The 57,671-nt window shown below is 41.5% G+C and carries 52 protein-coding genes and 2 pseudogenes (2 of these 54 running past the window's edge); 30 read left to right on the forward strand and 24 right to left on the reverse strand.

Annotation, left to right across the window (positions count from 1 at the left end):
- On the reverse strand, positions 1-12 hold the 5' portion of the coding sequence (locus tag ACU6U9_RS10505) for a sirohydrochlorin chelatase (RefSeq protein WP_446734966.1). Its footprint begins 354 nt before the window's first position; only the first 12 of its 366 coding nucleotides appear in the window; it begins with the start codon at positions 10-12; its stop codon lies off the left edge, out of view.
- Positions 13-206: 194 nt separating this feature from the next.
- On the opposite strand from ACU6U9_RS10505, the gene ACU6U9_RS10510 reads away from it, so the two are divergent.
- From ACU6U9_RS10510 to ACU6U9_RS10525, 4 genes are all read left to right on the forward strand, one after another.
- Positions 207-1,661 carry a Wadjet anti-phage system protein JetA family protein gene (locus tag ACU6U9_RS10510; protein WP_446734967.1) on the forward strand — a complete coding sequence of 485 codons (1,455 nt, stop codon included), beginning with the start codon at positions 207-209 and terminating at the stop codon, positions 1,659-1,661.
- Positions 1,662-1,714: 53 nt separating this feature from the next.
- The gene (locus tag ACU6U9_RS10515; RefSeq protein ID WP_446734968.1) at positions 1,715-2,518 is read left to right on the forward strand and encodes a DUF4194 domain-containing protein; all 804 of its coding nucleotides are present in this window, start codon (positions 1,715-1,717) and stop codon (positions 2,516-2,518) included.
- On the forward strand, positions 2,518-6,156 hold the full coding sequence (locus ACU6U9_RS10520; protein ID WP_446734969.1) for an ATP-binding protein: 3,639 nt from the start codon (positions 2,518-2,520) through the stop codon (positions 6,154-6,156). The genes ACU6U9_RS10515 and ACU6U9_RS10520 overlap by 1 nt, the downstream gene beginning before the upstream one ends.
- 149 nt (positions 6,157-6,305) lie before the next feature.
- Positions 6,306-6,644 carry a hypothetical protein gene (locus ACU6U9_RS10525; protein ID WP_446734970.1) on the forward strand — a complete coding sequence of 113 codons (339 nt, stop codon included), beginning with the start codon at positions 6,306-6,308 and terminating at the stop codon, positions 6,642-6,644.
- Here ACU6U9_RS10525 and ACU6U9_RS10530 read toward each other — a convergent pair.
- The gene (locus tag ACU6U9_RS10530; protein WP_446734971.1) at positions 6,628-6,897 is read right to left on the reverse strand and encodes an NADAR domain-containing protein; all 270 of its coding nucleotides are present in this window, start codon (positions 6,895-6,897) and stop codon (positions 6,628-6,630) included. The two genes, ACU6U9_RS10525 and ACU6U9_RS10530, sit on opposite strands and share 17 nt — an antisense overlap.
- Positions 6,898-7,447: 550 nt before the next feature.
- Between ACU6U9_RS10530 and ACU6U9_RS10535 the strand changes: the two genes are divergently transcribed.
- The 5 genes from ACU6U9_RS10535 to ACU6U9_RS10555 all read left to right on the forward strand — a co-directional run bounded on the left by ACU6U9_RS10535 (position 7,448) and on the right by ACU6U9_RS10555 (position 18,133).
- Positions 7,448-11,812 carry a hypothetical protein gene (locus ACU6U9_RS10535; RefSeq protein ID WP_446734972.1) on the forward strand — a complete coding sequence of 1,455 codons (4,365 nt, stop codon included), beginning with the start codon at positions 7,448-7,450 and terminating at the stop codon, positions 11,810-11,812.
- Between the two features lie 43 nt (positions 11,813-11,855).
- Positions 11,856-15,545 carry a PKD domain-containing protein gene (locus ACU6U9_RS10540; RefSeq protein WP_446734973.1) on the forward strand — a complete coding sequence of 1,230 codons (3,690 nt, stop codon included), beginning with the start codon at positions 11,856-11,858 and terminating at the stop codon, positions 15,543-15,545.
- A gap of 75 nt (positions 15,546-15,620) precedes the next feature.
- Positions 15,621-16,589 (forward strand): RHS repeat domain-containing protein, encoded by a 969-nt coding sequence (locus ACU6U9_RS10545; RefSeq protein ID WP_446734974.1) that lies wholly within the window; start codon positions 15,621-15,623, stop codon positions 16,587-16,589.
- 50 nt (positions 16,590-16,639) lie between these two features.
- Positions 16,640-17,038: a hypothetical protein gene (locus ACU6U9_RS10550; RefSeq protein WP_446734975.1), complete on the forward strand. Its 399-nt coding sequence runs from the start codon at positions 16,640-16,642 to the stop codon at positions 17,036-17,038.
- Positions 17,039-17,215: 177 nt separating this feature from the next.
- Entirely contained in the window at positions 17,216-18,133 is a 918-nt protein-coding gene (locus ACU6U9_RS10555; protein WP_446734976.1) for a hypothetical protein, read from the forward strand.
- 183 nt (positions 18,134-18,316) lie between these two features.
- On the opposite strand, the gene ACU6U9_RS10560 is transcribed toward ACU6U9_RS10555, so the two are convergent.
- Positions 18,317-18,808 carry an NADAR family protein gene (locus ACU6U9_RS10560; protein ID WP_446734977.1) on the reverse strand — a complete coding sequence of 164 codons (492 nt, stop codon included), beginning with the start codon at positions 18,806-18,808 and terminating at the stop codon, positions 18,317-18,319.
- 253 nt (positions 18,809-19,061) lie between these two features.
- On the opposite strand from ACU6U9_RS10560, the gene ACU6U9_RS10565 reads away from it, so the two are divergent.
- The 4 genes from ACU6U9_RS10565 (at position 19,062) to ACU6U9_RS10580 (ending at position 21,350) form a co-directional block, all read left to right on the forward strand.
- Entirely contained in the window at positions 19,062-20,294 is a 1,233-nt protein-coding gene (locus tag ACU6U9_RS10565) for a hypothetical protein (protein WP_446734978.1), read from the forward strand.
- Positions 20,295-20,379: 85 nt separating this feature from the next.
- Positions 20,380-20,721: a hypothetical protein gene (locus ACU6U9_RS10570; protein ID WP_446734979.1), complete on the forward strand. Its 342-nt coding sequence runs from the start codon at positions 20,380-20,382 to the stop codon at positions 20,719-20,721.
- Positions 20,722-20,760: 39 nt separating this feature from the next.
- Positions 20,761-21,024, forward strand: coding sequence for a YkgJ family cysteine cluster protein (locus ACU6U9_RS10575; protein WP_446734980.1), 264 nt, complete (start codon positions 20,761-20,763; stop codon positions 21,022-21,024).
- A gap of 2 nt (positions 21,025-21,026) precedes the next feature.
- Positions 21,027-21,350, forward strand: coding sequence for an NGG1p interacting factor NIF3 (locus ACU6U9_RS10580; RefSeq protein ID WP_446734981.1), 324 nt, complete (start codon positions 21,027-21,029; stop codon positions 21,348-21,350).
- On the opposite strand, the gene ACU6U9_RS10585 is transcribed toward ACU6U9_RS10580, so the two are convergent.
- Both ACU6U9_RS10585 and ACU6U9_RS10590 read right to left on the reverse strand, forming a co-directional pair.
- Positions 21,343-21,903 (reverse strand): NUDIX hydrolase, encoded by a 561-nt coding sequence (locus tag ACU6U9_RS10585; protein ID WP_446734982.1) that lies wholly within the window; start codon positions 21,901-21,903, stop codon positions 21,343-21,345. The genes ACU6U9_RS10580 and ACU6U9_RS10585 overlap by 8 nt on opposite strands.
- Positions 21,904-22,045: 142 nt before the next feature.
- Complete coding sequence (locus tag ACU6U9_RS10590; RefSeq protein ID WP_446734983.1) at positions 22,046-22,381, reverse strand: DUF3135 domain-containing protein; 336 nt, start codon at positions 22,379-22,381, stop codon at positions 22,046-22,048.
- A 362-nt stretch (positions 22,382-22,743) separates the two neighbouring features.
- On the opposite strand from ACU6U9_RS10590, the gene ACU6U9_RS10595 reads away from it, so the two are divergent.
- From ACU6U9_RS10595 to purT, 4 genes are all read left to right on the forward strand, one after another.
- Positions 22,744-23,334: a CoA pyrophosphatase gene (locus tag ACU6U9_RS10595; RefSeq protein WP_446734984.1), complete on the forward strand. Its 591-nt coding sequence runs from the start codon at positions 22,744-22,746 to the stop codon at positions 23,332-23,334.
- Between the two features lie 50 nt (positions 23,335-23,384).
- Positions 23,385-23,927: a gamma carbonic anhydrase family protein gene (locus tag ACU6U9_RS10600; protein WP_446734985.1), complete on the forward strand. Its 543-nt coding sequence runs from the start codon at positions 23,385-23,387 to the stop codon at positions 23,925-23,927.
- A 27-nt stretch (positions 23,928-23,954) separates the two neighbouring features.
- Positions 23,955-24,164, forward strand: a complete 210-nt coding sequence (locus ACU6U9_RS10605) for a DUF1289 domain-containing protein (protein WP_446734986.1) — start codon at positions 23,955-23,957, stop codon at positions 24,162-24,164.
- Between the two features lie 101 nt (positions 24,165-24,265).
- On the forward strand, positions 24,266-25,456 hold the full coding sequence (gene purT / locus ACU6U9_RS10610; RefSeq protein ID WP_446735084.1) for a formate-dependent phosphoribosylglycinamide formyltransferase: 1,191 nt from the start codon (positions 24,266-24,268) through the stop codon (positions 25,454-25,456).
- A 72-nt stretch (positions 25,457-25,528) separates the two neighbouring features.
- Here purT and ACU6U9_RS10615 read toward each other — a convergent pair whose 3' ends face one another.
- From ACU6U9_RS10615 to ACU6U9_RS10625, 3 genes are all read right to left on the reverse strand, one after another.
- Complete coding sequence (locus tag ACU6U9_RS10615) at positions 25,529-26,428, reverse strand: EamA family transporter (RefSeq protein ID WP_446734987.1); 900 nt, start codon at positions 26,426-26,428, stop codon at positions 25,529-25,531.
- 112 nt (positions 26,429-26,540) lie between these two features.
- The gene (locus ACU6U9_RS10620; RefSeq protein ID WP_446734988.1) at positions 26,541-27,803 is read right to left on the reverse strand and encodes an HlyC/CorC family transporter; all 1,263 of its coding nucleotides are present in this window, start codon (positions 27,801-27,803) and stop codon (positions 26,541-26,543) included.
- Between the two features lie 84 nt (positions 27,804-27,887).
- On the reverse strand, positions 27,888-28,682 hold the full coding sequence (locus tag ACU6U9_RS10625) for a cytochrome C assembly family protein (RefSeq protein ID WP_446734989.1): 795 nt from the start codon (positions 28,680-28,682) through the stop codon (positions 27,888-27,890).
- Positions 28,683-28,882: 200 nt separating this feature from the next.
- Between ACU6U9_RS10625 and ffh the strand changes: the two genes are divergently transcribed.
- The 4 genes and pseudogenes from ffh to ACU6U9_RS10645 all read left to right on the forward strand — a co-directional run bounded on the left by ffh (position 28,883) and on the right by ACU6U9_RS10645 (position 33,513).
- Positions 28,883-30,304 (forward strand): signal recognition particle protein, encoded by a 1,422-nt coding sequence (ffh, locus tag ACU6U9_RS10630; RefSeq protein ID WP_446734990.1) that lies wholly within the window; start codon positions 28,883-28,885, stop codon positions 30,302-30,304.
- A gap of 178 nt (positions 30,305-30,482) precedes the next feature.
- Positions 30,483-31,863: pseudogene (gene dnaB, locus ACU6U9_RS10635) on the forward strand (replicative DNA helicase).
- 68 nt (positions 31,864-31,931) lie between these two features.
- Positions 31,932-33,308 carry a hypothetical protein gene (locus ACU6U9_RS10640; protein WP_446734991.1) on the forward strand — a complete coding sequence of 459 codons (1,377 nt, stop codon included), beginning with the start codon at positions 31,932-31,934 and terminating at the stop codon, positions 33,306-33,308.
- Positions 33,298-33,513: a hypothetical protein gene (locus tag ACU6U9_RS10645; RefSeq protein WP_446734992.1), complete on the forward strand. Its 216-nt coding sequence runs from the start codon at positions 33,298-33,300 to the stop codon at positions 33,511-33,513. Before ACU6U9_RS10640 ends, ACU6U9_RS10645 begins: the two co-directional genes overlap by 11 nt.
- 92 nt (positions 33,514-33,605) lie before the next feature.
- Here ACU6U9_RS10645 and ACU6U9_RS10650 read toward each other — a convergent pair whose 3' ends face one another.
- The 5 genes from ACU6U9_RS10650 to ACU6U9_RS10670 form a co-directional block, all read right to left on the reverse strand.
- Entirely contained in the window at positions 33,606-34,622 is a 1,017-nt protein-coding gene (locus ACU6U9_RS10650; RefSeq protein ID WP_446734993.1) for a methyltransferase, read from the reverse strand.
- A gap of 192 nt (positions 34,623-34,814) precedes the next feature.
- Positions 34,815-35,327: an outer membrane beta-barrel protein gene (locus ACU6U9_RS10655; protein ID WP_446734994.1), complete on the reverse strand. Its 513-nt coding sequence runs from the start codon at positions 35,325-35,327 to the stop codon at positions 34,815-34,817.
- Between the two features lie 165 nt (positions 35,328-35,492).
- Complete coding sequence (locus tag ACU6U9_RS10660; protein WP_446734995.1) at positions 35,493-36,014, reverse strand: hypothetical protein; 522 nt, start codon at positions 36,012-36,014, stop codon at positions 35,493-35,495.
- 46 nt (positions 36,015-36,060) lie between these two features.
- The gene (locus ACU6U9_RS10665; protein ID WP_446734996.1) at positions 36,061-37,056 is read right to left on the reverse strand and encodes a serine/threonine protein kinase; all 996 of its coding nucleotides are present in this window, start codon (positions 37,054-37,056) and stop codon (positions 36,061-36,063) included.
- Between the two features lie 70 nt (positions 37,057-37,126).
- Positions 37,127-37,723, reverse strand: coding sequence for a ComF family protein (locus ACU6U9_RS10670; RefSeq protein WP_446734997.1), 597 nt, complete (start codon positions 37,721-37,723; stop codon positions 37,127-37,129).
- 219 nt (positions 37,724-37,942) lie between these two features.
- On the opposite strand from ACU6U9_RS10670, the pseudogene bioB reads away from it, so the two are divergent.
- From bioB to bioD, 5 genes and pseudogenes are all read left to right on the forward strand, one after another.
- A pseudogene (gene bioB, locus ACU6U9_RS10675) lies at positions 37,943-39,002 on the forward strand (biotin synthase BioB).
- A 68-nt stretch (positions 39,003-39,070) separates the two neighbouring features.
- Positions 39,071-40,240, forward strand: a complete 1,170-nt coding sequence (bioF, locus tag ACU6U9_RS10680; protein ID WP_446734998.1) for an 8-amino-7-oxononanoate synthase — start codon at positions 39,071-39,073, stop codon at positions 40,238-40,240.
- 1 nt (position 40,241) lies between these two features.
- Positions 40,242-41,024, forward strand: coding sequence for an alpha/beta fold hydrolase (locus ACU6U9_RS10685; RefSeq protein ID WP_446734999.1), 783 nt, complete (start codon positions 40,242-40,244; stop codon positions 41,022-41,024).
- Complete coding sequence (gene bioC / locus ACU6U9_RS10690; RefSeq protein ID WP_446735000.1) at positions 41,017-41,799, forward strand: malonyl-ACP O-methyltransferase BioC; 783 nt, start codon at positions 41,017-41,019, stop codon at positions 41,797-41,799. Before ACU6U9_RS10685 ends, bioC begins: the two co-directional genes overlap by 8 nt.
- A gap of 15 nt (positions 41,800-41,814) precedes the next feature.
- Positions 41,815-42,495 (forward strand): dethiobiotin synthase, encoded by a 681-nt coding sequence (bioD, locus tag ACU6U9_RS10695; protein WP_446735001.1) that lies wholly within the window; start codon positions 41,815-41,817, stop codon positions 42,493-42,495.
- A gap of 210 nt (positions 42,496-42,705) precedes the next feature.
- On the opposite strand, the gene ACU6U9_RS10700 is transcribed toward bioD, so the two are convergent.
- The 6 genes from ACU6U9_RS10700 to ACU6U9_RS10725 form a co-directional block, all read right to left on the reverse strand.
- Complete coding sequence (locus ACU6U9_RS10700) at positions 42,706-44,238, reverse strand: PepSY-associated TM helix domain-containing protein (RefSeq protein ID WP_446735002.1); 1,533 nt, start codon at positions 44,236-44,238, stop codon at positions 42,706-42,708.
- Between the two features lie 68 nt (positions 44,239-44,306).
- Positions 44,307-46,403 (reverse strand): TonB-dependent receptor, encoded by a 2,097-nt coding sequence (locus ACU6U9_RS10705; protein ID WP_446735003.1) that lies wholly within the window; start codon positions 46,401-46,403, stop codon positions 44,307-44,309.
- A 124-nt stretch (positions 46,404-46,527) separates the two neighbouring features.
- Positions 46,528-46,977, reverse strand: a complete 450-nt coding sequence (locus ACU6U9_RS10710; RefSeq protein ID WP_446735004.1) for a peroxiredoxin family protein — start codon at positions 46,975-46,977, stop codon at positions 46,528-46,530.
- Between the two features lie 62 nt (positions 46,978-47,039).
- Complete coding sequence (locus ACU6U9_RS10715) at positions 47,040-48,050, reverse strand: hypothetical protein (RefSeq protein ID WP_446735005.1); 1,011 nt, start codon at positions 48,048-48,050, stop codon at positions 47,040-47,042.
- A 20-nt stretch (positions 48,051-48,070) separates the two neighbouring features.
- A complete protein-coding gene (locus ACU6U9_RS10720) occupies positions 48,071-48,268 on the reverse strand; it encodes a hypothetical protein (RefSeq protein ID WP_446735006.1) in 198 nt (65 codons plus the stop codon).
- Positions 48,261-48,998 (reverse strand): hypothetical protein, encoded by a 738-nt coding sequence (locus ACU6U9_RS10725; RefSeq protein WP_446735007.1) that lies wholly within the window; start codon positions 48,996-48,998, stop codon positions 48,261-48,263. Before ACU6U9_RS10725 ends, ACU6U9_RS10720 begins: the two co-directional genes overlap by 8 nt.
- A 327-nt stretch (positions 48,999-49,325) precedes the next feature.
- On the opposite strand from ACU6U9_RS10725, the gene ACU6U9_RS10730 reads away from it, so the two are divergent.
- Together ACU6U9_RS10730 and ACU6U9_RS10735 are read left to right on the forward strand one after the other, a co-directional pair.
- A complete protein-coding gene (locus ACU6U9_RS10730; RefSeq protein ID WP_446735008.1) occupies positions 49,326-49,574 on the forward strand; it encodes a hypothetical protein in 249 nt (82 codons plus the stop codon).
- A gap of 23 nt (positions 49,575-49,597) precedes the next feature.
- A complete protein-coding gene (locus tag ACU6U9_RS10735) occupies positions 49,598-50,596 on the forward strand; it encodes a putative metalloprotease CJM1_0395 family protein (protein ID WP_446735009.1) in 999 nt (332 codons plus the stop codon).
- Positions 50,597-50,701: 105 nt separating this feature from the next.
- Here ACU6U9_RS10735 and ACU6U9_RS10740 read toward each other — a convergent pair whose 3' ends face one another.
- Together ACU6U9_RS10740 and ACU6U9_RS10745 are read right to left on the reverse strand one after the other, a co-directional pair.
- Positions 50,702-53,059: a fatty acid cis/trans isomerase gene (locus ACU6U9_RS10740; RefSeq protein WP_446735010.1), complete on the reverse strand. Its 2,358-nt coding sequence runs from the start codon at positions 53,057-53,059 to the stop codon at positions 50,702-50,704.
- 78 nt (positions 53,060-53,137) lie between these two features.
- Entirely contained in the window at positions 53,138-54,664 is a 1,527-nt protein-coding gene (locus tag ACU6U9_RS10745) for a DUF3369 domain-containing protein (protein ID WP_446735011.1), read from the reverse strand.
- A gap of 134 nt (positions 54,665-54,798) precedes the next feature.
- Here ACU6U9_RS10745 and ACU6U9_RS10750 point away from each other — a divergent pair, with 134 nt between their 5' ends.
- The gene (locus ACU6U9_RS10750) at positions 54,799-55,347 is read left to right on the forward strand and encodes a 2'-5' RNA ligase family protein (RefSeq protein ID WP_446735012.1); all 549 of its coding nucleotides are present in this window, start codon (positions 54,799-54,801) and stop codon (positions 55,345-55,347) included.
- A 42-nt stretch (positions 55,348-55,389) separates the two neighbouring features.
- Here the strand turns inward: ACU6U9_RS10750 and crp are convergent, their stop codons facing one another.
- Complete coding sequence (gene crp, locus ACU6U9_RS10755; RefSeq protein ID WP_446735013.1) at positions 55,390-56,061, reverse strand: cAMP-activated global transcriptional regulator CRP; 672 nt, start codon at positions 56,059-56,061, stop codon at positions 55,390-55,392.
- A gap of 256 nt (positions 56,062-56,317) precedes the next feature.
- On the opposite strand from crp, the gene ACU6U9_RS10760 reads away from it, so the two are divergent.
- Positions 56,318-56,743: an OsmC family protein gene (locus ACU6U9_RS10760; RefSeq protein ID WP_446735014.1), complete on the forward strand. Its 426-nt coding sequence runs from the start codon at positions 56,318-56,320 to the stop codon at positions 56,741-56,743.
- 34 nt (positions 56,744-56,777) lie between these two features.
- Here the strand turns inward: ACU6U9_RS10760 and ACU6U9_RS10765 are convergent, their stop codons facing one another.
- Together ACU6U9_RS10765 and coq7 are read right to left on the reverse strand one after the other, a co-directional pair.
- Positions 56,778-57,131 carry a hypothetical protein gene (locus tag ACU6U9_RS10765; protein ID WP_446735015.1) on the reverse strand — a complete coding sequence of 118 codons (354 nt, stop codon included), beginning with the start codon at positions 57,129-57,131 and terminating at the stop codon, positions 56,778-56,780.
- 59 nt (positions 57,132-57,190) lie between these two features.
- Positions 57,191-57,671 carry the 3' portion of a 2-polyprenyl-3-methyl-6-methoxy-1,4-benzoquinone monooxygenase gene (gene coq7, locus ACU6U9_RS10770; RefSeq protein ID WP_446735016.1) on the reverse strand. The gene runs 158 nt beyond the window's last position, so 481 of the gene's 639 nt are visible here — the last part of the coding sequence; the start codon falls outside the window, past its right edge; the stop codon is at positions 57,191-57,193.

The following is a 57,671-nucleotide window of genomic DNA, read 5'->3' on the forward strand; positions in this document are numbered from 1 at the left end:
TAACGCTTTCATGTGAATCCTTACATCTCTCAGATTGGCAATCTGAGCGGTTTAATCATGTGCCTAACCATACCTTTTTCCCATCATTTGGGGAAATATCCTTACCCCTTCTCAATGTATGAAAATTGGCAGTTATTCCCTTTCCAGTAAGAGGGGAATTCAGGTAAAGTTGTGCCCTTTATTTGTCGTTCGAGCCTTGTATTAGTATGTTTTTTGAACAGGAACGTAGTCAGTTTTTTCGCCCGCTCACCAGCAAGTACCGCGAGCAAATGGTGGAGTGCCTGCGTGAACTGTATAAGCAGCTTTATTCCTCCAGTCATGCTGGCAGTGCTGAGTATGGTCAAGCCTTAAGTCGCGAGACCATGATCAACATCTTCAGCGAGGCCCTCGTGCGTGCGCCTGTCATGCAAAGCGACGATGAAGACGAAGAAAGTCGCTTTAAAACCCACCGTGAGCTGGCTTCTTGGTTACTTAATACGTTGCTTGAGCACGGTTGGATCGAAAAACAGGTCGATGAAGCCACTTTACAGTCCAGTTTTAGCTTTAGTCGCTGGGGTCGCCATTTTGTCGAACCTTTCCTTGAAGGCAAACAAACCCAGCAGGTGGCTCGCCACCGTAATACTCGAAACACGCGTAATGCCCTAGAAAGCTTCCTTGAGCATGGCGAAGTTTATGACTTGCTAGACGCCTACGAATACTCAGAGCGTATTATCAGTGACTTCACCGATGTGATCAGTGAATTAGATGAGCGCAAGCGTGCACTTGTGCGCGAAATGGAAGGCCAAGTGCTGATTCAAAAAGCCAGTGACCAGTTTTTCGATTTCATGGAAAAACGTTTCCAACCGGATTTAGCGGTCCGCTTATCGGCGGATAACGTTGAAAAATACCGTGACCAAATTTCACAGCTGGTGGATCAAATTAAAGCCAGCCCAAAAAGCGTGAAAGCAAAAGCAGAGAAACGCTTACGTGAATTACTGCCCGAGCAAGTGCAAGGTAATCAATCGTTGCTTTGGTCGGTGCTAGATGACATTGAACATCGCTTAAAAAGCGCCTGTGAACATGTGCTGCCGTTAGTGCGTAAATCATTACAAAATTTCACCAAGCGTGCCGATATTATTATTCGCCAAATGAGCTATTTGTCCAGCCAAAAACACAATGATGTAGTGAGTGTGTGCAAACACTTATCGTCATTACCCGAAGCTGAACAAAACGCACAATTAGAACACGTGTCCTCCATGATGGCCGTACCGCAAATACGGTTTATCGACCCAAGTCAGGTGCGTTTGCAAGCACCAAGAAGACGTACGGTGATTGATGGTGGTGTTGATGAAGGTCTAGAAAGTGTCGATCAAGATAGCCGCCGTGAGCTATACGTGCAGCAAGCACTCGATCAAGCGTTCTTTGTCAACAATAATCAAGTTCGCCGCTTTATGGTGGAGCAGTTTATTTCCCGTGATGAAATCAGCTCAAGCGAAATTCCCGTTAATACCGCAGCCGACTTGCTGGCCATTGCGCACGTCGTCAGTGTGGGGGCGGTGGATAACTTATCCAGTGAATACCAATTTGAATTAAATTGGGTGAATCAAAAATCAGATGAATATTTCGATCAAAAAGATGTATTCAGTATTCGCCTAATTAAAAAAGAAAACGCTGCGGCGTAGAGACTATTGCGTACTAAGGCACCGACAACGCTCGCAGATGGGCCAGGATTAACATGTTAAACAAGATAGAACAGTTATTAGAAAAAGAAGGCGTACAGCTTAAAGAGTTCAGCGAATTGATAATTCGTTTAATGGATTACGGTGTTATTTGTCGCGATGAATCCCAAGTTGAACAAGTACTGTACGACCGTTACCTACGCATTGAAGACATCGTACAAGATTATATTTCTGTTATGGCGATCCGTATTCAACACGATCGTCGCTTTCAGTTTATCCGTTGTTTTCCGCCGGGCTCGCAAGTACCCGGTATGGAAGATGACGACCAACCGTTCAACAGCGGTATGCGTGTGCGCTTAAGCCAGAACGAAGTGGCTTTGGTATTAGTACTGCGTTCACAATATGACAAAGCCTTGCGTGAAGGTTTAGTTGACGAACAAGGTTGCGTCATGGTGAGCCTTGAGTCATTGAGCATTGCACTAAAAAACTTGCTGGGCCGCAGTTTGCCAGAGCAACTGACCGAACGTAAAAATTTATTCCGCCGCTTACGTCAATTACGTTTAATTCAACTAGCTAATGAAGATGCATTAGAGAACGCGGAGTTCTGGTTGAAAGTGCGCCCAATGATTATGAGCTATGTGAGCGATGATGTTTTAAGTACATTAGTCGCCGAGCAAGAAGAAGCGACGCTTGATGTGGCAGAACAAACTGATGCTAAAACGATTGCGAATGAGCAACAAGCGGCGGATGAAAACGAAGCGCTTGATAATGGCAACAGCGAACAAGTGGAACAAGTGAACGATGACGAAGAAGAGGCGTTTGAAAGCAGCCCGAGTGTGTTCGCGCAGGAGTCTAAATAATGTTTCTTAAGAAATTTGTATATGTAAACTGGGGCAACATCCCCGCCACTGATTTTGAATTCGGCCCGATAAACTTATTAAGCGGCGGCAACGGTAGTGGTAAAACTACCGCAGCCGATGCGATACAAACCATCATGACGGCCGCCCATGATAATTTATTTAATTACAATCCAGGTCAAGACGAAGCCACGCAAAAAGGTCGTGGTAAGCAAGTGCGAACTTTGGCGTCTTATGTTTTAGGGTGTGATGATGGCTCTTATGCGCGTCCAGGTGGTGCAAACGGTTACTTAGCCGCTGTGTTCCACCCAACCCAGGGTGAAAGTGGTCAGCCATTTACAGCCGTGATTGGCGTGAGTGCCTATATTGATAAAGCCGGTAACCAAGCGGTTGCCCGTCAAAGTGATTTCTTGTTGATGATTGTGGCAGGTCATGAACTGACTCAAAGTGATTTCTTACTAGAAGAAGATGGCAGCAGTAAACAAGTTGTGGCGGTTGATAAAATATTCAAACGATTACAAAAACGCTGTGGCCAGCGCGCGGTAGAAAAATACGATACTAAAAAACAATACTTGCGCCGTTTATACAGCGCGTTGCAAGGTCGTGATGACGCTATTAGTGAACGTGAAGCATTAAATGCAGCAAAAGCGTTTTCTCGTTTCATGGCGTACAAGCCAGTTAAAAGTATTAACGGTTTTGTCGCCAATGAAATTTTAGAGAAAAAAGATTTAGGCGAAGCCATTCGCAGCGTGTCGGATTTAATGAAAACCATTCACGCTATGGAATCTGACTCTCAAGGCTTGATTGAAAACATTAAAGTCTTGTTGGATGCTAAGTCCAATAGCCAAACCTATATTGACCAATGGATCGATTATCAGGTCGCCCATTATGTTGCCGCAAAAAGCCGTTACGTTGAAGACCAATCCGCTTATCGTGATGCTAAAAATCAACAGCAACAACTGCGCAGCGATTTAACACATAAACAAAACGAGCGTGAAACTGCCGAAGCCCGTCGTAAACAATCCCGCGAAGAATTGGTAGGATTAGAAGCGCGCCGTCAGGGCATTCCTGCGCTAAAAGATAAAGATCATCTAGAACAAGAAATAGAGAGCTTTAAAAAGCAACTGCAACAGCAAGCAGTATTATTATTAGAGCAAGATAAGCAACTTAAATACACGTTAGATGCCACCAAAAGTATTTATAAAACCTTACAAAATACCAGTGTAGGTGTCGAAATCTCTGCGCTGAATGAACGTAAGTTTTTACAGCAAGGAAAGCAAGTCATGCAACTTGCCGATGCGGATCAATTAGACTTTCCGGCGATTTTAAATAAAGACATGATTGATATGTCACCGCTGGAATCTCATCTTGATGAAGGCATCAAGCGTCAAGAGCAAATCAACCAATGGCGTGAGCTTTGGTTTAACGCCGAACTGACCACAGAAGGCGTCAGCTTACGTGACCAATTAGCGCGCCTTGCTGATCGCCGCGAACAAAAGCTGCAAGCGCAGCAAAAGAAAATGCACCAAATTCAACAAGACATGGATCGCTTACATTCAAGCCAAGTGAGTTATCCATACTTTGTTGAAGCCGCATTAGATGCTATTCGTCGAGAATGCCCAAAAGCCGACCCTAAAGTACTATGTGATTATGTTGAAGTGCTGGATCAAGATTGGCAAAACGCAATTGAGGGTTACATTGGCGGTGCTCGCTTCTCGATTATTGTTGAAGAAGACTACGAATCAGACGCCATCAGTATTGTGCGTAATATGCCAGGTGGTAACCGTGCGCGGGTGATTCAAGGCAGCAAAGCCAAACAAGATGCAGACCGTCAAAATGTACCGCATAACTCCATTATGAATTTAATGAAGTTTGAACACGCGACCGCTAAGCATTATTTAATGGCCAGCTATGGCAGTGTTGAACAAGCAGCGGATGCACAAGTACTGCGTAAGACTCGCCGTGGTTTAACCAAGCAAGGCATGGGGTCAGGTTCTTATTCTATGTATCGCTGTGACATGAGCGATACCGAACTTGTATTCGGCCAAGGCGCGCGCGAACGTGCATTAAGCGCTAAGCAACGAGAGTTCCAGCAACTAGCTGAACAAGCCAGCCAAGCACAACAAAGTCAGCGTGAAGCGCAAGACTTATTGTTGTCTGTTAATCAATTGCGTCACTTAAGTTACGCCGATCAATTGCAACAAATGGTGAGTGTGAATCGCCAATGGCGTAACTCAGAGAAACAATTGGACCAAATAGATTTGTCCGATTTCTCATTACTTGAAGATGAATACAGCGACTTAGCTGAGCAAGCACAAGTGCTCGACCAACAGATTCAAAACTTAGATGGTGAGTTAGGTCGTACTGCACAGCAACTTAAAGAAAGTGAAAAACGTTGCGCGGTATTAAGTGATCAACAAGAATTTACGGCTGAAAAAGCAGATTCGAATGAAGACAACCTGCGCTCTATTACCAAAGTATGGCCAGACTTCGATGTTGAAAAATGTTTAGTCGACGCTGACGAAGAAGCCGCCCGTACCACAGCCGAAATTGCAAAGAATCAACAACAGGCCATTTTGAGCGAATTAAATAGTCGAGCACAAAGTTTAGATCGCGCGATTAGCGATCATAACCAGCGATGCCAAACGGTGGATTCGATTGTGTATGTGCCAGATTACGGTGATGAACACAGCGCGGTATTCTTCCAAGGCATTTGTGATGTGCAGCGTGAAGTTGACCGCATTCACAACCGTTTGAAAAATAATATATTGGTTGAAAAGCAAGATAAGCTTTCAAGTTTAAAAGACAGTTTCGACAACGCATTTGTTACCAACTTGTGTCACGCCATTTATCAAGCGATTAGCGAAGGTAAGCGGACACTAGAAGATATGAATAACGAACTGCGTCATCATAAGTTTGGTACCGATAAAGAATGCTATTGGTTCGATTGGGAATGGGTGCCAGAATTTAAAGATTACTGGAACTTCTTCGAAGAAGTGATCAAGAACCCATCTATCGGTGAAGGCCAAACATTATTTGAAGTGGAGCTCAGCGCGAAAAGCGCGAAAGTTCGTAGTCAATTAATGGAAATGCTATTAAGTGATGACGAACAAAAAGCCATGCGTGAGCTTGAGCGTTTGTCTGATTACCGTAACTACCGCAGTTACGAAATCTACAAACAACCAGAAGGCAAAGAACCCATTGCACTTTCGCAATACGGTACGGGTTCAGGTGGCCAGTTAGAAACACCAGCGTATATTATTCGCAGTGCCGCCATTACATCGGCGTTCCGCTTTAATAAAGGTGATACCCATTTACGCATGGTATTGGTGGATGAAGCCTTTAGTAAAATGGATGAAACTCGTTCGAAAGAAGTGATCAACTATTTAACCGAAAGCCTTGGCTTGCAGTTGTTGTTCATTATGCCAACCAGTAAGTCAGGCCCGTTTATGGATTTGATTTCGAACCAGTACGTCTTTAGTAAAGTGCCGCTTGCCGCTGGCAAACGTGGCGAGCTGAATACTCGTGTGCTTGTGGATCGTCAGCAGTGCAATAAAGAGAAAATTCAAGAATTGTGGGCTCATCACCGTCGTGTGGTTCGTCAACAAGCAGAGTTAGACTTCATGGAAGAGTTTGCTTAATACGTTTTAGTATTTACAGCTATTGATCGGGCGCGGAGTAGTATGCCCCACGGGCGTAGCGAGTGCTTTGGGTGCACCCTCCTATAATTTTATAGACAGCCTGTAGGAGGGTGCCCCGCGCCCGATAACTGTTGTGATTAGGAGGGAGTATGGTCTCTATTAAGCGAATTGAAGCTGGTCAGTATTCTGTTTCTGATGGTAGAATGATCGTTAAAGAAAAATCGAAGTGGTATATATTGAGCGGTGAAGGCAAACATGACTTCGGGCCAGTCACAACATTAATTGCAGCAAAGGAATATGTTACCTTGGGCTCTACACCATTAGGGCAGCATAATATCAATTCTGGTTATGGCCGCAGTCAAACCAAAAAAGAATACAATGCTTTTCTTGCCGCGGAGGCTAAACAAGGTAATTATTTACCATTGTTTATAGCCATCATATCTATCGTAATTTTTGCTGTATTACTTTCTTTTATTCAGAAGTATTGAGACTAACCTCTAGCTCTTTTCTTAGCTTTTCTCGCATATTCATCATCACCTTACCATTCGTATTCTCAGTACGCCGGTCACGACCGCAACACCAAAAATAGTCATAAGCACCGTTCTCAACTAATTTTTTATCACCCGTTGCCAACAAGCGTTCGGCAACTTCTGGATAGGTTTTGCATTTTGTATAAATTGCACGGGTCATAAGAACTTGGCGTAATGTCTTCCAACCTTTTTTCTTTTGAAAAAACGCCATTTTGTAAATTTAATAGCGGATTGTGCGTTTGATTGTAAACGAATCTGATCTTTTAAAGACACATTATCAAATAGCCTAGTGGCATACTTTTATCCAGCTTATCTTCTTAAAAAATAAATATGGTAGTGTGATTTTCCTTTATAGCGGGGAGTTGATTTTTCCTTGTATTGGTGCAAAATTTTTTAATTTTATACTTTAAAATTATGATATAAATTTTTAATGATATGTTTTCTTATTAATGTTGATTAATTGTATTTGTTGGTAATAAAGTACTGGTTGTATAATATTTATTAGAGTAAGTGCTTTATTTTTAATATTGGGCTGATCACATTTTCCCACGCTATATGCTTTAACACTTGATTACAAAAAATATATCTATAGGCTTCTGCGATAATAGTATCCTTCTCACTTTTTAGTTTTATTTCTGATCTATTTAGTTGTTTTTATTAAGTAGACGTGATTCAACGCTTTTTATATAAATGGATTTTCAATTCTATCGTTAAAACGATCGTACTTTGTCAATTCGCCTCCCTAATAAATAGGAAAAAAAATGAATTTCAGGCTTTTTGGAAGTGCGATTTTTTACGCTTCGATATTGTTTTGTATGAGTGCTCATGGAGTAGATGATGACCCTGACGATTTAGTCAATCTTGCGGGCATAGACTCGACTCGAGGACAGTCTTATTCAACAGAGAAAGAAGTGGTCGATACATTTTCAGGTAATTTAAATGCGATCTATACGGATTTAGTTGTTCCTGGTACGGGCTTAGATATTAGAATTGATCGCCATTACACCACAGAAGAATCAGGTGCTATGGTTAGCCCGATTGGTATTCGATGGTATATACACTTTGGTTATCTTCAATATAGTGCAGACCGAAATCCTTGTTTTGATTTAGGAGGGGACGCTAATAATAATCCGGTATTTGTAACACCAAGTGGGACAAGAGAAAAAATATTTTATGACTACATATATCTTGATGAAAATGTTGATGGTGAATTTACTGAAAATGTAGATTATAAACCGCCCATGTATACATCAAATTTATGGCATGGTGAGTGTATAAATAATAACGAAGAGCTTGTGTTATCTGATCCTAGCGGTATCAAATATTATATAGACGTTAGATCTAAACATATTAGTAATTATCATGCTTATAAAATAGAAGATAATTTTGGTAACAACTTACTAATTGACTTATCCGTTCAAGCTACCTCTCTAGGTGATATGGTTAAGGTAAATAATGTAACGGCATCCGATGGTCGCATCGTTACTTTTAACTATACAGGAAGCAAACTATCAACTATATCATACGATGATAAGTTAATTACTTATACAGTAGGTAGCACACCCAATATATTAGGATTACTTGAGTCCGTGGATATTGGTGAAGATCAAAAGTGGGTTTATACCTATCATCCTTATACTAGTGTCTTTAATTTAGCTTCGGTTACCTCTCCTTTAGGAAAAGTCGTTACATACGATTACTCTCGGTTCCCTGTTGCGGGTATACAGCCATTAATGCTGTCTCAAAAGTGCGCAGGCGAAATCTGTGAAAGCTATTCATATGTACATTCAGGCAGTGACGGTTCGCATACCACAACAATTACGGGTACTCAGTGGGTTAAGCAATACATACATTATGGTTATAGAGATACAGCACCATCTGAAATTTGGAAATATGGACTTTTAAAACAAAGTTGCCATGCAAAAACATTGGGGGCCTGTGAGGGTGACGATATGATGGTTTCATTCGGCGGAAACTATTCCAATGATGGTGAGATACAGAGTTATGTTTGGCAGCCTATTTTAATTTCAAATGAAAATAGTAACTCTATTATTTTTGGTACTCGATTTAATAACTCTAATTATTATGTCCCACGGCTTAGTACCAAAGAAATTAAGCGCGGTACGAATACTTATACAACACAATACAACTACGATCGTCTAGGTCGTTCCACTGGATGGGTTGAATCGGGCAACAAAGTTCGAACATTTAAACAGTATCGAAGGGATTACCTGTCAAGAACTCAATGGTTTATGCGTGATGCTAGTGTAAGTGTAAGCGAAGGCCGTAGCACAAATTTTAGTTATTTATATGAGGTTAACCATGATGATAACGGTCAAATTCAAGAAGAAATTAAGGATGGGGCAAAATTTAATTACAGTTACAATTCTGATGGCTCTCTAAATACAGTAACCGATGGTGTTGGTAATAAAACTGTTTATAGTCGATATGTACAAGGTGTTGCCCGAAAAATTGAGTATGCAGATGCCTCAACACTTACTCGTACAGTCGATAGCCATGGTCGAATTACCTCTGTCACAGATGCTAAAGGCATAAAAACCACTTATAAGTATGATGATATAGACAGAAAAACCAAGGTCGATTTTTCACATGGGGCTGATATATCCATTTCCTATGAAACATATTCTGATCAAATTAAAGCCGGTATCGGTGCGTCCCCAGGCTATTCTGTATCGGTTACTCGAGATAGTTTAAAGGTTGTTCAAGAGTTTGATAGCTTTGGGAATGAGACTGAGGTCGTCAAGTCTGGTAATGCTGGTTCGGTTGCAATTAACAGAAAATATAATGACCAGAATCGTCTTGAATTTAAGTCTTACCCTAACGAAAATTCTAAAGGGATACGTTACAGTTACGACACATTAGGACGCATTATCAAAACGAAAAGCACAGAAGGGATTACAACCCGAGTTTATTATCACAATGGTTATCAAGTACAACATAAAGACGCAAAATCCCATTCAACTCGCACAAAATTTACAGCCTATGGTTCACCGGATGATCAATACTTAAGTGAAGTAGATGCACCCGAACAGGCACTTACCAATATAACTCGTAATGTGAATGGCCAGCCTCTATTAATCAAAATGGGTGCTGTAACAAGAGAGTATAAGTATGACGGAAATTGGCGATTATGGCGTTATTCCGATAGTGAAAATAATGCCATCACTGAATATATACATGATGATGCAGGTAGAAGAGTATCTGAGAGTAAAATAACAGATGATTTAAAATTAACGAGTATAATGGAGTATGACAACCTAAATCGGTTAATTAAAATAACCTCCCCATCCTATACATTATTTGAGGGATCGATTAGATACAGCTCACCATCATCTTCAGAATGTGGAAACAGTTGTGTTTACATTAAAAATCATCCTAGCTATGAATTTTCTTATGATTTAAATAACAATTTAATTAAGAAAACAAAAAAGACAGAAAAACTGACAACTAGAATTTATGCTAATGTCCCGAACATTTCGTTAAATTCAAGCTCTAATATTTGGAATTATTCTTATGATGAAAAAGATAATCTAAAGAATGAAACGCTAGTAAATGGTAATAATAGCTATGATTTTTCTTATGTCTTTAATGATTTAGATAACCTAGAGAGTATAACCTACCCGAATGGGTTGAAAATTAATTATGCTCCTGATGATTTTGGTCAGGCGACTAAAGTAGGTGACTTTGTTAATAGTATTACTTACTTTGATAGTGGTGATATTGCTAGTTTAGTCTACGCCAATGGTCATACTACACGCTATAGTCAGAATGAACGTTTCTTGCCTGCCTCAATGAAAATAGATGGCCTGCTTGATTATGCTTATGAATACGATCCTAACGGTAATATTACAAATATTATAGACGGTTTAGATGGCGATCATTCAGCCTCGATGGAATACGACGAATTAAATAGATTAATTAGTGCCACAGGTGAATGGGGTAATGGAAATTATATTTACGATGTACTTGGAAATATACTATCAAAATCGATAGGCGCTGAAAGTAAGAGTTATAAGTATAATGATAACAACCAACTGATTAAAGTTGGGAATGACACTATTCTGAATGATGAATTTGGAAGAGTGATAGATGACGGTAGAAATACATTGTCATTTGATACAGACAATAATCTTATTAGAGCGATTAATAATAAAAATTATAATACATTATTTTTTGATTACGATGCAGCTAATCGTTTAATAACCAGAACCGAGGGCGATAGAGAAAGCCGTTTTACTTACACTCAATCTGGAAAGCTCATGTATGAAGTCGGTAATGACGGCAGCTTTAAGCGGAATCACATATATGTAGGCAATCGATTAGTCGCTTACGATGATACAGGTATTCCTTGTAGTCACGATGCGGATAATGATGGCTTGCCTTATTGTTTTGAAGTCGACAATAATCTTAACCCAACAGATTCTACGGATGCTAATCAGGATCTGGACAATGATGGTTTGAGCAATTATCAAGAATATCTAGCAAAAACAAACATTAATAAAGCGGATACTGATAGTGACGGTATAGACGATAATTATGAAGTAAATTATCAGCTCAACCCATTTTTCGATGATGCCAGCCAAGATAACGATAATGATGGTTATTCAAACCTTGATGAATTTAATCTAAATCTTAACCCTAATATCTATGACAAGCCTATTGCTGTTGAAAATATACAATTCTCACCTAAAAAAAATAAAGCATTGATTGCGTGGCATTACCCAAATGAAAATTTCACGTTTGATATTTACTGGGATACAAAGCCTATTGTCGATATTGATGATGCTAATTTGCTGGCTAATGCGAGCTCTCCTGTAGTATTAAATAATCTTGTTAATGACCAAGTTCACTATTTTGTTGTTTCTGTGTCGAATGTTGCGGGTGAAAAATCACTGTCTTCAGAGTATTTATTTACACCAGGAATCGTGGCTTTAGTTAACACCGGCATCAGTCTTGATGTCTGCGATGAATGTGTATTGTGGAGTAAGGAAGATGATTTTGGGAATCTATTTTTATTGTGGGCTGATAAAACAAGTAAAAAATTAAATATTCGTCGATTAGATCGTTCCGGTAATTTGGGGGGGGCTACAAACTTATTCATATAAAGAAGGATCGATACAATCTTCTGTAAACTCTAACGGAGACGCTTTGTTCAGTTGGAGCTCTGGTTCTAATAATTTAGGCGCTGGTGTACATTATTCTGCTGAAAAAAATGCATGGAAAACAAATAGTATCACTTATGATTTTTCAGCCTTTGAAAATTATGGGCAATCTATTTCATCTTCTAGTGTTACGGTGAATTCAACTTTAAATTTACTTGGTAATGAAGGTGGTTTTATTCTCTTTGATACCGTTGTTTATAACTCGTATTTTGATGATGGTGGCGCAGAGGTGCTGTTTGCCGCTCAAGTATCGAAAGATGGAACAGTTGGAAAAGCTCAAGCGATTGATATGGTCGATTCAAGCGCTTTAGGGTTTAGTCCAACAGATGTATATATTAGGGGATTAAAGGATCACGGTAATGGCAAATTCACCGCATTGTGGACCAATACCTCAAGTGATGGTGAGTTTTTTAGGATGAGGCAGTGGGATGGTGTCAGTAGTTGGCTTGATATTAAAACATTAGTTGAACCTGAATTTTTCGTTAATTCGACAAGAGCTTTTTCCAGTTCTTTCGATATTGATGTTAATGCGCACGGTAAAGTAGCTATTAGTCACCACGCTTTTAGTTGTGCTGGTGATAATAATTGTGGATTGACATTGTTTGAATATGAGCCAGCTACGGATGTAACTAATAAATTTGTTTTCAGTGACATTAGCTATGAATTTAAATCGGAAGTTACTCTTAGTGACTCAGGCCAAACCCATGTCTGGATATCTCCCAATAAAGAAGCAATTTCTTATCCTAATATATCTGATCATAATTTATTAAGTGTTTATACACCCTCTTTACTAGATAACTCGTTAGAAATGAAAGCTTGGTTAGAAGTAGGGCCGAAAAGAATTGGTTCTGTAAAAGAGCATAATGGTACATTTTTAATTAAAGCATCATGTGGTAATGGTTATTTAAAGGAAATAGCAGTCAATTCAAAATTTAATATTACAAACATTAATGATGATGGTTGTATTGAATATAATCGTTTGGTTAAAACAACTGAATCACCTGCCAATATGCAGACTTGGGATATTTACACTTATGCCGTAGCGAATAGCAGCTTATTACCAACGGCCAATATTGAAGTTGTTTCGCAAGGTTTTACGACGGGTTATGATTATGTTATTAATTTAAGCGCTGCAGGGTCGACTGATCCAAACGGCGGTAAACTCAGTTATAATTGGAGCAATGCGACGGCCAGTAATGGGTTGTCTGAAGCTATAAAAAATATTAGTTGGTGGGAATTTGGCAATGCGTATGTATTAGTCGAGTTGGTTGTTACAAATGAACAAGGACAAAAAGCCTACACGTCTAAATTCATAAAAACTGAAGACGCCAATCACTTTGCACAAGCTGTCGTGAATAACGGACAAGTATTAAAGCCGGGAGACGAAGTTCGTTTTGACGGAACAGGCAGTGTTAGTGATACTAATGTGTGGAATTTTTATAATGGTTTTGAACTACTCAAGGCAGAAAACATTATAACGGATACTCCGTTAGTCAAAGCATTCATTGCGCCCGCTGTTAATGCGGTTTCACCTATTCATGCAAATCTCACCGCTATTAAAGATGTTCAATCGGGTTATCAAGCAAATGCTTATAAGAGTGTTTTACATGTGCTTGTGCCGACAGACTATGAATTACCTGAGATCACACCTTTCAATGATTTAACAGTTAATGAATTTGAGTCAGTTAATCTTGTGGTTGAATATTCAATACCCACTACCAATGGTGCTAACCAAAGCCTAGTTAAATGGACACAGCTTAGTGGGCCGCAAGTAAGCCTAGTCGATGCCCAAAGTGCCAATATATCTTTTACTGCACCCATGGTTAGCCAAGATGAAGTGATTACGTTAGGTGTTCGTGTGACCGATGGAAAAGGTGTTTGGAGTGATGAAACCCTCACCGTTAATATTAATAAAGATTGGAGTAATACAAACCCTATTGCAAATGCAGGAAGTAACTTTAGCGTTAATGAGGGCGCAAATTTTACTCTTGATGCAAAAAAATCGTCTCAGCCAAATGGCTCTGGCTTAACGTATATATGGCAGCAATTAAGTGGCCCAAGTGTTCCCATTGCTGATGATACTAAGGCTCAACTAACGCTATCAGCACCAGAAGTGGATGGAAATCAAACCTTACAATTCCGCTTAACTGTGACGAATGAGTTCAACTTAAGCGCACAAGATACAATAAGCGTGCAGGTAATCGATTTAACAAATACACCACCAGTAGCTCATGCGGGTGATGATCAAACGGTTCAGATAGGTGATCGTGTTGTTTTGGATTTCAGTCAATCCTACGACCCAGATGGTGGTGGCTTGTCCATGAGTATTGGCGTCATACAAGGCAGTGGCTTTAACCTTGAACAAAGCCCAGCTGGTGCAATCGAATTTACCGCACCTACCGTTTCTATTGATACAGAAATCATCATACGCCTCACTGTGACAGACTCAGGTGGTGCCGTTACTACGGACGATGTATCAATATTTGTCAAAGCAGCCAGTGCCTTTCCAATGCCGACCGCACATGCTGGTGCGGATCAAACTGTAATTGAAGGCGCTACCGTAAACTTAGATGGCAGCGCATCTAGTGTGGAAGATGGTACGAGTATTACTTTATATGCTTGGTCGTTGGTATCTGGCCCGAACATTACTGTAAGTAATGCTAATACAATAAATGCCAGTTTTGTTGCGCCTGATGTATCTAATAACACTCAAGTAACATTGAAGTTAAAAGTAGAAGCGAGTAATGGCGAGTCTTCTGAAGATTTTATTACTGTAACGATACAAGATACGGCCAATACTTTTCCTATTGCTAATGCCGGCAATGATCAAACTACGCAAGAAGGTAATGTGGTTAACTTAACTGCAAGCGCTTCAAGCGCAGCAGAAGGGACGAGCATCACATCTTATTCTTGGTCAGTGTTATCTGGGCCGAGTGTCAGCTTACTTAATGCAAGCTCAGTTAATGCCAGTTTCACCGCGCCAGAGGTGTCAACCGATACACAAATCACCTTGAAATTAACGGTTACGGCGAGTAATGGCGAAAGTGCTGAAGATCTCGTATTGATTACGGTTGAAAATACTTCATCGGGTAATGTTCCTCCCGTGGCCAATGCGGGTGTTGATCAAACGGTAGATGAGGGTGCGACGGTAATCATTGATGGCCGCGGTTCTAATGATCCTGATGGTCTATCTTTGAATATGTCTTGGTCAATTCTTAGTGGCGGCTCTCTGCCTTTAGCAAACGGGCCAGAACCAGGTACACTACAATTTATTGCACCAAATGTTTCAAGCGACAAAACGTATACTTTGCGTTTAACCGTAACCGATGGCGAAGGTGCCACTCATTCTGATGATATTAGCATCACTGTCGTCAATACCGATGGGGGGAGTAATCAAGCTCCAGTGGCGATACTGGGTGATGATCGCATTATTCATTCAGGTGACACGATCATAATTGATTCTCGAAACTCAACCGACGCCGATGGCTATGTTGCGCAGATTGGATGGGGTTACTCTTCACCAGTCGCTCTGAGTTTAAGTCAACCTGAATTCGGGGTATTGCAATTTGTTGCACCAACAGTGACCAGTACAACGACCATTATTTTTTCTTTAAAAGTCACAGATAACGAAGGGGCTGAAGACAGTACTCAGGTCACCTTAACGTTAATGCCTTGAACATAGGGTCTGTGATAAATCGCCGCATTTAATATTGATTGCGGCCTCTGAATAAAGAAAAGGAAGATCATCAAAATGTTTATTAGTAAAATTGTAAAGAAATTAAATTGGAAGAAAAAACAAGAGCAGAGCTGTTCAGGTATTAAAATTACCTTTCTATCGCTAATGTTATTAGCAGTGAATGCACTGGCTGCTGGCACGCCAACTTATATTCATAGCGATCATCTTGGTTCGCCTGTTATGGCAACCAATGCAGATGGCAGTATTAAGTGGCAGAAGCGTTATCAACCTTTTGGTAGCGTTATGCAAGAAGAAGACATCGATAACTCGGTGGGCTTCACGGGTCATGTGCAGGACAAGACGCTTGATCTGAATTACATGCAAGCCCGTTGGTACAATCCTGAACTAGGTCGCTTCTTAAGTATCGACCCTGTGGGCTATGAAGATGGTAATACCCATTCATTTAACCGATATTCCTATGCTAATAATAACCCGTATAAATATGTAGACCCAGACGGTCAGATTGCAAAATTAGTTAAATTAGCATGGAATATTGGTAAAAAAGCCTATAAAAATGGTGGCGATTTCAAAAAAGCAGGCAAAGATGAATGGCAAGATATTGTAGAAAACGCGGCTGAATTACTGGACGGTGACTTTACTTCAGATGATGTTTTTGCTGCGGTTGATCTTTTAACCGGCTTTGGTAAAGAATTAAAAAGCGTTACAAGAAAATCAGAATCCGCACGAGATGCTCTAGCAAATTCAAAAAAACGTAAGCATGCTACTTATGCTGGTGGGCATAAAGATGGAAAAATTGTTAGTGGTTGTTCGAGTAACCCTTCAGGATGTGCGGAAGATGATATTGCTCGCCAATTAGGTTCTGACGCAAAAATGACAGGTGCTAAAGGTTTTAGACGGAACAAGACAACGGGTGAACTAGAATATAAAGACATACCTGTTTGTACTAATTGCCAGTCAAAATATAGTAAGAGTCAATTTCCTTCAGATGTTAAGTATGATTCAGGTGGTACTTGGAATAATTAATTCCAAGTAGATGCATAAAGCGGTGTGTATTTTTGAAAAAATGAATGGTTATGTCAAATTTAAAGAAAGAAATTAACAGTGTAGACTGGTCAAGTTTTGATGGGCCTTCTTCATATGACGCAAAAGTAATGCCTTATGTACTTAATGCGCTTATGGAACTTGATAGTGCTGAGCGAGCTGAGGATGTGGGTCATCAACTTATTTATGCTATTGGTAATGATCATGCAGGAACTTATTATCCAGTAGTGCTTAAAGCCTTCGATTATATTATTGCGATAGGAAATGATACGAAAAATAAAGCATGTAAAACGTGTGCTTTGGCTATATTGAATGATATGTATTATTTTGAACCTGATATGAGTGGCTATGATAGCTGCACTGCTGATGAACTTAAGATATTTGTTAAAAATAAATTGAAGCCATATTCCGATGAGTCTATTAAATTTTAAGTTGTTAGTTATAGCTTTAAATAAAATCATTGGATTTAATTTCTTCTTAATTTATATAAAGTTGGATTGAAAATTAAAATTTCATGATTATTTTGGTGAGAGCTAAAATAAGAGATATATTTTATCCCTATATAGGGATAAAAGCTTCAATGAGTATGACTCAGGATGGTTAATACAATGATTAACATTCCTTCAAATCTTGAGTTGGTAGATAACCCTTATAACAATTACCACTCTAGTAGACGTAAAGGTATTATGGTTTCTGGGGAGTGGAGCCAAGAAATAACGACATTCATTTTAGATAATAATATAAAAGCAGTGTATTTGAATTATACAAAAGGATGGGTCTCTAATGACTATGCATTTCTTGCTGATCTAAAAACGATCGAAGAATTACATATTATAGCAACAGATTATAAAAATTTTAATGCAGTTGAAAAGATGGAGTCCTTACATCATCTTGTATTGGGCTATTGTCCGAAAGAAAAGGTCGACTTTACCAAGTTAGATAACTTAGTTGAATTTTCAGCGCCATGGTGGAAAGGTGCTGAAAGCATATTGCAATGTACAGTATTAACAGGCCTTTCCCTTGATAAATTGAAGCTTAAAAATTATGAGTCATTAGGCACGTTGATAAATCTTAGGTCATTTGGTGTTGTTGATGGTGGCATAAATAATTTAAACTGGCTTGAACACCTTCAAGAATTAGAGTGGTTAGAGATTTGTAGTTGGCGAGGCCTTAGTGACTTTTCGCCTATTAGTCAATGTAGTCAGTTAAAGCGTCTTGGTATTGAAAGTTGCTCTGCTCTTAATGATATTTCATTCTTAAGGCAGTTGGAAAAAATTAAAATTTTAGATCTTACGGGCAATAAAGGGCTTTTAAGTATCTCCCCTGTAAATTTCTTGAAGAAACTGAAGGCATTTTCTTTTTCAGGAACCACAAATATTGAGGATGGTGATTTAACTGTATTAGAGACGCTTCCTGAACTATCAATGTTAATGTTTCAAGCTCGAAAACATTATTCCCATAAGCTGATAAAAAATTGGAATTGGGATAATTACAATACGCCTGATAAGTTGTTGATGTTGAAATAGAGTAATTCTAATAATATTCGGTATGAAAACCATGACGGGTCTATCCTCATGGTTTTTATAAAGTGGGGGGTATCTATTTTTAGATGTATTGAAGACGGCTGTATTAAAATATTTTAAATGACTATATTGTATGAACCATAACTAAAAAACATATGGCTCTATTCTTAGGCTTCTCTTATGATATTAAGTTTGACCATATTGTTTTTTTGATTCATCTTTAATTTTTTTTCGAACATTCATCATTACCTTGCCATACGTATTATCTGCTCTGCGATCTCTTCCACAGCCCCAAAAATAATCATAGGCACTGTTTTCAACCAAGGTTTTATCACCCGTTGCCAACAAGCGTTCGGCAACTTCTGGATAGGTTTTGCATTTTGTATAAATTGCACGGGTCATAAGAACTTGGCGTAATTTCTTCCAGCCTTTTTTCTTTTGAAAAAACCGCCATTTTGTAAATGCTACGACTGATTTTGCGTTGTGTTGTGAACGAATTTGATCTTTTAAAGACTCATTATCAAATAACATGGCTTGATAGTAATGTTCAGCTGTGGGCCATTCTTTTTCATCAAGAATAAATGGGTGTAGCGATGCGCTGCCCAGTAATTCGTGCTCGTCATGTCTTGAGAAAAAAATATCGTTGACGTTTTCTTCTTCAAATAATCCAGCGGTCATGTTGTTATCCGGTTATTCGTGATGAATGCTCAAGACCACATATTTGCCCATGGTATTGATTTTATACTGTTATGGTATGGCGGCTCGTGTCGTAATGCAAATACAAAGCTTGAAAGGTAATGGCCAGTGTTTGAGTCAATGCTGCTATTATTAGGGACAATGATATTCATCACACCTTATATGCGTAACATGTGATGCTGTTTTTGATGTAGTGTTTTGTTCGGCTAAGAATCGGTAATTGAGTGATATGAGCATGGATATACTAGAAAACTGTAATACGCTAGAAGACGCTAAGCCTGGTTTGTCAGGGTTTGCTCGTGAATTACGTATTGTGTATGACGAAGCGAGTCAGTTTTGTGCATTCGATGATGTGACTGCTATAGCAGATACCTCCTCATTTTTTCAAAATCTAGTGGATCTGATTCACTCTGGTTTTAGCAATTTAGCCATCAATTATGAACTACTATTAACCGGTGAAATTGGGGCTATTTTTGTCGTGGCGTTGATTCCACTATTGCTGGGTATTTTTTTAGAAATTACCTTATTAGTTAGCCATAATCGCAAAGAGTTTAAACAAGAAAAACGCCAGCAAGCTAAACTCAAGCGAACTCATGGTTCTATGCTCGCAAAAGCGGTGGCGGACGAAAGCAAAAAAACAGGTTGGTTTTATCGTTCTTTTACGTATGTCGCGTTCAGTGCTCAATTTGTTTTGGTCATGTTGTTTTTTGTTACCGCACCAGAATATGACCGTGATGTCTGGTGTGACGAACATAAAACACAATATTCGATTTTAAAGTCCGGTTTAGAAACCGAGCGATTACAGCATAGCCAGCGTCGTGCAAACTGTGAAATTCGTCAAGCGGTTGTGGCCATTAACCAATCGGTAGATACCCTTGGTGATTTATTTTCAAAAGAAAATAATACAACCTTAATAAGGCTTAAAAAAGTCAGCAGTTCAGTGAATGACTCGATTGCAAAGTTAGATAGCACTAAGCAAACTATTGATGGTTTTCAAGAAGAGTTACAAAGTGCAAACAGTAATACAAAAAATGTACTCGAAACGTTAAACATCATGCAAGACATTGCGAAGCAATTAGGTTTGAGCCCTGTGCTTAATACCCGTCAGCAGCGACTATTAGAGCAAGGCCCGATTCAAGAGCCCATGTCAGCCAAAACGCTGCCTGTTATGTTGCAAGATATCGAAACTCAATTGGCACAGCGCCCCGAAAAGTCCTGGTATGAAGCACAATTTATGACGAAACAGCAGTGGCAAAATTGGGTTCAAGAGCAGCAACGCAAAAACAACCAATTGGAGCAGCTCTTAAAGCAGCAGGCGGGTGCCATTGATGTCATTAGGCAGCAGCAAGTGACACTAACATCCGAGCCAATGATTCAAGCGATCGCTGATAAAGTGGTGCAGAGTTTAACCAAACAGCCTTTATTTCCTTTAATGATGGCCCCGCCAGTGAACGGTAACAATCCGTAACCTCTAGCAACTCTTTATTCGACTAGAATAAAAAAAGGCACACCAGAGGTGTGCCAAGAGTGGGGCAATAACAAAAGGAAAGACCATGAAAAGTCTAGTAATTATATTGACGCTACTTATTTCGATAAGTTCCTTTGGTCGAGGTTTAGATTACAGTTTATTTCAATACCCGGTTGAAGACGCCAAAGAAAGCGCTAAAGGTGCCTATCCAACCTTTGTGGGTTATATCTTTGGTGATAATAAAGAGCGCCGCGTGCCGGGTATTAAAGATGAGCACCTTGAGCTCATTAAGCAGAAATACCGCATTAAGGTCATGAACGAATTTAGATTGTATGAGCAATCTGAGATGGGCATAGACGAGAAGATTTTACTGGAGCGCTACTGCACCCGTTATAATCGTCAATTGGTGCATTCTCTTGGTTTATGACATGCTACGAACCTGACTCTATAGGGTTTAAAAAACGTCATGTTATGTAATCTCGGTTGCGGTGCTTGTTGCATTGCGCCTTCTATCTCCAGCGCCATTCCAGGTATGCCAAACGGCAAACCAGAAGGAGAACGCTGTATTCAATTAAGTGACGACAACCTTTGCAAAATTTTTGGCCAGCCTGAGCGCCCTGAGGTCTGTGATCAATTTAGCGCAGAAATTGACATTTGTGGTCATTCAGCAAAAGAAGCCATGGATAACTTAATCGAGTTGGTCAATATGACCCAAATTAACGTGAAATAATCATGTACCGTATTAATGTTTATGTACCCCCTAGTCACGCAGAAAAATTGAAACTGGCTATGTTCAATGCCGGTGCCGGTCGTATTGGTTTATATGAGCACTGTTGTTGGCAAACAACGGGTAATGGGCAGTTTAAGCCGTTAACTGGCAGTGATGCGTTTATTGGCGAGGTGGATAAATTAGAAGTACTTGAAGAATTAAAAATTGAAATGGTGTGTGATACACAATGTATAAAACCGGTGCTAGCGGCAATGGTTGAGGCTCACCCCTATGAAGAGCCTGCCTATGATATTTATCAGGCTCTTACAATTAATGACCTCAGTTAGGCTGGGTTTTTAACCTGTCTTGATATTGAATATCCAATACGCGGGTTTCTAGTTTCCCCGCTTGTACATCATCTAAATAAAATTGCAGCGTCTTCTTCACCGTAGGGAAGGCAATTTCATCCCAAGGAATCTTATCCACATCAAACAGCTTCACCGCTAAGCTTTCACTGGTACTCACGGCATGCTCGGCATTTTCCATGTTAGCTAAAAAGAAGATATGGACCTGTGAAATATGGGGAACGCTGATGGACGAAAGCAGTTGTCCACAGGCGATGTCGATACCGGCCTCTTCTTGTGTTTCGCGCGCAGCACCTTGTTCTAGAGTTTCACCTTGCTCCATGAACCCAGCAGGTAATGTCCAGTATCCCTTACGAGGCTCGATGGCACGTTTGCACAGCAAAATCTGATTTTGATACACAGGTAATGTACCCGCGATAATTCGAGGGTTTACATAATGAATGGTGCCGCATTGATCACAAACGGCTCGCTCACGGTTGTCGCCTTCTGGCACTTGATACGTAACTGGGTGGGCGCATTCACTGCAATACTTCATTGATTCATCCAAAACCGTTTTAGGCGGTCAGTATAACGGTCAAATCAGAGTGAAGGCAAAGCATGTGCGTTTTACGGAGTGCTTTGCATAAAAAATAAGGGGTGACGACAGCAGCATGATGAATGCTGCTGATGGTACGGGCTTACATTGCCTCAGACGGGAAGTTAAGAATTTTGGCCGGTTCTGTTGTTGTTTCGGCTACTGGTTGGTCACCAGTATGACCATCAATATAGGATTTTAGCTGCTGAAGAGACTCATGCATCATCCGGCTAATCTCTAGGCAAGCTTGCATCGGGTTTTTGCTCACCAAACGCTGACCATCAATTTGGAACTGTAAGCCATGTAGGCGCTGACGATAACCTTCTGGTGCCGCATTAATAACATCACGAACCATCTCAGTGCGCAGTCTTTCTAGTGCTTCAGGATCGTTTTTGGCCATGTCTAACATGCGCTCAAAACTCGGTAGTGGCTTTTGCATATACTGCATCTCAAATAGATTGTAACAATGCGTACAGTTTACCAATCAACGACGCCCGCCATAAGCTTGTCACGCATGGCGCTTCGTGCTTAGGGGTTAACTCCCAAGCGGACTAATAAGATGCCAATACTGGAAAATTTCTAAAAATAGTCTTTAATATCAGTATGTTAACTTTATTCTTAACTTGGCTTATTTTGCGTTTCATTGATTAATGGCATAGATAGGGCAACTGGTTAGGAATAAATCTTATAAGTTAATATTCTTAAATTGTGATGCAGCACCCTTTTGCTTACAGTGTTACATTAGTTAACTGCATCCTAAGTAAAAAATGGTTAAAATACACGCAGTTAAAGAGGTGGCAAATGGGATTAGATGCGTTAATTAATAAAGTAAAAGCCCACCAGCCTAGAGTCTTAAGCAACAGTGAGTTAGCCCAAGCAGGTGTGTTGATCGCGATTACCGATGAGCCAGAACCTCGCGTTATATTGACCCTTCGATCCAGTCAGATGCCAACGCATAAAGGTGAAGTTGCGTTCCCTGGTGGTAAGCGGGAAGACAGTGATGCTGATATCATCGAAACGGCATTACGTGAGGCCCACGAAGAAATTAATTTAGACCCCAACCATGTTGAGGTAATTGGTACTTTGGATCAGGTTGTTTCTCGTTTTGGTTTTTTGGTGACACCAGTGTTAGCGATTGTGCCCAGAGATGTTGCCTTAAGCAGTGACTCACATGAAATAGATGCGTTATTTCATGTGCCATTAGCCTTCTTTTTAGATGGCGAGCCAGATCAAATAGATCAATTTGGTAGTTTCAGGGGGCCGCGCTGGTATTTTGAAGACTACACCATTTGGGGGTTAACCGCGGTGATGCTAGCGGAAATGTTTAATCAGTTTTTTGATACTGAATTTGAGCTGTTACTGGGTTCACTTGATGGATTAATGGAAAAATAGCACAACCTTAAACAGTGTGTTTAAACCAATAAAAATAAAAAGGTACTTTAATGATGTATTCATTATCAGATCAAGATATCGAACTAGAAGGCGAAGGGCACTTTATTGCCGATAGCGCGCAACTGATTGGAAACGTAATTTTACACAGCAATGTATCCGTTTGGTTTAATGTGGTGATTCGTGCTGATAACGACTTAATCAGCATTGGTGAAAATAGCAATGTACAAGACGGCGCTATTTTACATACCGACCCAGGTTTTAAGTTAAATGTTGGTAAAGGCGTTACCATTGGTCATAAAGCCATGCTACACGGTTGTGAGGTTGGCGATTACACCTTAGTTGGAATTAACGCGGTTGTGTTAAATGGCGCTAAAATAGGCAAACATTGTTTAATCGGTGCTAACACGTTAATACCGGAAGGCATGGTGATTCCTGATGGCTCAATGGTTGTTGGCAGCCCTGGCAAAATTAAAAAAGAACTTACCGACAACCAAAAGAAACAACTTGAATTTAGTGCCGCTCACTATGTACATAATTCCAAGCGTTACCAGCAAGATTTAAAACCGAGCAAGCACATTAAGCCGGTTGAATAGTAAATAGTTAAAGTATGTTGAGGCAGTATGAGTAAGATTGAAAAAAATGTATTAGGTATGGTTAAGTCGCCTTGTGTCGCGATTTGTGCGCTAGATGAAAATGACATGTGCATTGGTTGTTATCGTACCGGTGATGAAATTACCAACTGGGGCACAATGGATAACACTGAAAAAGCAAAAGTGCTTGAAAATGTCAGCGAGCGAGAAAAGGCATCAGGTAATCTCATAACATTTTAATCGCGAAACAAACCAGCTAAGGCTGGTTTTTTTATGCCTGAACAAAATAGCCACTTTTGTTACACTTCGACTAATAGATTAAGGAAAACGTTATGACTGTGATGTTAGGTACACCGCTAAGCAAAAATGCTAAAAAAGTATTACTGTGCGGCGCTGGTGAATTAGGCAAAGAATTAGCAATTGAACTACAGCGCCTAGGTGTCGAGGTGATTGCAGTTGATCGTTATGACAATGCACCAGCAATGCAAGTGGCTCATCGTTCGCACGTTGTGAGTATGCTGGATGGCGACGCGTTACGCGCCATTATTGAAAAAGAAAAACCAGATTTAATCGTGCCAGAAATTGAAGCCATCGCCACCGATACATTGGCCGAACTCGAAAACGAAGGCTTTACAGTTATACCCACAGCCAAAGCCACACAATTAACCATGAACCGAGAAGGTATTCGTCGGCTAGCCGCAGAAGAGCTGGGCATTAAAACCAGTCGTTATGAGTTTGCGCAGAGTAAAGACGAATATTTACAAGCCATAAAAAATATTGGTTTACCGTGTGTGATTAAACCCATTATGAGTTCATCAGGTAAGGGTCAGTCATTATTACGTGATGAAAGCGAAATCGATGCTGCTTGGGATTATGCGCAAGAAGGTGGCCGTGCCGGTAAAGGTAAAGTTATCGTAGAAGGGTTTGTGGATTTTGATTTTGAAATCACTCTGCTCACTATTCGACATAGAAACACAGCAGGGCAGATGACAACCTCGTTTTGTGCGCCTATTGGTCATCGTCAAGACGGTGGGGATTACCAAGAGTCGTGGCAGCCACAAACCATGACGGAACAAGCTTTAAGCGCCTCACAAAAGATGGCTGAAAAAGTAACCAGTGCACTGGGTGGGAAAGGGTTATTTGGTGTAGAGCTATTTATTAAAGGCGATGACGTTATTTTTAGTGAAGTATCGCCAAGGCCACACGACACAGGCTTAGTGACATTAGTGTCACAAGACTTATCTGAATTCGCACTGCATGCCCGTGCTATTTTAGATTTGCCGATTTTACACATTAAGCAAAATGGCCCAAGTGCCTCCAGTGTGATTTTAGTGACGGGCGAAAGTCAAAATGTCAGTTTTGGTAATTTACAACGTGCGCTATCGGTTGCGAACACACAGCTGCGTTTGTTTGGAAAACCAGAGGTCAGTGGTACGCGCCGAATGGGGGTTGCATTAGCAACAGGTGATAGTATTGAGCAAGCTAAAGCATTGGCAATAGAGTGCTCAGGCAAAGTCAGTATTACGCTTTAAGCGTTAGGTTATCAATATTTTTAAATAAATGTAATAAAACCCCGTGTTCATAATAATGAACACGGGGCTTTATTATGCGCGCGACAAGCCAATGGCCATGATGCCCAATATCACAATTGCCCCACCAATAAGCTGCATGGTATTTAAAAATTGCCCTAAAAAAAGATACCCTAAAAATAAAGACGCCACAGGCTCAAAATTTAAGATCGGTGAATTACGCGCCATGTCTAATCTTGGGGTTAATACAAATAAAGTCGTGACGGCAATACCGTACAACACGGCTAACGCCCCTAAGCCGAGCCAACCAATTGGGTTTTCAGGTAAGTCTAAGCCACCGGGTATCACGCCAAGCAAACCTGCTACTAACATACAGGCCACCACAACCATCATGATATAAGCACTGCGTACTGAACCTGCAATATTGGCTAATTGATATTGAGTTACCCACATAGTGGTCGCTAAAAAAACAGCAGAAGCAATGCCAAAGACGACACCTAATAACCAGTCACGACTGATAGGCGCACTAAGATCGATATCCAATACAAAAATCAAACCAACTAAAATAATCACTAATAACGCGAACATCTTTGCATTAGGTTGCGTTTTGCCGCTTATCCAATTGGCGATAATAAACATCATAGGCCATGTATTAACGAGTAATAACGCCATGGCCACGGGTATTAATGTGATGGCCGTGTATAACAACAAACTTTGTGCCGCAATTAAGAAACCTAGCAGCAGTTGCCATTTGATTAAGTGCGCAGGAATAACCATGGATGCATGACGAATCTTAACAATGCTGAGCATAAAGATTAAAGATAATAAACTCCGAGCAAGCACCGCTAATAAAAGGCCGGCTCCGTCGTCAAATGCGAAACGTGCGCCAATATGATTGCCTGCAAATAAGGTGGCGCTCATAACAAGCAGTGCAATGGAAAAAGGTCGAGGAAAGAACAATGATTGTAACGGCATACGCCTCTACACTCTTTAAATTAAGTTGAATTACCTTTTTAATTAGGTAATAAAAAATAAACCCGCAAAATTGCGGGTCATATTAACGTTGATTGTATATGTTAGATATTCGTTAAACTTTGCAAATTTTAGCCGACTTAATCGTATTGGCACGAACCTTTAAAATTTCAATGCGATAATCGTCTATCTTTAAACAAACGTTACTATCAGGGATCGATTCTAAGCTTTCAATAATTAAGCCGCTAAAGGTTTTAGGGCCATTAATCGGCAGATCAAAATCTAATGCTTTATTTAGGTCGCGGATTGTCGTGGTGCCGTCAATGATATAACTATCATCGCCTTGCGGCGTAATATCTTGACTGGTGGCGGAGGCATCGCTCGTGAAGTCGCCAACAATCTCTTCAAGAATATCTTCTAAAGTCGCGATACCTTGCACGTTACCATACTCATCAACCACGATGGCAATACGGCGCTGTTCAGTTTGAAAGTTGAATAATTGGTTATGTAACTGGGCCGTTTCAGGAATGAAATACGGTTCGCGTGTTACTTGAAGAAGTTCAGCCTTGTTAAATTCGTTTTGCGCTAAAATCTTAGCGGCATTACGCATGTGCAGTACACCAATAATATTGTTAATGTTGCCTTTCCAAACAGGTAGACGAGTATGCTGGCTGGTGCGCATGATGGTTTCAATATCACGCACATCATCATCTAAATCGATACCAATAATCTCGTTACGCGGCACCATGATATCGTTCACGCGCACCGTTTCTAAATCTAAAATAGACAGCAGCATTTGTTGGCGACGACGGGGAATTAACGCCCCCGCTTCGTGAACCAGAGTTCGAAACTCCTCTGTGCTAAGCAAGTCTTTGCTGTCTTGGTCGAGCTTGAGGCCAGTAATTTTAATCAATAAATTGGCAATACCATTAACCACATACACGAAAGGCATCAGTAAAATAAGCAAAGGCTGTAATAAATAGCTTGCAGGGAATGCGATTTTTTCAGGGTGGTTTGCAGCGATGGTTTTAGGGGTCACTTCTGAAAAAATCAGAATAACCAGAGTCAACAATATCGTGGCAATTGAGACACCCAGTTCAGGGTTATCGACCCAAATACGCTGAGCAATAATAGTAGCAATAGACGCCGCTGCAATATTTACAAAGTTATTACCGATGAGAATCACACCAATCAGGCGGTCTGTACGGTTAAGGAGCTTAGACGCGCGCTTTGCACCGCCGTGACCTTGTTTCGCTAAGTGCCGCATGCGGTAGCGATTTAAGGACATCATGCTGGTTTCAGAGCTAGAGAAGAAAGCAGAAAAAATAACAAGGAAAAATAAAGCTGCAAACAGCAGGCTTAATGGTATGTCGCTCACGAAGCGGTCCTAGTGACAAAAGTTGGCGCTAGTGTATCAGAAATCACCCGTAACCAAAGCGTTAAAGACCGCTCGCTGAGGTCCTTAGCGTTTTAGTATAATTTCCAGCACCAGCTTGCTGCCAAAGTATGCTAATACCAGCAAAGCGGTGCCCACTAGGGTCCATTTACTGGCTACATTGCCACGCCAGCCAAGGCGCCAATGGCCGATTAATAAGGCCCCGTATACGGCCCAAGCCATCAGGGTGAATGCGGTTTTGTGGACAAGGTGTTGGGCAAACAGGTCATCTAGGAAGATAAAGCCAGATGCAATCGCCAAGCTTAATAGCAGTGTGCCAATCCCGATCATATCGAATAACAGGCGATCCATGGTTTGCAGGGGGGGTAATACACGCATGATACCGGTCATGTGTTTATGTTTGAGCTGATAATCTTGCACCATTAATAACACGGCTTGGAAAGCCGCAATACTTAATACGCTGTACGCCATAATGGATAATATGATGTGGCTCATTAAGCCTGTGTCGTATTTTTTGGCGACTTCGTTGTCACTACCAAATATAAGGTTGCAACCTAAAATAATCACCGCCATGGGGAAAACCCCTAAAAATAGGCTTTCTAGCGGCTTACGCAATGCGCTGATGAGAATTAAACCGCTGATGACCAATGAGATTAACGACCCCACTTGGAAGAAGCGTAGATCCATTGTTTCGTTAAATAATGGGGTAAACCAAGCAAGACCATGAAACACAACGGCTAAGGAGCCTAGTCTGAGTACCCGCGCGCGCGATTGAGCTGTGGGTTGGCGAATAGCAGCGTATTGAGTGAAACTGCTGGCCAAATAAAGAGCAATGGCAATAAGTGCGAACAGCGTAACCATATGAATGGCGATCCCTAAATGCATGGGTTGTTATTATGGTGGCCGTCACTAATTCTAAAAGCCGAAGCACAGAAGAGTGAGTTATGCGGCGCTTACCTATATAATGCCGGACAATTGTGCACATAGATGCGCCAGATGTATAGAGTTGCCTAGGTTTTCTAAGCCTAAATTGTCTGGCCCAATGAATAGAGACACGAAACATGTTTGAGAATCTACAAGATCGTTTAAATGGTGCATTGCGCTCCATTAGTGGCAAAGCCAAAATCACTGAAGACAACATCAAAGGCACCTTGCGTGAAGTACGCATGGCACTGCTTGAAGCCGATGTTGCTTTACCGGTTGTGAAAGAATTCACTAACCAAGTGAAAGAGCGCGCCATAGGCAGCGAAGTATTAAAAAGCTTAAGCCCAGGCCAAGCGTTGCTTAAAATCGTGCATGAAGAATTACAGCATGTAATGGGTGATGCCAACGAAGGTTTAGACCTTGCGGCAAAACCGCCTGCTATTATCTTAATGGCGGGTTTACAAGGTGCGGGTAAGACCACCACCGTCGCTAAGCTTGCTAAATATCTGCAAGAGCGTGAAAAGAAAAAAGTTATGGTGGTATCAGCTGACGTCTATCGTCCTGCGGCCATTAAACAGCTAGAAACACTGGCAGAAGAGGTTGGCGCCAAGTTCTTCCCTTCTGATATCTCACAAAAGCCGATCGATATCGCGAAAGCGGCCATCGAAGAAGCCAAGACCCAGTTTTCAGATGTCTTAATCGTCGATACCGCGGGCCGCTTGGCCATTGACGAAGCGATGATGGCTGAGATTCAACAGCTGCATAAAGCGATTGACCCAGTTGAGACCTTGTTTGTCGTTGATGCGATGACAGGTCAAGATGCGGCGAATACAGCAAAAGCCTTTAACGAAGCCTTGCCACTAACCGGCGTTGTTTTGACCAAGGCTGATGGTGATGCCCGTGGTGGTGCGGCGCTATCTGTGCGACACATTACCGGTAAGCCCATTAAATTTATGGGTATGGGTGAAAAAATTGAGGCGCTAGAGCCTTTCCACCCTGACCGTATCGCGTCTCGTATTTTAGATATGGGGGATGTGCTTTCGCTTATTGAAGAAGCTGAGCGCAAAATAGACAAAGAAAAAGCCGACAAGCTGGCAAAGAAAATCAAAAAAGGCAAAGGCTTTGATTTAGAAGACTTCCGTGATCAGCTGCTGCAAATGAAAAGCATGGGCGGGTTAATGGGCATGATGGATAAGCTGCCAGGCATGGGTAACATGGGTCAAGCAGCTGGTCAGATGGACGTTGCAGAGAAACAATTATCGCAAACCGAGGCGGTGATTAACTCTATGACACCACTAGAGCGCCACTTCCCTGATAAAATTAACGGCTCACGCAAAAAACGTATTGCGGCAGGCTCAGGTACGGATATTCAAACCATCAATCGCGTACTTAAGCAGCATAAGCAAATGCAAAAAGTCATGAAAAAAATGACGGGCAAAGGCGGTATGCGCAAAATGATGGGCGCTATGAAAGGCATGGGCGGTGCAGGCGGCCCTGGTGGAATGCCTGGCGGCGGTATGCCACCGGGTATGGGTGGCGGTGGCTTCCCATTTAAGTAGTTTGCTATTTAAGTAACAATGGCCGCTTCGAAAAACCCCGACGTCAAATCTCGGGTTTTTTTAATGCCTGTTATTTAACAAAAAGTATTCCTTACTAACAGTGGCCATTGAGCTTAAACGGTAAAAAGGGCAAACTAAGCGGCTAATTATTCTTCATAAATCGGTTGTTTTTTATCCAATGGATCAGCAAGTCGAAAACATAAAAATGCCGCCTAATTCTGCGGATGCTGAGCAATCGGTCATTGGCGGCTTGATGCTGGATAACCGAGCATTTGAGGTGGTATCTGAGCGTTTGCAAACCGATGACTTTTATCGCCATAGCCATCGTCTTATTTATCAAGTTATTTGCACTCTTGCTGAAAAAGAAAAGCCATTTGATGTTTTAACATTAAGTGATGAACTGGATGGCTTAGAAGAACTCGATAATATTGGCGGCCTAGATTACCTATCTGACTTAGTCGAGCGCACCCCGTCAGCGGCGAACATCTCCGCTTACGCGGATATCGTAAAAGAGAAAGCATTGTTACGCCGTCTTGCAGAAGCGGCCACCGATATCGCCAGCAGCGCCTACAGCAATAAAGGGCAGGACCCATTAAGTTTAATCAGTGATGCAGAAAAACGCATCGCTGAAGTAGCAGAAGGGGGTGGTAAAAAAGATTCCGGTCCTGAGCACGTTAACCCGATCATGTCTCGTACGCTTGAAAAGATCGAAGAGCTTTTCAACATGGAAGACGGCCTTACGGGTTTAACCACTGGTTTTACTGATTTAGATAAACGCACCAACGGTTTTCAAACCGCTGACTTGGTCATCGTGGCAGGTCGTCCTTCGATGGGTAAAACCACGTTTGCGATGAACTTGTGTGAGAATGCATTATTAGAGTCAGGCCGCCCGGTACTGGTATTCAGTATGGAGATGCCTAAAGAATCCATCTTAATGCGGATGTATTCATCAGTTGGCCGTATACCGTCGAATAAATTACGCAGTGGTAAATTGGATGAAGAAGATTGGCCAAAGCTGACCTCCGCATTCAATATGCTAAAAGACAAACCACTTTACATTGATGATACCGCTGCGTTAACGCCACAAGAAATGCGTGCACGCTGTCGCCGTGTTTACCGCGAAAATAATAATGACCTTGCGTTAGTGATGGTCGATTATCTTCAGTTAATGACAGTAGCCGGTAAGAGCGAAGGTCGTACACAAGAGATCTCTGAGATTTCGCGATCGTTAAAAGCCATCGCCAAAGAATTTGAATGCCCCGTAGTTGCATTGTCCCAGTTAAACCGCTCGTTAGAGCAACGCCCTAATAAACGCCCAGTGATGTCAGATCTGCGTGAATCGGGCGCCATTGAGCAGGATGCGGATATCATCGCGTTTATTTATCGTGATGAAGTTTACAACGAAGACTCACCTGATAAAGGCATTGGTGAAATCATCATTGGTAAACACCGTAACGGTGAAATTGGAACAGACCGGTTTAGCCTTTATTGGTAAATACACCCGCTTTGAAAACTTAGCCCCTGGTTTTTATGAAGGGCGAGAGTTTGATGATGAATAATTCATAATAATTAAAGCGTTTTAAAAAATATAAACTTATAAAAATAATAAAATTTAAAGGACTATTCCATGTTACTGCGTTCGCTTTTCTTTCTGCTGGTCTCTGCGCCGGTGTTTTCGGCTGGTATCACCATTGACGTTGATTTGCAGATGACGATTGATGCTATTAAATATATCGACCCTAAAGAAGTCGAATCAGATACACCTGTGGATGAACCAATAGTCGATAATAAATACGCACAATTGATTATTAATGAGTTATGCCCTGAGCCAGTAGAAGACGCTGTGATAACGTCAGGAGGAGATGCAAATGAATTATCATCTTTTTTAAGTTCAGCAGGTTTTTCGTTAATTGTGGATAAATCGAATTTCGAAGGTTCTAATATAGATAGTTTTGTATTCCATGAAGATACTACTTGGACTGTTTATGATGATATTAATCGGAAACTTGTTCGCAATTGGGATGAAGGTTGTGTACACGCCCCGCGTAAAATTGATTTGGATACTAATGTCCAAAATATTAAATATGTTTATTTTTATAAAGAATTAGAACTAGCTGATTTAGAAACCACTAGTGGTGATGGTGGTGTGATTAACTTTGGTGCAGAGGATAACTTAGATTGGATGTATACAGCACTTGAAAAAGGAAAGTTGGAATCAGTTTTTCGAGCTGGTGACGGTTTATATGGAAAAATATCCGGAGGTACTAACACTGGGATCTGGCAAATGAAATCGCCGCAAAGTTTAAAAATGACAACCAGCTTAACTTCAGAAGACAGTGTTATTCAGACACAAACAGGTTTGATGGCGGTTTCAAAGGGCCCTAACTTAAATGTAAAGTGGCTGGAGAAGAAAACAAAAAACACATATAAATTTAGAGCAAGCTCAGTTAACAATTATCATGTTTATCCTTTTAGTAAGGGAACAATGTTAGTGGCGGATAAATTAGGTGATTGGAAGTTTGAGTGGGTTAAGTATGGTGAAAAAGAAAAAATAGTTATTTTTCCTGCTGAAACCCAGACACTGTCTTCTTGCCATGCTTATAATGATCTCTTATTTTGCTTGGATCGTAGGGATACCGGTGAGGTTTATATTTGGCGGTTTTCCCCTCCTCTTTTCGGTTTGCCTAGGTTTATATTAGATTCAAAAATAGAGGCTGGGTTACTGACGGAAAATATGAGGGTAAATGATTTATTGGCGTCTAAAACTCATAGGATGTTATTTGTAAAAAATGGTAATGAACAAGATTTAATATCCGTCAGTACATCTAAAGCTGAAATTATAGTACTTCCTGCTGACCAAAAATTTAATAGAATGACTAAAATAGAAAATGCATATATTTCATTGGATATAAATCAAAGCGAAATTACGATCTCAAAAATAAAAGCGAAAGATACTTCGGTGGCTTTGCCATTTTTGGATCTCTCAGGCAGATGTGTTAAATAAGCTTGAAAAGAAAGAAGAAGAAAAAAAAGAAGCTGAATTGAAAGAAGCTGAGTTAAAAAAAGCGAAAGAAAAACTAGAAGAACGCGAAGAAACCCCAGATGATTCTAAAGAGCCAAGAGAACGTGCAGAGCTAAGCGGTGCTATATCACTTTATTATTTGCTTGCGATGATGCTATTGCTAATTACAGGTCGACGTAAAGTATAAGCATAAAAAACGGACATTACTTATACACGATTAGTTACAAGTACTGTCCGTTTTAATTTTTCTAAGAGGAAGTTGAAGGCCTATTAGAAGTTTTAAGTTTTGCTCCGCATAATTCCTTCACATTGAATTACCTTAAAACCATTCTCTTTTGCGACTGTGGTTACACCTTTAAAATTTTCACGCAAAATCACTTCGTAATTTAAAAACTCATTAGCCACTATAAGCAGTTTGCCGCTTAATTTTAAATGCTCTTTTGCATAGGCTAAAAAGTTCTCAGTGACGTTGTAGTCGGTTTTAATGCCTTGATGAAATGGCGGGTTACTCACGATCCAGTTGTAGCGACCTTCAATTTGGCTAAAGCCATCGCTGGCAAAGGCTTCGGTAAACTCAATTTTATTGGCTTCAATATTAGCTTGTGCACTTTTGACAGCTAAAAAATCATCGTCAATCATTTCGAGTTCTTCGTATTCACGGCTCTGGCTAATGTAGCTAGCGATGGTGCCGGTACCACAACCAAAATCTAAAATTCGGCCTTTTATTTTACGTGGTAAGTATTTTAATAATACTTGCGTGCCTTTATCTAATTTCTCTTGGCTGAATACACCAGGTAATGATTGCAATGATAAGCCATGTTCATTTTCATGGCTGATAAAATAATCATCTAGCTTGAATGTTGTTTTACGCTGTGGGCCTTGTGCGCACACAATGGCACTGTGTTTACCGATGGCCATTTTATCAATGCTATTAAAATCGTCTTTGAGGTTTTTACCTAGGCTCTTAATACCGCCTTTGTTTTCACCCACAAACCAGATTTCACCTTCAGCTGTCAGTGCGCTCATGGCGTAATCTAAAACATATTGCAGACGTGCTTTTGCTTTGGGTAAGTAAATGACAACGTTTGAATATTCTTGAGTGAGAGGTGCACAAACATCGGTACTGGTATAGCCAGCGCTTTGATATTGCTGCTGTACGGCGTAACTGAAGCTGGCCACATGCCAAGTTGATTCATCTAGCTCTTGGGCTAAATCATCACGAGGTGGATTAATCAGCAGTGCGTTTTTTGGTAAATCTTGTTGCAGCAGTAGCTGACTTGGCAGGGTTAGGCTCATTGGGCGTCACTTTAAATTTGATTAGGCTATTGTAGTGAAAATGGCTTGTTTCAGCCAGTAAAGGTGTCATTAAGTCAGGCAAGGGCCATGTTATGGGCTTGAAGCAAGAAAAAGCGAGCTAGAAGAAGTAAAGCAAGGGCTTCAACTAGAAGCCCTTTTTATAGTAGCTGGTTAGTAGTCGGTCAATAAAGATTAAAACTTAAAGACTGCGTTTAGCTGATAAGACTGAGACAAGTCTTTGTTTACATACTCAAGACGAAGCAGAGCCTGCCTATTGACACGGTATTGGGCGCCAAAGCCCATTAAAATACCATCGTCGCCACCTAGGCCATAACCTAAGCGTACAATAGCGGCGAGCTTCTCATTAATTTCAGGCAGGTCTTTAGAGACAACGGCAGCGGCCCATACACCATCGGCGTCTTCATCAGAGTTATCGTAGAACTCACCGCTTTGAATGAAACCCGCTTCGGCTGCGATATCAATGCCACTGCGTTGGCCGTAATCGTAACCTGCAAAAACTTGGAAGCCACTGGCTTTGCCATCTGTTCCGCCCATTGAGGAAGTGTCAATGCGGTTATGACTAATACCTGCACCCAAATATATTTTTTTCATGTCGATATTGGTTTGCTCTGATGCTTCTTGCGCGAGTGCGCATTGGCCTAAGCATAGGCTGATGATGGTTAATACTGATAAAAATAATTTCATGTACATCCTTATTGTATTTGATACCTAAACAAGAGCGGTAGTTTACCTGCTCTAGGGTACGCTGCAAAGAGGCAGTTAGGTTGGTTTTGCCCAGCCCCTAAGAAAATTGAAGACCAAGGCGCGATTTTTAAAATTTAACGAGTTAAATTAAAAGTTCTAATGTACTTAAAGGCTATAGATTAAAGTAAATTGAGACGCAGTATTTAAAACGCCCACAAGTTTAACGTCAGCTCTTAGGGATAACTCTTTGGTAATAGGAAACAGTAAACCACCGCCCAATATTAGTTGAGAGCTACTTGTAAGACCTGCTTGTGGTATAAATGAAAAATTTATAATCTTATTTTTTAAGTCTACTTTTAATCCACTTGTGACCCATAAGCTTCTAGATTCTTTGTTGTAACCAATATACCTCCTATCGACATCAATTATACTAGCCTCTAAAAATAGATTAACATTATCTTTTAGATGTTCTAAGCAACCTAAAGTTAAGTGCATTCCGTCTGATTTTAGTTCTTCATCATCAAGATAATATGAATCTTCAGAGTAAGCATGATGCTCTCCAAAACCTAAGCCGATATAAAATGTATTGAATTCTGGCGCTTTTTCGTTATCAGACGTACAGAGTGAATAGGTGTTATGTGTAAAAAGTAAGGCTGATAGTACTAAGCTAAGTTTTAAAAAATTCATTTGGAATAAAGTCATCAAGTGTGTTTTAAAATATCGTGTTTGTTATTTAAGGAAAAAGTTGTAATGCAGGCTCTTGCAAGGCTGCAAACTGCTCGCGCAGAGTGAGAATTTCATCTGACCAGTACCGTGGAGTATTAAACCAAGGGAACGCCATTTTAAACGCTGGGTCATCCCAGCGTTTGGCAAGCCAAGCGCTGTAATGCATTAAACGCATGGTGCGCAACACTTCGATTAACGGAATTTGATCCGCGGGGAATGGTAAAAACATTTCATAGCCGCGTGCCATGGCGGCAAGTTGTGCTTGCATTTGGTCGCGATCACCATTCAAAAGCATCCAAATGTCTTGGATTCGCGGTGCACGAATACAATCATCCAAATCAAGCATATAAGGTTGTTCATGTTGCCAAATTAAATTACTGGCGTGTAAGTCTCCGTGCACCAATTGCATCTTGGGTGAATGCCAGAGCTCATCTAATAGATTGCAAATATCTAAGCTTAAGCTTTCATAAGCGGGCAGTAAGCTTTCATCAATAAACTGATTGTCGAGAATAAATTGGCGGCTATTGCGGGCAAATTTTTGTGGGGTCATGTCACCACGTTGATCACATTCAACGGCATTGGCTGTTTGATGTAAGCGGGCTACTAGACGGCCCATTTGTTCGAAATCGTCTAAGTTTTCAATGTGGCCGCTGTGGCCCCCTTGCTTAGGAAACAGCGCAATGAAGAAACCTTGGTATTCAAACAGGCTTTCGCCTTCAATGACCATCGGCGCAATAACAGGCAGCTCATCTTCTTGTGCAAACAAACTGAACTCGTGCTCTTGCAAAATGGTGGCTCGACTCCAGCGCTCAGGGCGATAAAACTTAGCGACGATGTCTTTTTGTTCCTCTATGCCAATTTGATAAACACGGTTTTCATAGCTGTTAAGGGCTAATTGATGGCCACTGGTGAGCCAACCTAATGGTGCCACAATGGCATCGATGGCATTCAGCACGGTATCGGGAGTGAGCTTTTCGTAGGGGTGGGGCAAAAGCTGTGACATAAAAACTCAATGGCCATCAAAGTAAGAGCGGCAGTTTACTGGCTTATGCAAAGACTGGCGAGAAAAGTTATTAACGCGCCAGCGGTGTGCGCGCTAAACAGGCAATCGTGACACTCTTTGCGCCGTGCTTTTTGAGTGCTAATGCGGTGCTATGGCAGGTAGCCCCAGTGGTGAGCACGTCATCTACCAGTAATAGGTTTTTACCTTTTATCTGCTTAATCAGCCATGGGCTGCACATAAATGCTTTGCGCATATTGTATTGCCGTGCGCTTTTATCTAGCCCTTGTTGGCTGTGTGTCGCTTTGGTTCGCAACAGACCTCGCCATAGGGGTGTATTGAGTGCGTGACTTAATGTTCTGCCCAGGTGCTCTGTGGGGTGATGACCGCGCCATAATAGCTTTCGCCAGTGATAAGGCACGGCCAAAATGACATCGAACTCATGGTGTTGTAAGTGCTCACTTAGTTCGTATTCTAAGCATTCAAGGCCTAATACTTTACTGCGGTGTTTGAATGCTTGAATCAAACCCGCCACTGCCCCTTGAAACATAAAAGGGCAAATAACTCTGTCAAAGGCGGGAGGCTGCTTTAAGCACTCGCCGCAGATGTGGCCGTGATGGTTGGGTTCCGCACATTGCGGGCAGTGTTGGCCAAGGCGGGGAAGTGTCATTTGGCACTGCGGGCACAGGTTACAGGGGCTGGGTGTCAGGCAGAATATGCACTGCTTAATAAATATACTATTGTAAACCGCCTTGATTGCGGAGGTTGACTGCTCAAAATAAGCGGCTAATATACGTGTCACGATTTCATCCCACTTGGTTAGCCATTAGCCTGCCATTTGAGGATATATAAAACCAGCACCACCTATAAGATCTGGTAAGGAAGCATTATGAGCGCAACACAAACACAAGACATTCGTCACGACTGGAGCCGCGCAGAAGTACAGGCCCTGTTTGATCTGCCGTTTAACGATTTGTTGTTCCAAGCTCAAGTGGTTCATCGCCAGCACTTCAACCCAAATGAAGTACAAGTGAGCACCTTGCTTTCGATTAAAACGGGCTCTTGCCCAGAAGATTGCAAGTATTGCCCGCAGTCAGCCCATTACAACACCGGCCTAGAAAAGCAGCGCCTAATGGAAGTCGAAGCCGTACTGAATAAAGCCGCCGAAGCCAAAGCAAAAGGCTCTAGCCGTTTTTGTATGGGCGCCGCGTGGAAAAACCCAAACAAGCGCGACATGCCGTATGTGCTTGAAATGGTCAAAGGCGTAAAAGCCATGGGACTAGAAACCTGCATGACACTGGGCATGTTAGATGAAGATCAAGCGGATGAGCTGGCAGGCGCAGGTTTGGATTATTACAACCATAATCTTGATACCAGCCCAGAATTCTACGATAAAATTATCACTACTCGCACCTACGGCGACCGTTTAGATACCTTGCAACATGTACGTGACAGCGGCATGAAAATTTGCTCAGGCGGTATCATTGGTATGGGCGAAAATCAAAATGACCGCATTGGTTTGTTAACACAACTAGCGAACCTACCCGTTCAACCAGAAAGTGTGCCGATCAATATGTTGGTTAAAGTCAAAGGCACACCACTTGAAGATGTGGATAACCTTGATCCATTTGAATTTGTACGCTGCATCGCCATTGCGCGTATCTTGATGCCAAAATCCCATGTGCGCTTAAGCGCCGGGCGTGAAGACATGAGTGATGAAATGCAGGCACATGTGTTTTATGGCGGGTGCTAACTCTATCTTTTATGGCGAGTGTCTATTAACAACACCCAATCCTGAAGCCCATGAAGATATGCAATTATTTAAACGTTTAGGCTTACGTCCCGAGCAAGCCATTGTTGATCATGACGATTCTGCTCAAGCGGATGTGCTGAGCAAACAGATTGAGAAAAACGATACGGCCAAACCTTTTTACGACGCCACTGTATAAGGTGTATGAACACTCACATAAACGTTAGTCTGATCTGACGTTTATGCTATGTTCATTCAATCTGCATTATGCCTTTTGATTTATCCCAAGATTTAAACCTGCGTCGCGAACAAAACTTGTATCGCGCCACCCGTTTAGCACAAAGCCCACAAGGGCCGCTGATGCAAATAGACGGTGCCGAATATTTAACGTTTTGTTCAAACGATTACCTTGGCTTAGCCAATCATCCTGCATTAGTTGCTGCGTTTAAACAGGCGGCGAATGAATTTGGTGTAGGCAGTGGTGCCGCCCATTTAGTGAATGGCCACAGTTATTATCATCAACAATTAGAAGAAGCCTTAGCCGAATTTACTGGCCGTGAGTCAGCCTTGTTATTTAGCACGGGTTACATGGCGAACCTTGGCGTCATAACGGCGTTACTTGATAAACAAGATGGCGTGTTCGAAGACAAGTGGAATCATGCCTCGTTATTAGATGCCGGTTTATTAAGTGGTGCGCGTTTTCAGCGTTATTTGCATAATGATGTTGCAAATTTAACCGCTCGCCTAGCGCGCAGCGAGGCTCGACGCAAACTCATCGTGACCGATGGTGTATTTTCAATGGACGGTGACGACGCGAATTTACAGGCGTTATCAACCACCGCAAAACAGCATGATGCTTGGATCATGGTTGACGATGCTCACGGTTTAGGAGTGTTAGGTAAAACCGGAGCCGGTATTTGTGAGGCGCAACAACAAGATCAAAACAATGTGCAAATACTCATGGGCACGCTGGGCAAAGGCATGGGCACAGCCGGTGCGTTTGTAGCGGGTAGCAAAGAGCTAACGGAATATTTGACCAACTTTTCGCGCCCTTATATTTATACCACCGCCATGCCAGCGGCCATTGCCGCTGCAACCTTAGCCAGTATAAACATCGTAAAAAATGAACCGCAGCGACGTGAGCATTTACATAATTTAATTCAACAATTTAAATTAGGTGCGCAACAATTAGGCTTGAACGTCATGCCATCGGATACCGCCATTCAACCAATATTGATCGGCGATGCACAACGGGCGTTATATCTTAGTGAGCAGTTACGACAGCAAGGCATTATGGTCACGGCCATTCGCCCACCAACCGTACCGCCCGGCACAGCACGATTGCGTATTACATTGTCGGCGTCACACAGTATTGAACACGTTGAAACATTATTAGACGCGCTGTCTGCGCTATCATCCACCATGGAGGCCAATTAACATGGCATTAGTAGTACACCAATGGGGTGATAAAACGTTACCCGTTATTTTTTGTATTCATGGTTGGGCCAGTAACGCGCAAGTATTTAAGCCGCTGGCGGATTTATTCAGTGATCACTTTCAGTTTGTTGCAGTGGACCTTCCTGGTTTTGGTGATAGCGACTACCAAGCAGGGGATTACGTACTTGATAAGCTAATCGCCGAGTTGTTAGCCGTAGCACCAGAGCACAGCAGTTGGCTAGGTTGGTCATTAGGTGGCATGTTAACGGTACAAGCGGCTTTGGATTCACCAAACAGAATTGAAAAAGTGATGACCATTTGCAGCAATGCAAAATTCTTAGCCGATAAAAAATTCAAGCAAGGTGTGCCGTCGCCGTTATTTAATGGCTTTATGGAAAGCATTGACGATGTACGTGTGACCTTAAGACGGTTTGCTGCATTAACCGTCGTGGGTGAAAAACACGATATGTTGCAATCTCTAAAATGGTTACAACAAAATACGCAAGTACCCGCGCCGCAAGCGGGCGTATTAAAAGCGTCATTGGAGTTACTATCATTAATTGATAACCAGGTAGCGCTGGCCAATATTGTACAGCCATGTTTGCATATGCTGGCAACCGATGATGCCATCGTGCCACATAAAGCCAGCCAGACGCTTAATAAATTAAACGACAAGCATTTGACTAGCTTTGTGCCCAATGCAAGTCATGCTTGTTTAGTGACGCAGCCACAGTTAGTGGCCAATGGTATTTTGACGTTTATGCAGGGTTTACCGAATGCATGATGTCATTGCCAAGCAAGCGGTGGCAAAAAGTTTTAGCGATGCCGCACATGATTACGATGCATTTGCGCACTTTCAACATAATTTAGCCAACACCTTAATTGAACTTTGCCCACAACAAAAAAAACATGCCATTTTGGATTTAGGCTGTGGCACCGGTTATTGTTTGCCAATGTTAAAACAGCATTATCAAAGTGCCCATGTTATGGGTGCTGACATTGCACCGGGGATGTTGGCTTGGGCAAAAAAAAATCATCCTCAATTTGACTATACCGTAGCCGATGCTGAAAACTTACCATTTGAAAAACATCAATTTGATTTAATTTTTTCTAACCTTGCAGTGCAATGGTGTGACGATTTTTCACAAGTGCTCACGCAGGCGTATGACTGTTTAATGCCAGGTGGGCATCTTGTGTTGAGTACGTTGGCCGAAGGCACATTAAGTGAACTAAAGCAGGCTTGGTCACAAGTAGATGCACACCAACATGTAAATCAGTTTGATCATGAATCCGATTTACAACGCATGATTGAAACAAGTGCATTTGAGATTGAACAATTAAATATCGCCACGTTATATGATTTTCATAGTGATATTCGCGGCTTAACGGATTCCCTTAAGCGCATTGGTGCACACAATATTACAGATGGTCGCGCCAAAGGCTTAACGTCACCGCGAGCGGTTAAGCAATTTATGCAGGCTATGGAAACCCATAGACAAGATGCAGGGTTGCCTGCCAGTTATCGTGTACTGAGCGGCTGCCTGACCAAACCTTTTTAATGAGTCGAATTATTCATGAGTAAACAGCGTTACTTTATTACCGGAACCGATACCGACGCCGGTAAAACCATTTGCACCGCAGCGTTACTTTATAAAGCCCGTGAACAAGGTTTAAAAACATTGGGTTTAAAACCGGTGGCCGCCGGCTGTGAAGACCATGGCGAAGGCTTACAAAATAATGATGCCTTAACGCACATTGAATACAGCACAGAAAAACTGCCGTATATGCAGATTAATCCTATTGCATTACTAGAGCCTATTGCGCCTCATATTGCGGCACAGCGTATTCAAAAGCCATTGAGTACTCAGCGTATTGTCGGATTATTACGCGGCGTTTTAATGATTAATAAAGCCGACTTTATTTGCATTGAAGGAGCAGGTGGTTGGCGTGTGCCGTTGAACCTAAATGAAACCTTCTCTGATGTGGCGAAAGAATTACAAACGCCTGTTATTTTAGTCGTCGGCATGAAGTTAGGTTGCATTAATCATGCGCTGTTAACATACGAAGCTATTAGGCGTGATGGGCTAGAAGTGGCTGGTTGGATTGCCAATCGGGTTGATGCCAATATGACGGCCTATGATGAAAATATCGAAACGTTAAAGGCCATGCTAAAAGTACCGTGCTTAGGCGAAGTCCCATTTATGGACAACGTAGAGGTGAGTAAAGTAGCGGACTACTTAACGTTACCTGAGTAACTAGTGTGCTTGATAAAAGCGATACTATTCTTTGTATCGCTCATGAATAAAGCTATCTATGGGATATAACTTGAAACGGCAAGGCATTATATTATTAGCGGCTTAATTTTATATTAAGTTTAAAATACCCTTACAACGCTGTATTTTTAACCTTTAGATAGAACGATTTAAAATAAAAATCACTAGGTATATCTAGTGATTGTTATTGTATTAAGCTGCTTTGTTTTGATCGTTATTATGCTGAGAGGCATGTTTCTGGCGAGACTTATTTTTTGAAGCCTTTGCGTTAGATAAGCGCATAACTAAACCCAATCCCGCTAATATAAAAATAAATCCAAGTGTTAATAGTATTAACATATCACGGTTAAATCGGCCTGTAATCGGTGTGAGCATACTCCATTTATGTAAAAACGAAAAACTATAACCTTCAATACGGCTTATAGAATTATTTCTATCGACTAAGATATGAGTAATGGGATCAATGAATAGATGATCTCCGTTTGAGCCCTCTACACGCCAAACCGGTAAACGTTTATTTCTAAAATCATAACCAAAACCAAAGTGGGTGATTAACGTCATTGGTAATATGGCAGAATCGGCTTCACTTAATAAGTCTTTTGCTTGCTCAGTTATGAGAGCTTTATCTATGTCGCCTATTATCTCGCCGCTATTGGCATCGATATACTGTGCAAACTTTTCTTTACTTTTCCCGCTAAAGCGCTTCTCACGAGTATTGATATTATCAGCTTGATTAGATTGTATCGGCGATACACTTAAACGATATAGATTCTTAATGGTATGACTGTTATCTATTGTGCTTTGAATCAAACTCACTTGGTTGATCTTTACATTTTTAGGCGCGCTTATCTTGTCGGCACTGGGCCATTGGGTTAAGTCTAATGATTGTGTGAGCTGAAGGCCGCTTGGTGGTGTTACTAAGCTTGATTGCCATAAGTGGTAGAAGCCACTCACGCTAAATAATATCAAGGGTAAAACCACTAACCAGCTTAAACGACGATGCCAGCGACGTTGTGTATTAATGATTGTATTTTTACGTTTAAGTTTTATTAAAAATAATAAGCCAGAGATTCCCATTATCAATAATGCACTTAACAATACGCTGATCACTAGAAGGCGCAGCGGTTCGTAATCATCTAACCAATTAAACGTGTGAAACGTTTGAAATACAAAACGTAAATTTCGTTTCCAGTCATTTTCTATACCTGCCAATGCTTGAGTATCGGTATGGATGTAAACGCTTAAATTATCTTGAGTATTAAAATTGATTTTATAAACGGGTAAAAGTCGATTAACAGAAGGGTAGCTGTGGTCGAATTGCGTTTTCAATTCGATATTTTTAATTGAATGAGTTTGTTTTAAATAGTGAGAAGCCAGCCAAATGGCTTGTTTTTCATCATGTTGCAGTCGTTCTTTATTTGAGATCAGTGAAAAATAACGGCGCGGTGAAGTTTCGGTTTCGGTAACTTGCAGTAAAACCTCGTTTTTATACGGCACTAGTTTGGCTATTTTTGCTTTTTGTAAATTATTTGTGGCTAAGGTTTTTGAAATATTTTTAAACTGTGCTCCCTCTAATGTTAACGATGGTGGGAACATGACTTTAGCCTGAGGCCCCGTCCATGCCATTAACGGGTGTGTGAAAGCCGAAACGACATAGATAATACAGGCAATGAGTGCAGGCCAGAGTATCAGTAAGTGCCACTTTTTAATTGATTTAATATTCATTTTAAATGTATTTGCACCAAGTCATATCATTAATATTTCACACTGAAACATCAGTGCGAAATGGTTTATTAGAAATTAAGCCTAAGACCCGCATAAAGAGTTAACGGTAAACCAGGGCGATAATCAATATCGGTTGAACCCACTTGATTCGATGTATAGGTACTATAACGTTTATCTGTTAAATTTTGTAAACGACCGTATATTTCAAACTGAGAATTTATTTGATAGCGGCTGCGTAAGTTTAAAAGGTCATGACCATTGTATTCATTGGTATTGGTTTCATCGGTATAATATTTACCCACATGCTCTAACTCTAATTCAACCATAAAACCATTTATGCGCATTGGTTCGTACCGAACCGCGATATTACCTAATGTTTTAGGGGCTTTGCCAACCTCGTTACCATTAAAGTTAAGGACTTGATTAAACACAGGTGGTGAACATTTAAAGCAGTTATAAAGATATTCGAACTGGCCATAGGTTTGTTCGGAATAACTAAACGATGTTGATAATAGAATGTCTTGATATATGCCAGCCTGTAATCCTAATTCAATACCTTTGTGAGTGCTTTCGCCTGCGTTGAGTGAAATACGATCATTTTCGCTGTTGATGACACCGACGATATCATCCGTCTTTTTCATATAATATACAGCCAGTTCATAGCTGATATTGTCGAGGGCATAACCACGATAGCCGACTTCGATACTGTCTGTTTTAACAGGTTCTAAATCGGTGGTATTGGTACTGGAACCAGAACGAAATAAAGTACCAACAGATGGCGCACGGAAAGCATGTCGATAATTTACATAAACTTGATGAAGGTTATTGATGTGATAAACAATACCCGCTTTAGGGCTTAAATGGGAGTAGTCAATTTTTTGTGATTCTGGGCGATTATGTGAGTCTATTGCTTGTTCGGCTAAATTATTATCATAATCAACATTAAACATGTCATAACGTAAACCTGCGCTTAATATTATATTGCTTATCGGTTTATGTTCGATGTGAATATACGGGCTAATACTGGTTTGATTTGCATCATAGTCGTAGTGAATCACTCCATTTTTTTCAAATCCAGTGTAATAATCCTGACCATTTATTTCTATTTTTTCGACGCTAATGTCGTATTCTTTATAGCTTGAGGGTGTGTGGTCAATATCAATGCCTGTGATAATTAAACTATTGTCTCCTAAGCGTTGACGCCATTTTGTTAATAATCCGAAAGATTCAAACTGGGTTTCACGAAAGTTAGGGTCATAGCTCACCATCCAACTTGGCATCATGCTTGAGTCATTATTTCGATAGAATGGCGTCACTGTTAACAGTGATTCTTGAGAGGGTATGTAATTAACAACACTTGAAAAGCGTAACGCTTGTACGTCCCTTGCGCCTACATCGCCTCTAAAAAAATTCTTTTTCACATTATTTTTATAGTCATTTCTTTCAAGGCTGGACACGCCGCTTTGGTCGACTTGAGAAAAAGATAGGCTATTACTGACATTAATATTTGATGATAGCGTGTAATTAAACCGGCCGTTTAAACTGCCTCGTGAATAATCGCCGTTGTCACGAAAGCCCTCGTTCTCTGTCACATTGGCACTGATCGCCGCGCCGCTATATGCATTAATGGGAGAGCCCGCGCTGAATAATAATCGCTGCCAGCCGTTTTCACCAAACTCTGTATCTAATTTACTTTGTTTTTGATCAGGTACTTTTGCACTGATGCTATTGATGACCCCACCAATGGCATCACTGCCATATAGTGCAGAACCGGGTCCTTTGGTGACTTCTAAGCGTTCACTTTGTGGAATATTTACTTCATACAAACCGTTGTGATTAAAGAAACCAGTGGGGCGAGTGGGAATGCCATCTTCTAAAAATAAATAAACAGCACTGGTGGTAATGGGTTGGCGAATCGCAGTCATATGACCTTCGCCGCCTAGATTATTAATGTAGACACCAGGGGTACGGTTAAGCACCTCACTTGGGTGGGACGGGCTGATATTAAGGATGTCTTCTTTTGATAACACGCCAACTGATTCTGCCAAATTATGAATACTGGTTGCTTCTTGAGTGGACGTGACAACCACTTTTTCAAGTTGCGTATTCGCAATACTCAATGTACTGAGTGACGATAAGACGGTTAACAGCAGGGCGGGTTTCATGGGCGTTCCTTTTAGTGATGCCCATATTTTAAGTAGATTTTAGGTTAAAGCCGATGCGACATATTGTCGCACCTTAATAAAAGTTAACATTATTAACCATTAAATACTTAAGTTACTGGTTGTTTTATAATTGATTTAATACTTCTGAAACTTCATTGCCTGTTTTAAAAAGCCCGTTAAGTTTCACAATGAAATTCTTGTCGATAATGATAGTAGTGGCCATCGTACCATTAAAATAATGTTCAAGTGCATCGTCTGTGTCTGCAATTACAGAGAAGTCTGTATAGCCAAACGACTCTTGTGACCCTAAGGTGTTGGATACCTGCCCAGAAATATAATCAACAAAAATAAATTGTACATTGTTATACCGCGGTTTTATTTGCGTGCGAATATGGCTCATGTGGCCATCGCAAACTGGGCACCACATTGTAAAGTACAGTACAACGGCGTCATGTGTGGTTAGTTGCTCGCTTAACATGCTGCTTGTGCCATCGCTTAGAGTAAAGTTTATATCATTAACCACTTCACCTACCCGCGTTGCTTGTGTTGATTCAATGGGGTCGTTACTGGGCATTAAGTCTTCTTGGCAGCCTACAACAATGAAAAAACAAAAAAGGGAAAAGGAGTCGTTGCAAATTAGTAAACATGGCTGATACCCATATTGATGATTTGGGTTTTTGGAATATTTTCACCGTCTTGTGCTTGGTTCACACCCAGTTTAAAAATCCAATCACGCACCGCACTCGAATACGCTAACGATAATCCCAGCGTTGTCTTTTCTAAACCACTGCTGGTGTCGGTGATGCCATCATATTGTGCGGACTGTTCTTTTAGTGTGCTATGGCTTGCCGTTAAACTGAGCATTGATAAGTTTGGTAAAAACCAGGTATAAGCCGCACTAAAAATACTGGCGGTGCGATCACCTAATTTTTTATTGTAGGGCTTAACAGGTTTCTCATATTCTTGGTTTACAGGGCGCTCGAAAGTATAACCGTATTTACCTTGCCAGCTTATGCTATAGGGGTAGACGGTTTTTTCGATAATCATGTTTGCATCAAGCCTGTAAAAACCGAGTCCTGTAATATCTGAGCTGCTATCAACTCGGTCACTGTATGGGCTAATACCTGTGGGAATGGTTAAACTTGTGCCAAAATAAATGCTGGGTTTTAAACTTTCCCAACCGTTAATTTTATACACACACGTTACTTTATTAAATGCTTCATACCAGATACTCAGTTGCATATCCCCAAGGCCTTGCACTGAGCTATTGTCACCGCTGTATTTGTTTTGATTATCCACTAGCGGTAACCCAACATTGATTTGCCATTGATCGGCTAACCGATAAGCGTAAGAAAAATCTAAGCGGCGTTGTAATAAGTCACTATCGGCAGGGTCGTCTTGGTAAACGCCTTCTTTCGTCCAAGCGCCATCATAACGTTCGTGAGAAACACTGACGTCCCACATTTGATTGTTAAACTTAGGTAAAATAATCCCAGAGCTCGCGCCACCACCACAACAAGAGGCGGCGTAGGTGATTGATGATGAGCTGGTTAAAAATATGAAGAGTGCGAAAAAAAGTCCAACCCCATACCAGTGATTAGCTGATACTTCAGGGGTTGGCATATCCACTTGCTGAGTAGGATTCATAAAATTTGTTTAATACTTAATTACATATGATCGTGTGCAGTGGTACTTGATGCAGAGTCATTAAATGAGAACATAACGCTTGTTTTTGCATCTTGCGCTGCGCCGTTGTCTTTTATTTCATCGTTTACCGTTAATCGAACCATAACAACATCTTTTTCATCGTCAGTGAGCCCTAAGTCCATTCCTTGATAAATACCCGGATAATTAGGTTTAGGCATTGCAGTTATCCAGCTTGGTGTCGTTATCACAATCTTTGATGCACATTTCAGCGACAACACTATTAATAATGAGTTTGTGCATCATTGAATCGGCATTTAGGACATTGTCTTCGGCAACGGCTTGGTAATCCATCATGGTTTCACGTGCGCTGATGTAGACTTCAAACATATTCATTCCCGCATTTACATGACGACCACGGTTATAGAAGTAATAAGTGCGATCTAAGGTGCCACTAGCATCGTCCATATTCATGATTTGGTCATTGTCACCACCTTTAAGCGTCTTAACATCTGAAGCCATCATTTCAACTGTGATAGGAATGCTTTCAGTTTTTTCGTTAAATGAAACATTAATTGACCAATTACCCATTGGGTCGCCATTTGCCATATTGGAGGGCATTAAAAAATAGGCGGTGCTGGTGAATGAGCCGTTTGCATCCAGTAAACCTGTGCCATTCTCGAAGGGCGTGCCGTGTTTCATGCCACTATTCATTACCATTAATGGGCTAAGGCTAATATCTTTACCTTTTAATGAACGGCCGTCGGTTGATTTAATGTTGACGGTTAAATCTGCAATACCATTTTTCACATCGCTCATGCTCAATGTCGCAATATAGTCATCACCTAAATTAAGTGTTTTTGGAAATTCAGGATCGGGTGTGGAGCTGCTGTCTGAGCCACAGGCGGTGATGAATAATGGCAATAATAGACAGGCGAGTAGACGTTTCATGGCTTTCCTTAATTCGAGCTATTTTGAATAGCTGCAATTCTAGCGTTTCGTTCACTAAAATCCGATGCGACATATTGTCGCACCTCGTGATGACATGGGAACTTTCAATATTAGGGGGTGTTGTCATTTTTGTTTTGTGTGCCTTCTTAGAACCAATCCTTCTAACAGCAGGGTGCTTTTCTGCTTCCTACGGGGTTTCGTACGTTTGGTTATTAATTGTATAATTAATAGTCAAAATCCATATTAAAGTAATACCTCATTGTATTGTGGCTCAGCACTTCCTCTGTTTAAATTATGATCAGACAGAAGTGTTTTTAGGAGAGTCATATGCAAGTGGGTGGATCAGGCAACGCATTAAGTGCTGGCCTTGCAGGTATTCAGAAAGGTGAGCAGCAATTAACGCAAGCGGCGCAGCAAGTGGCTTCTGCTAGCACGACTCGCCCAGTGTCACCGAATCAAGATGTAGCAAAGGCATTGATTGAAGAGAAAGAAAGTCAGCGCCAGGTAGAAGCATCAGCCAAAGTAGTTCAAGCGGCTGACCAAACTCTAGGGAGTTTGGTCGACATAAAGGTCTGATGCAAAACATATGAGGAATGATCGTGAACGTGCAATTTGGGACAGGTTTTACAGTCACACCCAGTAACTCTGGCGCACAAGGCAGTGATGCCCGTGTTGGAGTGGCGGTGCCTGTTGAATCGGATAACCAAAGTACCACCAGTTTCACGCCCGTAACAGAAGCGAACGAATCCCCTAAGTCTCGTCAAGAAGGAGCAGATCAAGGCATTCAAGAACGCCAAGCTCGATCTCGTCAACAGCAAGAAAATCAACAAGATCAAAGGCAGCTTGAACGTCGTGCCGATGACGAACGTCAACAAGCTCGCATAGAGGACGCGCAGCAGCGCGCCGATGAACAGCAACAAAGCCAAAGAGGCAGTGACGCAAACGATCGCACCCAAGAGGAAGAAAAGGCGGAGTCTCGTCGTCAACAAGACGCACAAGAGCAACGCCAGCTAGAAGTCGAGCAACGACAAGTCCAACAACTTGCGGACCGTGATCGAGAAGTGAAAGCCCACGAACAGGCTCACCAAGCAGTGGGGGGCCAGTACGCCGGTTCAATGAGTTTGACCTATGAACGTGGACCTGATGGAAAAAATTATGCGATTGGAGGAGAAGTCCCCATCGATACTGGCAAGATTGCCAACGATCCTCAGGCCACACTCGATAAGGCAGAAACGATCCGCAGAGCGGCATTGGCTCCTGCTGAGCCATCTAGCCAAGATCGTCGAGTGGCAGCACAGGCAATTCAAATTGGATTGGAAGCAAGGGCTGATATACAGCAACAGCAGCAAGAGGCACTAACCAGTGATGATGTAAATGAAGAGCAGACTGAGACAGATACATTAAGAGAAGAAGAGCGCCTCGAGGCCGAACAAAAGGCGCAGCAAGAAGAGCAAGCACAAGAAGCATCGGATACAGTGATTGCTGATTTACAAGACTTAAACGAGCGTATGGCTCGTATTCAAACTCAGTTGGTAGAAGCGAGTCAAATAGACGATAGGATTAATTCCAAAGTAAATCTATTGGACGTCACTACCTAAATTTATGCGCATTTAAATTGAAGTGTATTTAAATTAAGCTGATTGAAAAAAGCCATGACTGCAACGTCATGGCTTTTATTTTGCCTGTTGGTTATGTAAATACCGTTAGCGGTTTTCTAAGCGGTTGTAATCCAGTAGGCCGGCATTGAGAGGGTCATCTTGTTTATACCACTGATGTATCTTATCGCTGAAAGCCCAAAAGTCGGGGGCTGTTCTGCGCACACCATAATCATCCAACAAGCGGGCATAGTCTTTTTCTGATGTGAGATTATTGATGGCTTGGGCAAACGCTTTTGCACTTTGCCCTGTGCGAATTTGATAATACGCTGAAGGGTAAGCAGTAATAATGCCCGGTACGAGTGTCAGATAATCTTCAGCGGGAATTCGGTTTTCTTCCTCATATAACAACCCGGTTAAATTGCTGTGGCCACTATTTCGAATTAACGTAAACACCTGATCGTGATTTTCATCATATAGTAAGCTGACTTCTGGCATTAAATGAGCCGGTTTCCCCATAATACTGTTGATCTTATTTAAGTCAGAATACGTTTGTTTATTAAATAAATATTTAGTTTGCATCGCGTCACCTAAATGTTGTTTGAGCATGGAATACAGCTCGATTTTAGGTTGTTGCGTTTTGTATGAAATATCAGGTTCAGATAATGTGGCTTGATTCGCTTGGTATAAGTGTTGTTTGACATCTTTGCTGGTGTCGCGATACCAGTAATCAGTTAAACGTTGACGCTCTTTTTCAGGCAACAATGCTAAGAAATTTGCTTCCCCTTCCATGCGTAAAAAGTCCATATATAAGCGCGTCATTAACTGATGACCTATGTTGCCGTAAACATCAAATTCAGCCACCAGTAGATAATGAATGCGTTCAAGCAGAGGATAACTAATTAGCCACGATGTTTTAGGCGCCTGACCAGCCCAACCTTTGACAACCGTGGATGAATCAAAGTGTCTAAAGATGGTAAGGGCAGCGTTAGGGTTTTCACCGTTACCTTGCCAAACCAAGTTGGTGTCCAGTTTTGCTTTTGTTAATAATTTTTCTTTAATGGCTTTATTTTTTGCCTTTAAAAAATCGGTGTGAAGTGACGAGTACTTAAGCCAGTTTGTGGCAATCCCCGAGTTACTTTCGTCTTCACCTGGTAGTCTTAAGTTATTGCTTTGCTCATATAAAAAGTCAGAGAGCGCATCGCTTTGCTGTAATTCTGGGTCAACAAATGCGACCCAAAAGTGATCATCAATTACATTAAGTGCTACTTGGCCGCGGCAAACAGGTCCTTTAATGAACCCTTGAATAATAAATTGCGCTTCTTCCAACATAAAGCGATAGCGGCTACCAACAGGTAGATCTTTGAACGCAATAAATGGGTTTGATGCAACTTCAGGATCGTATGTCGGTAATGTATTAACAGTGTATTCGGGTGTGATGAATAAATCTTTCATCCATTGCATACGCTGCTCGTTTAAACGATAAGGCATATGTACTTTTGCAACAACGCTTGCGTCGTTGCGCATGAGTCGATAGTAAAAGTTATCGGTTTCAGGCTTGTCATAAGGGCGTCGAGTTTTCAGTGGAATAATCGGCAGCCCAGGAGGGGTTGATGAACGAATGAATTTAAAATAAATGCTAGGCGATTTCTTTGGTTTTTTGCCTTGGAATAAAGGGGTATCGTCAAAATATAAATTCGCTAGATATGTATGTTCATAAATATAGCGACTCGCCAATTGTTGTTTGTTATCGGAGGTATTTAAAAATGCTTCCCATGCTTCAACTTGTTGTTGAATGGCTTTTGGCAGAGGAGCAGGGTGATTCATGATGGCCCCTTTGGCAACCCATTTTTCAATGGCATCAAATTCTGTTTGATTTAAACCCGGCAGTGCGTACGGCATGCCCCAAAGTGGATTGTTTTCGGAATAAGTTTGGTATTCTTTAGGGGTTGGACAAGCTTGTGGTCGAGCTAGCCCAAATGTGAATTGCTCATCTAATATTTTATCTTTTGGTAGCGGATGGTTTTGCTTTTGTTGAATGACTTGAAACAATAAACTGTTTTTAAGGTTTACATGGTTAGACTGATTTTGTTCGTTTAAGACAGGAAAAAAGCCTTTCTCGCGCCACTGGTCTGAGTTGGTCGCATCAATGCCTAAGCGACTTGGTTCACTGGCTAATATTCGAGTGCCGTTATACACAGGCTCCTTGCTTGCGCCGCGCATCAACCCTTGTGGTGATGACATTTTTAATTGGCAGGGTGCATCATAACAGCCATGACATACCACGCAGCGGTTTTCGATAATAGGTTGAATGGTATTGGTGAAGTGCTGCGCTTGATCCAAACTGGCATTAACGCGTCTTTCTGTCATGGTGGGCTGACCGTACTCTGTCAGCAATTTAGATTGATAAATACCGACACTGGCGCAACCGACAAGCAAAAAAGGTAACCAAAAGAACTTAAACATAATTGGGCTTCTAATTGAGAGCGTTTAAGTTTAACGACTTGCACTGTGTGCTACAAATGTCATGGGGCTTATTTCGCGCTAATCTGGGTATAAATTGCGAATTTTGAGGATTTCATCGATGTTCTCATGCAGAATATCCACTAATTTAGGGTCGAATTGTTTGCTTTTTTGACTGTTGATTTCGGTTAAAATTTCTTCTAATGGCCATGCTTCTTTGTAATATCGTTTACTGCCTAGAGCGTCAAAGACATCGGCCAAGGCTGTGATTCGGCCTGCTATGTGGATGTCCTCAGCTTTTAATTTATTCGGGTAGCCAGAGCCGTCCCAACGTTCATGGTGTTGGCCGGCTATGATGCTGCCCATTTTAATCACAGCGTTATCGCTGCTCTTTAGTAAATCGGCACCCATTTGTGCATGGGTTTGCATAATGATCCATTCTTGTTTATCTAACTTACCAGGCTTTTTCAATATGCTGTCTGGAATGGCGATTTTGCCAACATCATGCAGCGGACTAGCCAATTTGATAAGCTCGGCCTCTTTGGTATCAAGGCCATATTTGATGGCGAAGAAATGGGAATAAAGAGCGACACGTCGGACATGGGAGCCTGTTTCTTTTGAACGCTGCTCAACCGCCTCACCTAATATGTAAGCAAGTTCTCTTTGCGTCTCTAAAATTTCATCGCGCAGTAATAAGTTTTCGTATGTAACAGCCACGTTGCTGGCATAAATATCCAGTAATTGCTTATCCATGTCGTCAAGTTCACGCTCCATTGAAACATACAGTAAGTTCTCGCTGCCCAAACTAGTGGAGAAATAACCGGTATAGATATCACCATTAATATGAGATTGTTTTTGCTTGAGTGCATATGCAAATGCCTTACGCACTTCATCAGGTAGCTCGGACTTACTGTGTGTTTCGTATTCTGCCATTTTGCCACTAACGGCTAATACACGGTAATCGCCAGATTCATCTATGTCTTCATTTAAGCTGGTGCAATAAAAAATAGCGCCATCTAAATTTAATAAATTACAAATTTGTTTTAGCACCGCTGATGCAAAGGTTTTCAGTGAACTGGCTTCAAAAATTTCAGTTGAGGCGAGAATCACTTGCTCAAGTGAGCGTCGATGGGAATCAATCACACAGATATCACGATATGAGCGCAAAGAGGCATACATTAAGGTGAGTAATTTGTTACTGGTGAGTTCGGTTTTGTCTTTATAGTCATCAATATCATAATTGCTAATGACGTCTTCTTCAGGCGCTTGACCGGGCTGACCTGTGCGCAGAACAAGGCGAGTGTAGTTGTTTTGTAAATCTTCACGAATACAGCGTACAAGTTCTAAGCCAGCATGGTCGCTTTCCATGACCACATCGACAATGGCCAAAGCAATGTCATCGCGGCTTGCCATGATTTCTCGGCCTTGCTCGCCGCTATAAGCACTGATTAAATTAAGCGGACGGTTATCGAATTCGAAGCCCCTAAGCACCATCAATGTGACTTGATGGACACCGGGTTCGTCATCGACGAGCAATATATTCCAAGGTGCTTGCTGGTTTATTTTTATTTCGTCATGTTTTTCATCAGCAAAAATAAAATTGTCCATAGTATGCCTAGGCTGTCATCTTCTTAATTCAGTATAGATACTAAACAGGGGCTTGCTGTATGTTTGTAAGGCTATAAACCGGTATTTTTTACGTTGTATCGTTATATTCTGTATTCATAACAGGAGTGGGTTTTATGAGATTGTTTCTGGGGGTCAGTAGCGCAGATTTAGGGGATCAAGTACTGGATGATATGTGTGATAAATACACGGTTACTCGCCCTCATTTAGCACAAGATCGCCACATGACGCTTTGTTTTCTAGGGGAATACTCATATGAGCAACAGCAGCAACTGATTTTGGCGCTTGATAATAAAATAGAGAAGGAGTCATTTTGCTCAATTCATTGGCGCGGCGATAATATCCGTTCTTTTCCTCGTGATGCACCCACAGCTTGGGCTTGGCAGGGGGCGTTAACCTCAAGCCTTGAATGTTTCATGGTGCAATTATGTGAGCTGCCCATGCTGCAAGCACAATTGTGTTTAGCGAGCTTTGTGCCGCATGTGACTTTGGCGTATATGGATACAGCGAGGCAGAATTACCCTGATATTAAATTAGAGCGTGATATGCATTTTACTCAGCTTATTTTGTATTGTTCAATTGCTGAAAGTGAGCCCACGACCGTGACAACACATGCATCTTGGGCAAAGCCGAGGTACAGAAAATTAAAGATATGGAAGATATAACAAGAGGAAACCAAGGCTGCCTAAGCAGCCATCGGTGATGGTTTATTCTAAACCTTTTCTTATTGGCAGTGTGGCTGCTTTGCGCGCCCCAAAAACCACCATTGTTTTGCCTTTTACGCCCACAAGACCCTGATCTTCTAAGGCTTTGAGAACACGACCCACCATCTCGCGTGAGCAGCCAACAATACGGCCGATTTCTTGACGCGTAATTTTGATTTGCATGCCATCTGGATGCGTCATTGCATCTGGCTCTTGGCTTAAGTCCAGTAGTGTACGAGCTACGCGGCCAGTTACATCTAAGAACGCCAAGTCACCTACCTTACGTGTAGTTTTACGCAGACGAGTCGCCATCTGCTCACCAATAAAGTACAAAATACGAGGATCTTGATTACTGATTTCACGGAACTTGCTGTAACTGATTTCCGCAACTTCACATTCTACCTTGGCTTTAATCCAAGCAGAGCGAGGGCTTATTTCATCAAATATGCCCATCTCACCAAAGAAGTCACCTTCATTTAGGTAAGCCATAATCATTTCACGCCCGTCATCATCTTCTATGATCACGGTTACCGACCCCTTCATAATGTAAAACAAGGAGTCGCTTTTATCCCCAGCATAGATAATGGTGCTGCGAGCAGGATAGCGACGACGGTGGCACTGGGACAAAAAGTAATCCAAATGCTTATGTCTATCAGCTCTTAATCCTTTATTCATAATGAGACCCAAACCATCAAACCTTGATTGCATTATTATTTATAGCAGTAAAGCTGAACAATTATGCACTTAATACACCAAATAGGTGAATACTTACGTACCAGAAAATGATAATAACCCGAAGCAATCTGCATTTTTGGGAACTGTGTCCTACTTGGTCTGAGCAATAAGTAGCCATGAACCCTAAACGCAGTTGGGCTTCTGCCAATGGCGGTGCTTATGGTAATCTTGCTTTTTTTTATAGAGTAGCAATTTAATGAAAGCACGTATCAAGTGGGTACAAGATGTTATGTTCCTTGGGGAGTCGGGAAGTGGCCACAGTGTTGTCATGGATGGACCTGAAGATTTAGGCGGTCGCAACATGGGGGTTCGCCCGATGGAGATGCTGCTAATGGGGCTGGGTGGTTGCACCAGTTTTGATGTTATGAGTATTTTGAAGAAGTCTCGCCAAGATGTGGTGGACTGTGTGGCAGAACTCGATGCTGAGCGTGCTGATGCAGTACCAAGCGTGTTTACCAAGATTCATGTGCATTTCACAGTAACAGGTCGCGGCTTAAAAGAGGCGCAAGTAAAGCGTGCCGTGGCGTTATCCGCTGAAAAGTACTGTTCTGCCAGCATTATGCTTGAGCAAGGTGGCGTTGAGATCACGCATGATTATGAAATTGTTGAGCTAAGCGAATAAGTTGTTGGCTTTGGGCGGCACTTTTTTGAGTGGTTTAGCTCAAGTGCTGCTTGATCCAAGTCAGCGCCTCATCCTTGCGATAAAAGCGCTGAAAAGGGACTGGGAAGAACATTTTCTGGGAGTCCGCCACGACAGCGGAGCGCTCATTAGGGACCCACACCGCCAGCGCTTTGACTAGGCTAAACTCGGCGATCGTCATGATGAATTCTAATGAGCTGGTATAAGGGGTGGATCGATCCACCAAAATACCCAGTGGCCGGTTGAGCTCCTGATAGAGCGCTAAACATTCCTTAGCCTGTGGAATATCCAATGCCACGCCCTTGTCTGCACTAAATAATACAATGTTTTCATCAATTATCTGATATTCAGCAAAACTGAGTCTTGGCATCCAGAGCTTCACACTAGCGTTAATTATGATCAATTATAGTGCAAGAATGTTGTTTTATCTTACAGCCGATAAGTGGTTTTTGTCATGACCTTAGACATTTGGGTCATGCCTGCTTGGAACCAAGAGGGGAATACAGCCCCGCCAGCCTCTAACGCCACTGTGGCGTGTTTTTGTTCGTCCTCAAGCATAAGTTTGAGTATTGCTCGGCTACGTTCGTCTTGCTCGGGTAGAGTTTGAAGGTGCTCTTCTAAGTGTTTGCATACTTGGTTTTCGGTTGCCGCCACAAAGCCCAAGCTCCACTTGTCACCAACGGCCCCGGCAAATGCGCCAATGGAATACGATAATCCATAAAAAATAGGGTTTAAGATGCTGGTGCGGCTATTGAGCTCATGTAAGCGTTCTTCACACCATACAAGATGGTCAATCTCTTCTTCGGCTGCTTCTTTCATGGCTTCGCGGACTTCTGGTAAGCGCGCGGTTAAGCTTTGGCCTTGGTACAACGCCTGAGCGCATACTTCGCCAGTGTGGTTGATGCGCATA

Source organism: Pseudomonas sp. HK3, from assembly GCF_052920985.1.

Excerpts from the sequence above, each read along its gene's own strand:
- ACU6U9_RS10510 (WP_446734967.1), top strand. The coding sequence starts at position 207 with ATGTTTTTTGAACAGGAACGTAGTCAGTTTTTTCGCCCGCTCACCAGC.
- ACU6U9_RS10515 (WP_446734968.1), top strand. The coding sequence starts at position 1,715 with ATGTTAAACAAGATAGAACAGTTATTAGAAAAAGAAGGCGTACAGCTT.
- ACU6U9_RS10520 (WP_446734969.1), top strand. The coding sequence starts at position 2,518 with ATGTTTCTTAAGAAATTTGTATATGTAAACTGGGGCAACATCCCCGCC.
- ACU6U9_RS10525 (WP_446734970.1), top strand. The coding sequence starts at position 6,306 with ATGGTCTCTATTAAGCGAATTGAAGCTGGTCAGTATTCTGTTTCTGAT.
- ACU6U9_RS10530 (WP_446734971.1), bottom strand. The coding sequence starts at position 6,897 with ATGGCGTTTTTTCAAAAGAAAAAAGGTTGGAAGACATTACGCCAAGTT.
- ACU6U9_RS10535 (WP_446734972.1), top strand. The coding sequence starts at position 7,448 with ATGAATTTCAGGCTTTTTGGAAGTGCGATTTTTTACGCTTCGATATTG.
- ACU6U9_RS10545 (WP_446734974.1), top strand. The coding sequence starts at position 15,621 with ATGTTTATTAGTAAAATTGTAAAGAAATTAAATTGGAAGAAAAAACAA.
- ACU6U9_RS10550 (WP_446734975.1), top strand. The coding sequence starts at position 16,640 with ATGTCAAATTTAAAGAAAGAAATTAACAGTGTAGACTGGTCAAGTTTT.
- ACU6U9_RS10555 (WP_446734976.1), top strand. The coding sequence starts at position 17,216 with ATGATTAACATTCCTTCAAATCTTGAGTTGGTAGATAACCCTTATAAC.
- ACU6U9_RS10560 (WP_446734977.1), bottom strand. The coding sequence starts at position 18,808 with ATGACCGCTGGATTATTTGAAGAAGAAAACGTCAACGATATTTTTTTC.
- ACU6U9_RS10565 (WP_446734978.1), top strand. The coding sequence starts at position 19,062 with ATGGATATACTAGAAAACTGTAATACGCTAGAAGACGCTAAGCCTGGT.
- ACU6U9_RS10570 (WP_446734979.1), top strand. The coding sequence starts at position 20,380 with ATGAAAAGTCTAGTAATTATATTGACGCTACTTATTTCGATAAGTTCC.
- ACU6U9_RS10575 (WP_446734980.1), top strand. The coding sequence starts at position 20,761 with ATGTTATGTAATCTCGGTTGCGGTGCTTGTTGCATTGCGCCTTCTATC.
- ACU6U9_RS10580 (WP_446734981.1), top strand. The coding sequence starts at position 21,027 with ATGTACCGTATTAATGTTTATGTACCCCCTAGTCACGCAGAAAAATTG.
- ACU6U9_RS10585 (WP_446734982.1), bottom strand. The coding sequence starts at position 21,903 with ATGAAGTATTGCAGTGAATGCGCCCACCCAGTTACGTATCAAGTGCCA.
- ACU6U9_RS10590 (WP_446734983.1), bottom strand. The coding sequence starts at position 22,381 with ATGCAAAAGCCACTACCGAGTTTTGAGCGCATGTTAGACATGGCCAAA.
- ACU6U9_RS10595 (WP_446734984.1), top strand. The coding sequence starts at position 22,744 with ATGGGATTAGATGCGTTAATTAATAAAGTAAAAGCCCACCAGCCTAGA.
- ACU6U9_RS10600 (WP_446734985.1), top strand. The coding sequence starts at position 23,385 with ATGATGTATTCATTATCAGATCAAGATATCGAACTAGAAGGCGAAGGG.
- ACU6U9_RS10605 (WP_446734986.1), top strand. The coding sequence starts at position 23,955 with ATGAGTAAGATTGAAAAAAATGTATTAGGTATGGTTAAGTCGCCTTGT.
- purT (WP_446735084.1), top strand. The coding sequence starts at position 24,266 with ATGTTAGGTACACCGCTAAGCAAAAATGCTAAAAAAGTATTACTGTGC.
- ACU6U9_RS10615 (WP_446734987.1), bottom strand. The coding sequence starts at position 26,428 with ATGCCGTTACAATCATTGTTCTTTCCTCGACCTTTTTCCATTGCACTG.
- ACU6U9_RS10625 (WP_446734989.1), bottom strand. The coding sequence starts at position 28,682 with ATGGTTACGCTGTTCGCACTTATTGCCATTGCTCTTTATTTGGCCAGC.
- ffh (WP_446734990.1), top strand. The coding sequence starts at position 28,883 with ATGTTTGAGAATCTACAAGATCGTTTAAATGGTGCATTGCGCTCCATT.
- ACU6U9_RS10640 (WP_446734991.1), top strand. The coding sequence starts at position 31,932 with ATGTTACTGCGTTCGCTTTTCTTTCTGCTGGTCTCTGCGCCGGTGTTT.
- ACU6U9_RS10650 (WP_446734993.1), bottom strand. The coding sequence starts at position 34,622 with ATGAGCCTAACCCTGCCAAGTCAGCTACTGCTGCAACAAGATTTACCA.
- ACU6U9_RS10655 (WP_446734994.1), bottom strand. The coding sequence starts at position 35,327 with ATGAAATTATTTTTATCAGTATTAACCATCATCAGCCTATGCTTAGGC.
- ACU6U9_RS10660 (WP_446734995.1), bottom strand. The coding sequence starts at position 36,014 with ATGAATTTTTTAAAACTTAGCTTAGTACTATCAGCCTTACTTTTTACA.
- ACU6U9_RS10665 (WP_446734996.1), bottom strand. The coding sequence starts at position 37,056 with ATGTCACAGCTTTTGCCCCACCCCTACGAAAAGCTCACTCCCGATACC.
- ACU6U9_RS10670 (WP_446734997.1), bottom strand. The coding sequence starts at position 37,723 with ATGACACTTCCCCGCCTTGGCCAACACTGCCCGCAATGTGCGGAACCC.
- bioF (WP_446734998.1), top strand. The coding sequence starts at position 39,071 with ATGCCTTTTGATTTATCCCAAGATTTAAACCTGCGTCGCGAACAAAAC.
- ACU6U9_RS10685 (WP_446734999.1), top strand. The coding sequence starts at position 40,242 with ATGGCATTAGTAGTACACCAATGGGGTGATAAAACGTTACCCGTTATT.
- bioC (WP_446735000.1), top strand. The coding sequence starts at position 41,017 with ATGCATGATGTCATTGCCAAGCAAGCGGTGGCAAAAAGTTTTAGCGAT.
- bioD (WP_446735001.1), top strand. The coding sequence starts at position 41,815 with ATGAGTAAACAGCGTTACTTTATTACCGGAACCGATACCGACGCCGGT.
- ACU6U9_RS10700 (WP_446735002.1), bottom strand. The coding sequence starts at position 44,238 with ATGAATATTAAATCAATTAAAAAGTGGCACTTACTGATACTCTGGCCT.
- ACU6U9_RS10705 (WP_446735003.1), bottom strand. The coding sequence starts at position 46,403 with ATGAAACCCGCCCTGCTGTTAACCGTCTTATCGTCACTCAGTACATTG.
- ACU6U9_RS10710 (WP_446735004.1), bottom strand. The coding sequence starts at position 46,977 with ATGCCCAGTAACGACCCCATTGAATCAACACAAGCAACGCGGGTAGGT.
- ACU6U9_RS10715 (WP_446735005.1), bottom strand. The coding sequence starts at position 48,050 with ATGAATCCTACTCAGCAAGTGGATATGCCAACCCCTGAAGTATCAGCT.
- ACU6U9_RS10720 (WP_446735006.1), bottom strand. The coding sequence starts at position 48,268 with ATGCCTAAACCTAATTATCCGGGTATTTATCAAGGAATGGACTTAGGG.
- ACU6U9_RS10725 (WP_446735007.1), bottom strand. The coding sequence starts at position 48,998 with ATGAAACGTCTACTCGCCTGTCTATTATTGCCATTATTCATCACCGCC.
- ACU6U9_RS10730 (WP_446735008.1), top strand. The coding sequence starts at position 49,326 with ATGCAAGTGGGTGGATCAGGCAACGCATTAAGTGCTGGCCTTGCAGGT.
- ACU6U9_RS10740 (WP_446735010.1), bottom strand. The coding sequence starts at position 53,059 with ATGTTTAAGTTCTTTTGGTTACCTTTTTTGCTTGTCGGTTGCGCCAGT.
- ACU6U9_RS10745 (WP_446735011.1), bottom strand. The coding sequence starts at position 54,664 with ATGGACAATTTTATTTTTGCTGATGAAAAACATGACGAAATAAAAATA.
- ACU6U9_RS10750 (WP_446735012.1), top strand. The coding sequence starts at position 54,799 with ATGAGATTGTTTCTGGGGGTCAGTAGCGCAGATTTAGGGGATCAAGTA.
- crp (WP_446735013.1), bottom strand. The coding sequence starts at position 56,061 with ATGAATAAAGGATTAAGAGCTGATAGACATAAGCATTTGGATTACTTT.
- ACU6U9_RS10760 (WP_446735014.1), top strand. The coding sequence starts at position 56,318 with ATGAAAGCACGTATCAAGTGGGTACAAGATGTTATGTTCCTTGGGGAG.
- ACU6U9_RS10765 (WP_446735015.1), bottom strand. The coding sequence starts at position 57,131 with ATGCCAAGACTCAGTTTTGCTGAATATCAGATAATTGATGAAAACATT.